54 protein-coding genes and 2 pseudogenes (2 of these 56 only partly in view) are annotated in these 55212 nt (G+C 70.4%); 30 read left to right on the forward strand and 26 right to left on the reverse strand.

Annotated elements, in window-relative coordinates; genetic code table 11:
• Window positions 1-579 carry the beginning of a mandelate racemase/muconate lactonizing enzyme family protein gene (locus tag OHS71_RS28275; protein ID WP_328482135.1) on the reverse strand. It extends 582 nt beyond the left edge of the window, so 579 of the gene's 1161 nt are visible here — the first part of the coding sequence; the start codon lies at window positions 577-579; its stop codon lies off the left edge, out of view.
• Between the two features lie 256 nt (window positions 580-835).
• On the opposite strand from OHS71_RS28275, the pseudogene OHS71_RS41395 reads away from it, so the two are divergent.
• A pseudogene (locus OHS71_RS41395) lies at window positions 836-991 on the forward strand (SCO2400 family protein); the annotation flags it as partial.
• Here OHS71_RS41395 and OHS71_RS28280 read toward each other — a convergent pair.
• Window positions 914-1375 carry a hypothetical protein gene (locus tag OHS71_RS28280; RefSeq protein WP_328482136.1) on the reverse strand — a complete coding sequence of 154 codons (462 nt, stop codon included), beginning with the start codon at window positions 1373-1375 and terminating at the stop codon, window positions 914-916. The pseudogene OHS71_RS41395 and the gene OHS71_RS28280 sit on opposite strands and share 78 nt — an antisense overlap.
• A gap of 110 nt (window positions 1376-1485) precedes the next feature.
• Window positions 1486-1959: a hypothetical protein gene (locus tag OHS71_RS28285; RefSeq protein ID WP_328482137.1), complete on the reverse strand. Its 474-nt coding sequence runs from the start codon at window positions 1957-1959 to the stop codon at window positions 1486-1488.
• A gap of 402 nt (window positions 1960-2361) precedes the next feature.
• On the opposite strand from OHS71_RS28285, the gene OHS71_RS28290 reads away from it, so the two are divergent.
• From OHS71_RS28290 to yjfF, 5 genes are all read left to right on the forward strand, one after another.
• Window positions 2362-3408: a LacI family DNA-binding transcriptional regulator gene (locus OHS71_RS28290; RefSeq protein ID WP_328482138.1), complete on the forward strand. Its 1047-nt coding sequence runs from the start codon at window positions 2362-2364 to the stop codon at window positions 3406-3408.
• Window positions 3409-3542: 134 nt separating this feature from the next.
• Window positions 3543-4550, forward strand: coding sequence for an ABC transporter substrate-binding protein (locus tag OHS71_RS28295; RefSeq protein ID WP_328482139.1), 1008 nt, complete (start codon window positions 3543-3545; stop codon window positions 4548-4550).
• 238 nt (window positions 4551-4788) lie between these two features.
• Entirely contained in the window at window positions 4789-6327 is a 1539-nt protein-coding gene (locus tag OHS71_RS28300) for a sugar ABC transporter ATP-binding protein (protein WP_328482140.1), read from the forward strand.
• Complete coding sequence (locus OHS71_RS28305; protein WP_328482141.1) at window positions 6324-7445, forward strand: ABC transporter permease; 1122 nt, start codon at window positions 6324-6326, stop codon at window positions 7443-7445. Before OHS71_RS28300 ends, OHS71_RS28305 begins: the two co-directional genes overlap by 4 nt.
• Window positions 7445-8467 carry a galactofuranose ABC transporter, permease protein YjfF gene (gene yjfF, locus OHS71_RS28310; RefSeq protein WP_328482142.1) on the forward strand — a complete coding sequence of 341 codons (1023 nt, stop codon included), beginning with the start codon at window positions 7445-7447 and terminating at the stop codon, window positions 8465-8467. Before OHS71_RS28305 ends, yjfF begins: the two co-directional genes overlap by 1 nt.
• A 90-nt stretch (window positions 8468-8557) precedes the next feature.
• Here yjfF and OHS71_RS28315 read toward each other — a convergent pair whose 3' ends face one another.
• Window positions 8558-8959 carry an ATP-binding protein gene (locus OHS71_RS28315; protein WP_328482143.1) on the reverse strand — a complete coding sequence of 134 codons (402 nt, stop codon included), beginning with the start codon at window positions 8957-8959 and terminating at the stop codon, window positions 8558-8560.
• A 170-nt stretch (window positions 8960-9129) separates the two neighbouring features.
• Between OHS71_RS28315 and OHS71_RS28320 the strand changes: the two genes are divergently transcribed.
• From OHS71_RS28320 to OHS71_RS28330, 3 genes are read left to right on the forward strand one after another with little or no spacing between them, the layout of a single operon-like run.
• On the forward strand, window positions 9130-9672 hold the full coding sequence (locus tag OHS71_RS28320; protein WP_328482144.1) for a UTRA domain-containing protein: 543 nt from the start codon (window positions 9130-9132) through the stop codon (window positions 9670-9672).
• On the forward strand, window positions 9669-10463 hold the full coding sequence (locus OHS71_RS28325; RefSeq protein ID WP_328482145.1) for a GntR family transcriptional regulator: 795 nt from the start codon (window positions 9669-9671) through the stop codon (window positions 10461-10463). The genes OHS71_RS28320 and OHS71_RS28325 overlap by 4 nt, the downstream gene beginning before the upstream one ends.
• Entirely contained in the window at window positions 10460-10648 is a 189-nt protein-coding gene (locus tag OHS71_RS28330; protein WP_328482146.1) for a hypothetical protein, read from the forward strand. The genes OHS71_RS28325 and OHS71_RS28330 overlap by 4 nt, the downstream gene beginning before the upstream one ends.
• A gap of 40 nt (window positions 10649-10688) precedes the next feature.
• Here OHS71_RS28330 and OHS71_RS28335 read toward each other — a convergent pair whose 3' ends face one another.
• Window positions 10689-11141: a MarR family winged helix-turn-helix transcriptional regulator gene (locus OHS71_RS28335; protein WP_328482147.1), complete on the reverse strand. Its 453-nt coding sequence runs from the start codon at window positions 11139-11141 to the stop codon at window positions 10689-10691.
• Window positions 11142-11238: 97 nt separating this feature from the next.
• On the opposite strand from OHS71_RS28335, the gene OHS71_RS28340 reads away from it, so the two are divergent.
• The gene (locus OHS71_RS28340; protein ID WP_328482148.1) at window positions 11239-12258 is read left to right on the forward strand and encodes an NADP-dependent oxidoreductase; all 1020 of its coding nucleotides are present in this window, start codon (window positions 11239-11241) and stop codon (window positions 12256-12258) included.
• A gap of 263 nt (window positions 12259-12521) precedes the next feature.
• On the opposite strand, the gene OHS71_RS28345 is transcribed toward OHS71_RS28340, so the two are convergent.
• Window positions 12522-13697 carry a serine hydrolase domain-containing protein gene (locus OHS71_RS28345; protein WP_328482149.1) on the reverse strand — a complete coding sequence of 392 codons (1176 nt, stop codon included), beginning with the start codon at window positions 13695-13697 and terminating at the stop codon, window positions 12522-12524.
• A gap of 280 nt (window positions 13698-13977) precedes the next feature.
• On the opposite strand from OHS71_RS28345, the gene OHS71_RS28350 reads away from it, so the two are divergent.
• Window positions 13978-14838, forward strand: coding sequence for an EI24 domain-containing protein (locus OHS71_RS28350; protein ID WP_328482150.1), 861 nt, complete (start codon window positions 13978-13980; stop codon window positions 14836-14838).
• A 96-nt stretch (window positions 14839-14934) separates the two neighbouring features.
• Here OHS71_RS28350 and OHS71_RS28355 read toward each other — a convergent pair whose 3' ends face one another.
• Window positions 14935-16185, reverse strand: coding sequence for a pyroglutamyl-peptidase I family protein (locus OHS71_RS28355; protein WP_328482151.1), 1251 nt, complete (start codon window positions 16183-16185; stop codon window positions 14935-14937).
• A gap of 139 nt (window positions 16186-16324) precedes the next feature.
• On the opposite strand from OHS71_RS28355, the pseudogene OHS71_RS28360 reads away from it, so the two are divergent.
• Window positions 16325-16945: pseudogene (locus OHS71_RS28360) on the forward strand (fibronectin type III-like domain-contianing protein); the annotation flags it as partial.
• Between the two features lie 91 nt (window positions 16946-17036).
• Here OHS71_RS28360 and OHS71_RS28365 read toward each other — a convergent pair.
• Together OHS71_RS28365 and OHS71_RS28370 are read right to left on the reverse strand one after the other, a co-directional pair.
• Complete coding sequence (locus OHS71_RS28365) at window positions 17037-18014, reverse strand: aldose epimerase family protein (protein WP_328482152.1); 978 nt, start codon at window positions 18012-18014, stop codon at window positions 17037-17039.
• A 15-nt stretch (window positions 18015-18029) separates the two neighbouring features.
• Window positions 18030-18926 (reverse strand): SGNH/GDSL hydrolase family protein, encoded by an 897-nt coding sequence (locus OHS71_RS28370; RefSeq protein ID WP_328482153.1) that lies wholly within the window; start codon window positions 18924-18926, stop codon window positions 18030-18032.
• A gap of 263 nt (window positions 18927-19189) precedes the next feature.
• Between OHS71_RS28370 and OHS71_RS28375 the strand changes: the two genes are divergently transcribed.
• Window positions 19190-19684: a DUF3145 domain-containing protein gene (locus OHS71_RS28375; protein ID WP_328482154.1), complete on the forward strand. Its 495-nt coding sequence runs from the start codon at window positions 19190-19192 to the stop codon at window positions 19682-19684.
• 118 nt (window positions 19685-19802) lie between these two features.
• Here OHS71_RS28375 and OHS71_RS28380 read toward each other — a convergent pair whose 3' ends face one another.
• The 5 genes from OHS71_RS28380 to OHS71_RS28400 all read right to left on the reverse strand — a co-directional run bounded on the left by OHS71_RS28380 (window position 19803) and on the right by OHS71_RS28400 (window position 24745).
• Window positions 19803-21107, reverse strand: coding sequence for a beta-ketoacyl-[acyl-carrier-protein] synthase family protein (locus tag OHS71_RS28380; protein WP_328482155.1), 1305 nt, complete (start codon window positions 21105-21107; stop codon window positions 19803-19805).
• 80 nt (window positions 21108-21187) lie between these two features.
• On the reverse strand, window positions 21188-21439 hold the full coding sequence (locus OHS71_RS28385; protein ID WP_328482156.1) for an acyl carrier protein: 252 nt from the start codon (window positions 21437-21439) through the stop codon (window positions 21188-21190).
• A gap of 82 nt (window positions 21440-21521) precedes the next feature.
• The gene (locus OHS71_RS28390) at window positions 21522-22523 is read right to left on the reverse strand and encodes a ketoacyl-ACP synthase III (protein ID WP_328482157.1); all 1002 of its coding nucleotides are present in this window, start codon (window positions 22521-22523) and stop codon (window positions 21522-21524) included.
• A gap of 9 nt (window positions 22524-22532) precedes the next feature.
• A complete protein-coding gene (locus tag OHS71_RS28395; protein ID WP_328482158.1) occupies window positions 22533-23450 on the reverse strand; it encodes an ACP S-malonyltransferase in 918 nt (305 codons plus the stop codon).
• Window positions 23451-23539: 89 nt separating this feature from the next.
• Window positions 23540-24745: a PucR family transcriptional regulator gene (locus OHS71_RS28400; protein ID WP_020126928.1), complete on the reverse strand. Its 1206-nt coding sequence runs from the start codon at window positions 24743-24745 to the stop codon at window positions 23540-23542.
• Between the two features lie 117 nt (window positions 24746-24862).
• Between OHS71_RS28400 and OHS71_RS28405 the strand changes: the two genes are divergently transcribed.
• Window positions 24863-25561, forward strand: coding sequence for a pirin family protein (locus OHS71_RS28405; protein ID WP_328484672.1), 699 nt, complete (start codon window positions 24863-24865; stop codon window positions 25559-25561).
• On the opposite strand, the gene OHS71_RS28410 is transcribed toward OHS71_RS28405, so the two are convergent.
• Window positions 25527-26348, reverse strand: a complete 822-nt coding sequence (locus tag OHS71_RS28410; RefSeq protein ID WP_328482159.1) for a serine hydrolase domain-containing protein — start codon at window positions 26346-26348, stop codon at window positions 25527-25529. The two genes, OHS71_RS28405 and OHS71_RS28410, sit on opposite strands and share 35 nt — an antisense overlap.
• A 19-nt stretch (window positions 26349-26367) precedes the next feature.
• Window positions 26368-26838: a GNAT family N-acetyltransferase gene (locus tag OHS71_RS28415; protein WP_328482160.1), complete on the reverse strand. Its 471-nt coding sequence runs from the start codon at window positions 26836-26838 to the stop codon at window positions 26368-26370.
• A gap of 96 nt (window positions 26839-26934) precedes the next feature.
• On the opposite strand from OHS71_RS28415, the gene OHS71_RS28420 reads away from it, so the two are divergent.
• Window positions 26935-27429, forward strand: a complete 495-nt coding sequence (locus OHS71_RS28420; protein WP_328482161.1) for a MerR family transcriptional regulator — start codon at window positions 26935-26937, stop codon at window positions 27427-27429.
• On the forward strand, window positions 27426-28442 hold the full coding sequence (locus OHS71_RS28425; RefSeq protein WP_328482162.1) for an aldo/keto reductase: 1017 nt from the start codon (window positions 27426-27428) through the stop codon (window positions 28440-28442). The genes OHS71_RS28420 and OHS71_RS28425 overlap by 4 nt, the downstream gene beginning before the upstream one ends.
• Window positions 28443-28461: 19 nt before the next feature.
• Here OHS71_RS28425 and OHS71_RS28430 read toward each other — a convergent pair whose 3' ends face one another.
• The 3 genes from OHS71_RS28430 to OHS71_RS28440 form a co-directional block, all read right to left on the reverse strand.
• A complete protein-coding gene (locus OHS71_RS28430; protein WP_328484673.1) occupies window positions 28462-29316 on the reverse strand; it encodes a DUF4429 domain-containing protein in 855 nt (284 codons plus the stop codon).
• Window positions 29317-29374: 58 nt separating this feature from the next.
• Window positions 29375-30592 (reverse strand): alpha/beta hydrolase, encoded by a 1218-nt coding sequence (locus OHS71_RS28435; RefSeq protein ID WP_328482163.1) that lies wholly within the window; start codon window positions 30590-30592, stop codon window positions 29375-29377.
• Window positions 30593-30702: 110 nt separating this feature from the next.
• Entirely contained in the window at window positions 30703-31329 is a 627-nt protein-coding gene (locus tag OHS71_RS28440; RefSeq protein ID WP_328482164.1) for a TetR family transcriptional regulator, read from the reverse strand.
• Between the two features lie 67 nt (window positions 31330-31396).
• On the opposite strand from OHS71_RS28440, the gene OHS71_RS28445 reads away from it, so the two are divergent.
• Together OHS71_RS28445 and OHS71_RS28450 are read left to right on the forward strand one after the other, a co-directional pair.
• A complete protein-coding gene (locus OHS71_RS28445; RefSeq protein ID WP_328482165.1) occupies window positions 31397-33016 on the forward strand; it encodes an MFS transporter in 1620 nt (539 codons plus the stop codon).
• A gap of 247 nt (window positions 33017-33263) precedes the next feature.
• Window positions 33264-33569 (forward strand): small hydrophobic protein, encoded by a 306-nt coding sequence (locus tag OHS71_RS28450; protein ID WP_328482166.1) that lies wholly within the window; start codon window positions 33264-33266, stop codon window positions 33567-33569.
• 21 nt (window positions 33570-33590) lie between these two features.
• Here OHS71_RS28450 and OHS71_RS28455 read toward each other — a convergent pair whose 3' ends face one another.
• Window positions 33591-34373 (reverse strand): potassium channel family protein, encoded by a 783-nt coding sequence (locus OHS71_RS28455; protein ID WP_328482167.1) that lies wholly within the window; start codon window positions 34371-34373, stop codon window positions 33591-33593.
• 91 nt (window positions 34374-34464) lie between these two features.
• Entirely contained in the window at window positions 34465-37212 is a 2748-nt protein-coding gene (aceE, locus tag OHS71_RS28460) for a pyruvate dehydrogenase (acetyl-transferring), homodimeric type (protein WP_328482168.1), read from the reverse strand.
• 414 nt (window positions 37213-37626) lie between these two features.
• Here aceE and OHS71_RS28465 point away from each other — a divergent pair, with 414 nt between their 5' ends.
• The 6 genes from OHS71_RS28465 to OHS71_RS28490 all read left to right on the forward strand — a co-directional run bounded on the left by OHS71_RS28465 (window position 37627) and on the right by OHS71_RS28490 (window position 42128).
• On the forward strand, window positions 37627-38064 hold the full coding sequence (locus OHS71_RS28465) for a DUF3052 domain-containing protein (RefSeq protein WP_020126915.1): 438 nt from the start codon (window positions 37627-37629) through the stop codon (window positions 38062-38064).
• Between the two features lie 149 nt (window positions 38065-38213).
• Window positions 38214-38672, forward strand: a complete 459-nt coding sequence (locus tag OHS71_RS28470; protein ID WP_328482169.1) for a peroxiredoxin — start codon at window positions 38214-38216, stop codon at window positions 38670-38672.
• A gap of 112 nt (window positions 38673-38784) precedes the next feature.
• Complete coding sequence (locus OHS71_RS28475; protein ID WP_200726695.1) at window positions 38785-39360, forward strand: TerD family protein; 576 nt, start codon at window positions 38785-38787, stop codon at window positions 39358-39360.
• A gap of 128 nt (window positions 39361-39488) precedes the next feature.
• Entirely contained in the window at window positions 39489-40064 is a 576-nt protein-coding gene (locus tag OHS71_RS28480; protein ID WP_328482170.1) for a TerD family protein, read from the forward strand.
• Between the two features lie 76 nt (window positions 40065-40140).
• Window positions 40141-41289: a DUF475 domain-containing protein gene (locus tag OHS71_RS28485; RefSeq protein ID WP_328482171.1), complete on the forward strand. Its 1149-nt coding sequence runs from the start codon at window positions 40141-40143 to the stop codon at window positions 41287-41289.
• Window positions 41290-41390: 101 nt separating this feature from the next.
• Window positions 41391-42128, forward strand: a complete 738-nt coding sequence (locus OHS71_RS28490; protein WP_328482172.1) for a TerD family protein — start codon at window positions 41391-41393, stop codon at window positions 42126-42128.
• A 31-nt stretch (window positions 42129-42159) separates the two neighbouring features.
• Here OHS71_RS28490 and OHS71_RS28495 read toward each other — a convergent pair whose 3' ends face one another.
• On the reverse strand, window positions 42160-42930 hold the full coding sequence (locus OHS71_RS28495; protein ID WP_328482173.1) for a TerD family protein: 771 nt from the start codon (window positions 42928-42930) through the stop codon (window positions 42160-42162).
• A gap of 175 nt (window positions 42931-43105) precedes the next feature.
• On the opposite strand from OHS71_RS28495, the gene OHS71_RS28500 reads away from it, so the two are divergent.
• Genes OHS71_RS28500 through OHS71_RS28510 form a run of 3 tightly spaced genes read left to right on the forward strand, consistent with a single transcriptional unit; the run spans window position 43106 to window position 47717 of the window.
• Window positions 43106-44281 carry an HpcH/HpaI aldolase/citrate lyase family protein gene (locus OHS71_RS28500; RefSeq protein ID WP_328482174.1) on the forward strand — a complete coding sequence of 392 codons (1176 nt, stop codon included), beginning with the start codon at window positions 43106-43108 and terminating at the stop codon, window positions 44279-44281.
• A gap of 26 nt (window positions 44282-44307) precedes the next feature.
• Window positions 44308-46917: a phosphoribosyltransferase gene (locus tag OHS71_RS28505; RefSeq protein WP_328482175.1), complete on the forward strand. Its 2610-nt coding sequence runs from the start codon at window positions 44308-44310 to the stop codon at window positions 46915-46917.
• Window positions 46917-47717 carry an HAD family hydrolase gene (locus tag OHS71_RS28510; RefSeq protein ID WP_328482176.1) on the forward strand — a complete coding sequence of 267 codons (801 nt, stop codon included), beginning with the start codon at window positions 46917-46919 and terminating at the stop codon, window positions 47715-47717. Before OHS71_RS28505 ends, OHS71_RS28510 begins: the two co-directional genes overlap by 1 nt.
• A gap of 19 nt (window positions 47718-47736) precedes the next feature.
• On the opposite strand, the gene OHS71_RS28515 is transcribed toward OHS71_RS28510, so the two are convergent.
• On the reverse strand, window positions 47737-47952 hold the full coding sequence (locus tag OHS71_RS28515; RefSeq protein ID WP_328482177.1) for an FmdB family zinc ribbon protein: 216 nt from the start codon (window positions 47950-47952) through the stop codon (window positions 47737-47739).
• Window positions 47953-48237: 285 nt separating this feature from the next.
• On the opposite strand from OHS71_RS28515, the gene OHS71_RS28520 reads away from it, so the two are divergent.
• From OHS71_RS28520 to OHS71_RS28530, 3 genes are all read left to right on the forward strand, one after another.
• Window positions 48238-50448 carry a transglycosylase domain-containing protein gene (locus tag OHS71_RS28520; RefSeq protein ID WP_328484674.1) on the forward strand — a complete coding sequence of 737 codons (2211 nt, stop codon included), beginning with the start codon at window positions 48238-48240 and terminating at the stop codon, window positions 50446-50448.
• A 50-nt stretch (window positions 50449-50498) separates the two neighbouring features.
• Entirely contained in the window at window positions 50499-51785 is a 1287-nt protein-coding gene (locus OHS71_RS28525) for a hypothetical protein (RefSeq protein WP_328482178.1), read from the forward strand.
• 100 nt (window positions 51786-51885) lie between these two features.
• On the forward strand, window positions 51886-53058 hold the full coding sequence (locus OHS71_RS28530; protein ID WP_328482179.1) for an amidase domain-containing protein: 1173 nt from the start codon (window positions 51886-51888) through the stop codon (window positions 53056-53058).
• 13 nt (window positions 53059-53071) lie between these two features.
• On the opposite strand, the gene OHS71_RS28535 is transcribed toward OHS71_RS28530, so the two are convergent.
• From OHS71_RS28535 to OHS71_RS28545, 3 genes are all read right to left on the reverse strand, one after another.
• Window positions 53072-53626 (reverse strand): DUF4383 domain-containing protein, encoded by a 555-nt coding sequence (locus OHS71_RS28535; protein ID WP_328482180.1) that lies wholly within the window; start codon window positions 53624-53626, stop codon window positions 53072-53074.
• 82 nt (window positions 53627-53708) lie between these two features.
• Window positions 53709-55103, reverse strand: a complete 1395-nt coding sequence (locus tag OHS71_RS28540; RefSeq protein WP_328482181.1) for a hypothetical protein — start codon at window positions 55101-55103, stop codon at window positions 53709-53711.
• 74 nt (window positions 55104-55177) lie between these two features.
• On the reverse strand, window positions 55178-55212 hold the end of the coding sequence (locus tag OHS71_RS28545) for a DUF4097 family beta strand repeat-containing protein (RefSeq protein ID WP_328482182.1). It continues 739 nt past the right edge of the window; 35 of the gene's 774 nt are visible here — the last part of the coding sequence; the start codon falls outside the window, past its right edge — the gene reads right to left on this strand; its stop codon occupies window positions 55178-55180.

The raw sequence follows: 55212 nt of genomic DNA on the forward strand, positions 1-55212 counted from the left end.
GCCGTGCATCTCCAGCATCAGCTCGGCGTCCGGCCCGATGGCGTCGCGCACGGCCTCGATGAGGGAGACCGCGTACAGGGTCTGCTGGTGGTCCAGCTCGAAGTGCCCGGTGCCGAAGGGGTCGATCTTGAGCGCCTTGTAACCGCGCTCCATGACGCCCTGGGCGGCCTTGTGGTAGGCCTCCGGGGTCCGCTCGGTGGTGTACCAGCCGTTGGCGTAGGCCTTGACCTTGTCGGTGACCTTGCCGCCGAGGAGCTGCCAGACGGGCACGCCGAGAGCCTTGCCCTTGATGTCCCAGCAGGCCATCTCGACGACGGCGATGCCGGACATCACGATCTCGCCGGCGCGCCCGTAGTCGCCGTACTTCATGCGGCGCACGAGGTCCTCGACAGCGAACGGGTCGGAGCCGAGAATGTGATTGGCCTCGGCTTCCTTCAGGTAGCCGATCAGCGCGTCGGTGTGACCCAGCATGCGGGTCTCTCCGACACCCGTGATGCCCTCGTCGGTGTGCACCAGGACGTAGGTCAGGTTGCGCCACGGCGTCCCGACCACGTGTGTGCTGATTCCGGTGATGCGCACGGAAGTTACCCTTCGGCTGTTCGAGATTTCGTCACATGTTCGAAATGCTGGGCAGACAGTAAGGACCGGGCGAGGGGAGTGTCAATGGGTCGAACAGGTAACGGTTTCGACGGTTTCGGTGCTCCTTTCGAAAGTTGGGTGGTGGCGGTGTGTGCCAGGTCACTCAACTTACCGCGCCGGTATGGCCGGTTTCCCACACAACTTTCACAGCCGGACCCGGGTGCGTGAGGGTCCTGGAACCTAGTCTTCCCGCGTCATGGACTACTGCCACCCGTGCCGAAGGCACCTCAACGGCGCCCTCGCCTGCCCGGGGTGCGGCGCACCTGCCCCGCAGCTACGCGCGTATCCGCCCGCCGCGCACGAGCCGGAGCCCCACCCCCCGGAGCCGCACGCCCAGGAGCCCTACGCCCGGCCCTACGCCCAGGAGTCGTACCCGCCGGAGCCGTACGCCCGGGGTGCGGCGGCACACGAGACGCCCGGCGACCACGGCCGCGATCACGGCCACGGTGATCACGATGACCACGGCGGTCGCGGCGAGGGCGGCGATCCCGGCGGACACGAGGACCTCGGCGGCCAGGGCGGTCACGAAAGCCACCACGCTCACCACGACCCCGAAGGTCACCACGACCCCGAAGGTCACCACGACCCCGAAGGCCGTGACGGCCACGACGGCGAGAGCGGGCCGCAGGGGCGGGCCGCGCGCCGCCGTGAGCAGGGCAGGGGTGGCCGCCGGGGTCCCGGGAGCACGGCCTCCGCGCCGGACGCGAGCCGCCGTGACCGCAAGGCGTCCGTCCACCGCAGGCGCCGCAAGCGCGTGGTGCTGATCTCCGTCGGCTTCGCCCTGGCGGCGGCCGGCCTGAGCCTGGCCGAACTGGGTGTGGACGCACCGGGGTTCACCTCCCCCGGTCATCCCGCGGCGGCCGGTGGAGAGTCGTCCGAGGCCGACGGGTCGGAGACGGAGCCGAGCGCGTCCGCCCAGCCCCTGGACGACAGGGCGGGCCGGGACGGGGGCGAGGCCTCGTCCTCCCCGAGCCCCTCGGCCTCCCCGTCGGCGTCGGAGTCCCCGTCGAGCGGGACGGCCACGCCGAGCCCGGACAAGGGCCTCCAGTCGGCCACCCTCCCCGGAAAATCCGGGGACACGTCCGGGCCGACGGCTTCGTCGGATCCGGACTCCGGATCCACGCCGACCGCCGCCCCGTCGCCGTCGGGAGCGGCACCGGCCCCGTCGCCGTCGCAGACCTGCGAACGCTTCCTGTGGTGGTGCTCGTAGCGCTCGGAGGCGGGCTGCCGCCGACCGGGCCCGCCGGGTGTACGGGGAACGGGTGGGCCGGTCGCCGGCCCGGCTGGACGCCCGTCCAGGAAGATGTGTCGAACATCCACGGGTCGCGCGTGCCGCCGGGCGGCGGGCCGGGTCCGGCGCCCGCCCGTCCTGGGAGCCGTCGTCGAGTCACCGCCCGGTGGGGACGCCTCCGTCCGCCATCAGGCCGGTGACCAGCGCCGATGTGATGTCACCATCATGTGCGTAATGGAATCGTGACGAGCTTCCCGTGCAACCCTCTTGACCGCCGTGAATTGTTAGCGCTCACAATGACCTCCGCATTCACCAGTCAGTGACCGACGTCAGCACGGGGGAGATACGAGCGTCGTGCCCGTTGTGTCCCAACCCGCCTTCCCCGATGGGGCCGTTGGCTCTGCCGGGACCCCGGAGTGAAGCCGGCGGCGAGAAGCCGACCGCCCGCATCCCACGACTTATCCGCAGACGAGCGCCGAGGAGGTGCGGCCGTGACACACACTCAGCTCCGACCGCCCACCATGGCCGACGTGGCCCGCCTGGCCGGCGTCTCGCACCAGACCGTGTCCCGGGTGCTGGGGGACCACCCCAACGTGCGGGACGCGACCCGGGCCAGGGTCCTGCGTGCGATCGAGGAGATGGGTTACCGCCGCAACTCCTCCGCACGGGCCCTTGTCACCCGCCGCACCCGCACGCTGGGTGTGGTCGCCTCCGACACGACCCTCTACGGACCCGCCAGCACGCTGTTCGCGCTCGAAGAGGCGGCGCGTGCCGAGGGCTATCTCGTCTCGACGGTCAGCCTGCGCGAACTGACCATGGACAAGCTCTCCGAAGCCCTGGACCACCTCAGCGAGGGCGGGGTGGAGGGAGTCGTCGCCATCGCCCCGCAGCGGTCGGCGGTGGAGGCCCTCGCCGAACTCCGCCATCCCTTCCCGGTGGTGGTCGCCGGAGGCGGGTCGGGCATGGACATCCCGGGTGTCGGTGTGGACCAGCACCTGGGGGCGAGACTGGCGACCGGTCACCTGCTGGCCGCCGGCCACCGCAACGTCTGGCACCTCGCCGGACCCGAGGACTGGCAGGAGGCGGCCGACCGGGCCGCCGGCTGGCGGGCCACCCTCGAATCGGCCGGCGTCGAGCCGCCCATGCTGCTGCGCGGTGACTGGAGTCCGCTGTCGGGCTACCGTGCGGGCCAGGAACTGGCCGGCTGGGTGGGCCGCGGGCTGACGGCCGTCTTCGTCGCCAACGACCAGATGGCGCTGGGGGTGCTGCGGGCGCTGCGGGAAGCGGGCGTACGCACTCCCCAGGACGTCGCGGTGGTCGGCTTCGACGACATCCCGGAGTCGGAGTACTTCGCGCCGCCGCTCACCACCGTGCGGCAGGACTTCGCGACGGTGGGCAAGCGGGGCATCGCCCTGCTCCTGGAGCTGATCGAGGGCCGCCCGCCCGCCACCCCGCCCCGGATCGACGTCGAGCCCCAACTCGTCGTACGTGCAAGTACTTTCCCTTCCGCCGCTCAACCGGAGGGCGCGCCCCTCTGACGAATCCGTCGGACGCCCTCGACGGCAGTATGGCCGAAATGCCGAACAGTGATCGACAGGCTGGACGCGGCACGGCCCGTCCCATCGAGTACCAGCAGGTCCATCCCCGGGCCGGCTCTTCAAAGGAGAAGAACATGCTCAGCAGAAGGAACTTCCTCACCGCGGCGGTCGGCGTGGCGGCGGCGGGTGGCCTGGCGGCCTGCGCCAAGGAGGACGACAACGCCTCCAGCGGCTCCTCCGGGGACGGCAGCAAGGCGCTCACGCTCGGCTTCTCCCAGGTCGGCTCCGAGAGCGGCTGGCGCAGCGCCAACACCACCTCGGTGAAGGACGCGGCCAAGGCGGCGGGTTACAACCTGAAGTTCTCCGACGCCCAGCAGAAGCAGGAGAACCAGATCTCGGCGATCCGCAGCTACATCACCCAGGGCGTGGACGTCATCGCCTTCTCGCCGGTGGTCGTCACCGGCTGGGACGCGGTGCTGAAGGAGGCCAAGGCCAAGAAGATCCCGGTGGTCCTCACCGACCGCTCCGTCGAGACCTCCGACGACTCCCTGTACGTCACGCTGGTCGGCTCCGACTTCACCGACGAGGGCCGCCGCGCCGCCAAGATCCTCGAGAAGGTCATCGCGAAGGCCGGGCTCAAGGGCGCGGTGAAGATCGCCCAGCTGGAGGGCACCACCGGCGCCGCCCCGGCGATCGAGCGGGCCAAGGGCTTCAAGGAGATCATGGACGCGGAGCACAAGGACGACTGGAAGGTCGTCGTCAGCCAGACCGGTGACTTCACCCGCGCCGGCGGCAAGCAGGTCATGGCCGCCTTCCTCCAGTCCAACCCGGACATCAACGTCCTCTTCGCGCACAACGACGACATGGCCATCGGCGCCATCCAGTCCATCGAGGCGGCCGGCAAGAAGCCCGGCAAGGACATCCTGATCGTCTCGATCGACGGCGTGAAGGACGGCTTCGTGGCCATGTCCGAGGGCAAGATCAACGCCATCGTCGAGTGCAACCCCCTCCTCGGCCCCCAGCTGATGGACGTCGTGAAGAAGGTCAAGAACGGCGAGACGGTCGAGCGCTGGATCAAGACCAAGGAGGGCGACTTCATGCAGGACCAGGCCGCGGCCGCGCTCCCGAGCCGCAAGTACTGACCGACGCACCCACCGGCAGGGAGCCTCCGGCCGACCGAGATCTCGGTCGGCCGGGCCCTGTGGGCCTGCGGCGAATCGCTTCAAAGAGGAGCGCTGCCGTGACTCCGCCCCGGATGAGGGGCTTCCAGCCCGAAGGCTGCGGTCCAGCCCGAACCGGCCCCTTGCAGAGCGTAGTCAACCTAACGCGAGATGAACTTACCCACCGGGCAAAGCCGGTGGCCTCCTCACTAGGAGAGGTATGGCAGAGCCACGGCCCGTCCTGGAAATGACGGGCATAGTCAAGGAGTTTCCGGGGGTACGGGCTCTGTCGGATGTCGACTTCCGGCTCTTCCCCGGTGAGATCCACGCACTGATGGGCGAGAACGGCGCAGGCAAGTCCACCCTCATCAAGGTCCTCACGGGAGTCCACTCCCTGGACGGCGGCACGATCACGCTGGACGGCGAAGCCGTGCGCATCGCCAGCCCGTCGCAGGCGCAGCAGGCCGGCATCAGCACCGTCTACCAGGAGGTCAACCTCTGCCCCAACCTGTCGGTGGCGGAGAACATCTTCATCGGACGTGAACCCACTCGGATGGGCCGCATCCAGTGGAAGGAGCTGCGCCGGCGGGCGGCGGAACTGGTGGACCGGCTCGGGCTCGACATCGACGTCACCGCCCCGCTGTCCTCGTACCCGCTGGCCGTGCAGCAACTGGTCGCCATCGTCAGGTCGTTGGGCACCGGCGGCGGCGAGGGCGAAGGACCCGCCGCCAAGGTGCTGATCCTCGACGAGCCGACCTCCAGCCTCGACCGCGACGAGGTCCTCCAGCTCTTCGCCCTGATGCGGCGGTTGAAGGACGAGGGCGTCGCGATCCTGTTCGTCTCGCACTTCCTGGACCAGATCTACGAGGTCTGCGACCGGATGACCGTGCTGCGCAACGGCACCCTCGTCGGTGAGCACATGGTGAGCGACCTCGACCAGGTCGGCCTCGTCCAGCTCATGCTCGGCAAGGCCATGGGCCAGCTGGACGAACTCCACGAACAGCAGCTGCACTCCGACGCGGGCGAGACGCTGCTGCGGGCGGACGGCCTCGGCAGGACCGGCGGCATCGCCCCGTTCGACCTGGAGATCAAGAAGGGCGAGGTGATCGGGCTCGCCGGTCTGCTCGGATCGGGCCGTACCGAACTCGCCCGGCTGCTCTTCGGCGCCGACCAGCCGGACGCCGGCCAGGTGACCATCGGCGGCAGACAGGTCTCCATGAGCGCCCCGAACGACGCGATCGGCGCCGGGGTCGCCTTCTGCTCCGAGAACCGCAAGAGCGAGGGCCTGGTGCCCGACCTGACGGTGCGGGAGAACATCATCCTGGCCCTCCAGGCCTCGCGCGGCTGGACCCGGCCCATCCCGGTCTCCCAGCGCGACGAACTCGTCGCCAAGTACATCAAGGCGCTGGACATCCGCCCCGCCAACCCCGAGGCCAGGGTCGGCCAGCTCAGCGGCGGCAACCAGCAGAAGGTGCTGCTGGCCCGGTGGCTGATCACCCAGCCGAAGCTGCTGATCCTGGACGAGCCGACGCGCGGCATCGACATCGGCGCGAAGGCGGAGATCCAGAAACTCGTCGTCTCGCTCTCCGAGGACGGCATGTCCGTGCTGTACATCGCGGCCGAGCTGGAGGAGGTACTCCGGCTCAGCCACACCATCGGAGTGCTGCGCGACCGCCGACTGGTGGCGCAGATCGCCAACGGGCCCGAGATCACCACGACCCGGATCCTGGAGACCATCGCGAGCGGAGAGCACCAGTGACCACCTCTTCGACCACCTCTTCCCGGTGGCGAGCGCTGACCCACCACCACCTGTTCTGGCCTGTGGCGGTCCTGGTCCTCCTGCTGCTCGTCAACGTCCCCTTCACGCCCGACTTCTTCTCGATCAGGATGGCGGACGGCCACCTCTACGGCAGCCTCGTCTCCATCGTGCTGTTCGGATCGCCCCTCATCCTGGTGGCGGTCGGCATGACCCTGGTCATCGCGACCGGCGGCATCGACCTCTCGGTAGGCGCCGTGGTCGCCATCACCGGGGCGCTGGCATGCTCGTACATCAGCGACCAGAAGGATCAGGGCGCCCTGTCCGGGGTGCTGCTCGCGATGGGCCTGGGCCTGCTGGCCGCGGTCGTCTGCGGCCTGTGGAACGGGTTCCTGGTCGCCAGGATGGGCATCCAGCCGATCATCGCCACCCTGATCATCATGGTCGCCGGACGCGGTGTCGCCCAGCTCATCACCGACGGCCAGATCATCACCATCAACAGTGAGCCGTACAAGCTGATCGGCGGCGGCTACTGGCTGACCCTGCCGTTCTCCATCTTCGTGGTCGCCGTGGTCGTGGCCGTCACCGTGGTGCTGACCCGCCGCACGGCTCTCGGCCTGCTGGTGGAGGCGGTCGGCGGCAACGCCGAGGCCAGCCGCCTGGTGGGCATCAGGTCCCGGCGCATCAAGATCATGGTGTACGCGTTCTGCGCGCTGTGCGCGGGCATCGCCGGCCTGATGATCAGCTCCAACACCTCGGCCGCGGACGGCAACAACGCCGGCCTGTGGATCGAACTCGACGCGATCCTCGCCGTGGTCATCGGCGGCACCTCGCTCCTCGGCGGCCGGTTCTCCGTCGGCGGCACGGTGGTCGGCGCCCTGGTCATCCAGACCCTGACCACCACGATCTACACCATCGGCGTGCCGACCCAGACCAACCTGGTCTTCAAGGCCGCCGTCGTCATCGTCGTCTGCCTGCTCCAGTCCCCGAAGTTCCGCGCCAAGGTGTTCGGTGCGAGATTCGCCGCCGGGTCCGCCGCCAAGGGGAGCGCCGCGCCGGCCGCGGCCCCGGCGGACGCCGCCACGGCGACCGAGGCCAGCCCCAAGATGGAGGTGTCGTGATGAGCGCGACCACCCAGAGCCCCCCGGCCTCGGACAGCCGTACCCCGTCCCAGGCCACGCGACTGCTCGGCGACCGGCGGCTGCCCGTCGTGGTGACCGCTCTGCTGTTCCTCGTGATGTACGGCGTCGGCCTGAGCCGGTACCAGAATTACGGGTTCGGCGAGCCGCAGGTCTTCCTGAACCTGTTCATCGACAACGGCTATCTGCTGGTCGCCGCGGTCGGTGTCACCTTCGTCATCCTGTCCGGCGGGATCGACCTGTCCGTCGGTTCGATGATCGGCTTCACGACGATGTTCACGGCCTGGCTGGTGGAGCGCCAGGGGCTGCCGATCCTGGTGGTGATCCCGATGGCGCTGGCCGTGGGCGCCTTCGGCGGCTTCCTGATGGGCTATGTGATCCACAACTTCGAGATCCAGCCCTTCATCGTGACCCTCGCCGGCCTCTTCCTCTTCCGCGGTCTGTGCCTGGTCATCAGCAAGGAGTCGATCTCCATCAGCGACTCCTCGGTGAGCAGCATGGCCCAGGCGCAGGTGTCGCTCGGGATGGGCTTCCTGTCGATCGGCGCGATCGTCTCGCTGGTCGTCCTCGCCGTGGCGTTCTACGTCCTGCACTACACCCGTTTCGGGCGTCGCGTGTACGCCATCGGCGGCAACGAGCAGTCGGCCATGCTGATGGGTCTGCCGCAGGGCGGCACGAAGATCGCCGTGTACACGGTGAGCGGCTTCTGCTCGGCGCTCGCCGGACTCCTGTTCACCCTCTACATCCAGTCCGGTGACCCGCTGCACGCGACCGGTATGGAGCTCGACGCGATCGCGGCGGTCGTCATCGGCGGCACGCTGCTGACCGGCGGCTCCGGCTATGTGCTGGGAACGCTGTTCGGTGTGCTGGTGCTGGGCCTGATCAAGAGCATCATCCAGTTCGAGGGCACGCTCAGCTCCTGGTGGACGAAGATCGCCACCGGTGTGCTGCTGTGCGCGTTCATCCTGGTCCAGCGCTTCATGACGACCCGCAAGAAGACCTGAGCCGCAGGGCGCGTGTCAGAGGACGAGCCGCAGGCGGACGCTCCCGGCCCCGGGCCGGGAGCGTCCGCCTGCGGCTGTGGGCTGCCGTCCTCAGGGTGTCGTGGGGCGGGGGTCGGTCTTGAAGACCGTCCAGATCGTCTTGCCGACGATGTGTTCCGTGATGCCGAAGTCGTCGGCGATCTGGCGGGCCAGCAGCAGACCCCGCCCCGAGCAGGCGTCGGGTGACGGAGGGCCCGCGGGCACGGGCCGGTCACCGGTGTCGCGTACGGCGAGCCGGACCAGCGGGCCGTCGAGGGTGAGGCTCACGCAGTACTGCCTGCCGGGAGGCACACCGTGCAGGAGGGCGTTCGTGGCCAGCTCCGACGCGCACAGCGCTATGTCGTCCAGCCGGTCCACACAGCCCCAGTCGCTCAGGACCTGGTGGACGAAGGCGCGGGCGGCCCGTACCGAGGCGCGCGAGCGGGGGAAACGACGTTGCCGTGACAGGGGCACGGGGGCACCTCCGGTGGTTCTGGGGCGTCCTGCGGCGAAACCTTACTGTTGTTCGCGAAAGGTGACAAGGCGCTGAAGGGTGGCTGAGGGTGGCGGTTGGCCGATGAGTCAAGTCGCCTACCGTGTAGGGCGGCAGGGTCGAAAGAACGGTCGGCCGTACAGGAGGAGTCGTGGGTACGAGCGGATGGGTCAGCACATCGTTGCCGTATCTGATGCCACGAGGGACCGGGCAGGGCGACGCCTGGGCGGCCGAGGCCGCGGCGCAGGGGCGGCGCGGCACCCAGCGCATCGTGCACGCCGGTGAGGTGCCCGCCCCGGCCGACGTGGCGGCGCTGCTCGGCGTCCCCGAAGGCGAACCGGTCGTCGTACGCCGGCGCCTGATCCTCCTCGACGACGAGCCCAGCGAGCTGACCGACACGTACTACCCGGCCGCCATAGCGGGGGGCACCCGTCTCGCCGCGACCGCCAAGATCCCCGGCGGAGCACTCACCCTGCTCGCCGAACTCGGCCACGTCGGCGTCCTCGTCCGGGAGGACGTGACGGCCGGGATGCCGGACGGGGAGGAGCGCCGGGCCCTGCGGACCGGTCCCGAGGAACCGGTCCTGCGGCTCGTCCGGCTCACACTGGACCAGGACGACCGGCCGATCCAGGTCGACCGTATGGTGATGCCTGCCCTACGGCAGAGGCTGCGCTACCAGATCAGGATCGGATGACCGTGCCCAAGGCAGACCCGGAAGCCGTCGACCGCCGCTCCCTCCATGAGCGCATCGCGGCCGATCTGCGCGACGACATCATGAGCGGCGAGCTCGCCCCCGGCGCCAACCTGCCCACCACCGCCCAGCTCAAGGAACGCTTCGAGGCGTCGAGCGCCACGGTCCAGAAGGCCCTGCGGCTCCTCAAGGACGAATGCCTGGTGGTCGGCAGGGCGGGCGCCGCCGTCACCGTCCGCGAGCACCGCCGGCGCACCGTCCGCCCCGCCGCGCTGATGACGTCCAGCCGGACCGGAGCGCCCTACCGCTGGCTCGCCGAGGCGGCCAGACACGGCACGCACGCCCGCACCCGGCTGCTGGACGTGGCCGAGACCCGGCCGCCGGCCGACGTCCGTGCCGTCCTCGGTCTCCCGTCCGACGGGACCGCGCTGCTCCGCGCCCAGATCCTCCTCGTCGACGACGAACCCGCCGAGCTGGTCGAGGCGTACTACCCGCTGGACATCGCCCGGGGCACGGCCCTGGCGGAGCGCCGCAGGATCCGCGGCGGCGCCTCCGCCCTGCTGACCGAACTCGGCCACCCGCCCCGCCGCAGCACCGACCGGGTCTCGGCCCGGGTGCCCACCCAGGCGCAGTACCAGGCGCTGCACCTCACCAGTGGCATGCCGGTCCTGCGCACCCTGCGCGTGATCCACGGCGACGGCAGCCGTCCCGTCGAGGTGACCGTGATGGTGAAGGCGGGCCATCTCTACGAGTTGCAGTACGAGTTCACGGCCGAGGGAGCGGAAGAAGAATGATGGTGCTCGCCCTGACGGGGGTCCTGGCAGTCGTCCTCGGCGGTTGCGCCTGTGTCTGGTGGGCGGCGCGAGGCGGCCCGCGCTGGGCGCGTGCCGTGGCCGTCGCGACCCTCGCGGCAGGCGAACTGGCCCGCGGGCTGACGCGCACGAACCGCAGGAGCCCGGAGTCCGGCGGGGACGACTGAGCCGCGGGCGCGGACGATCCGGCCGGTCGGCCGGGCCGGGTCAGCCCTGGTCGTCCTCCGCGTCCAGCATCCGCCGCAGCATCCGCCGCAGCGCCACGCGCTCCTCTTCCGCCAGCCCTGCCAGCGGCTCCCGCGCGAACCGCAGCGACTCGCGCAGCCCCTTGGCGATCCGCCGGCCCTCGTCCGTGGCCGCCGCCAGCTTCACCCGGCGGTCGGCCGGGTCGGGGCGACGCTCGACCAGCCCGCGGGACTCCAGGCGGTCGACGATGCCGGTGACGTTGGACGGCTCGCACTTCAGCTTCTTCGCCAGCTTCCGCATCGGCAGCGGCTCCAGCGACAGCAGGCTCAGCAGTCGGGCCTGCGCGCCGGTGAGTGCGTGACCTGCGGCGGCTTCCTCGTAGTCCTCGTAGTAACGGGCCACGACCTCGCCGATCAGACCGACGACCTCCAGGGTCAGGGCATCGGGGAGAGGGGCCGGATGTGGGGTGGGCATGGAATCAGGGTACCCCGTTACTTGACATCCTGAAATATTCAGGAGCATGGTTGTTTCAGGTAGTGAAGCATTTGCACGCGTTGAAAGGCAGCCCCCCATGACCGACTCCGCCCTCCCCACCACCAGCCGCGAATGGCGTCTGCTCAGCCGTCCCGTCGGCTGGCCGAAGCCCGAGGACTTCGAGCTGGCCGAGGCGGAGATCCGGCAGCCCGGCCCGGGTGAGGTGCTGGTACGCAACGCGTTTGTCTCCGTCGACCCCTACATGCGCGGCCGCATGAGCGCCGCCAAGTCGTACGTGGCCCCCTTCGAGCTCGGCAAGGCCATGCAGGGCGGGGCGGTCGGCGAGGTCGTCGCCTCCGCAGCCCAGGGCGTCTCCGTCGGCGATCACGTCCTGCACTTCGGCGGCTGGCGCGAGTACGCCACCTTCGCCGCCGACCAGGCCGTCAAGGTCGACCCCGAGGCCGCGCCCCTCTCCACCTACCTGGGTGTCCTCGGGATGACCGGCCTGACCGCCTACGCGGGGCTCCTGCGCACCGGTTCCTTCAAGGAGGGCGACTCCGTCTTCGTGTCGGGCGCGGCCGGCGCCGTCGGCAGCCAGGTCGGCCAGATCGCCCGGCTCAAGGGCGCCTCCCGGGTCATCGGCTCGGCCGGTTCCGACGAGAAGGTCAAGCTGCTCGTCGACGAGTACGGCTTCGACGCGGCCTTCAACTACAAGAACGGCCCCGTGGCCGCGCAGCTGCGCGAGGCCGCTCCCGACGGTGTCGACGTCTACTTCGACAACGTCGGCGGCGACCACCTCGAGGCGGCCATCGGCTCGCTCAACGAGAAGGGCCGCATCGTGATCTGCGGCATGATCTCCGTCTACAACAACACCGAGCCGGCTCCCGGCCCGAAGAACCTCGCCCGTCTCATCCAGACCCGCGGTCGCATCGAGGGTCTCCTGGTCGGCGACCACTACGACCTCCAGCAGCAGTTCGTCCAGGAGGTGGGCGCCTGGGTCCGCTCCGGCGAGCTGAAGTACCGCGAGACGGTCGTCGAGGGCATCGAGAACAACCTGGAGGCGTTCCTCGGGGTCCTGCGCGGCGACAACACCGGAAAGATGATCGTCAAGCTCTGACCCCCGGTCCGTGACCCCCGGTCCGTGAGGCCGCACGGCGGTGGTCTTCGACGCCGTCGTCGGCACGGGTCGGCCGCCCCGGCCGTAGGCCACGGTCGGCCGCCCCGGCCGTCCCCGACGGTCGTCGTCCGTGACGAGGCCGCACCCCTGGACGTGGGGTGCGGCCTTCGCTCTCGTCCGTCTCCGCGGCCCTCTCGCCGGCCCTCTCTCGGGCGGCCCCGCGGGGCGGCCGCTCCGCGGGGCCGGTCCCGTGCGCCGGGCCGTCAGCCGCAGACCAGTGCCGCGCCGTGCACCGCCGCCGCCAGCCGGTCGTTCTCCGGCGCGCATCCTCCGGGGAAGGCGAACCGGCGCCGTGTGTAGCCGTAGGCGAGCCCGCTGCGCGGATCCGCGAACGCCTGGCAGCCGCTCGCCCCGCTGTGCCCGAACGCCCCGGCGCCCAGGAACGGGTGCCAGGTGTCCGCGGTCGCCTGGAAACCCAGCCCGTACGACTTGTGCGTGCGCGCCACCACGTCGTACCCGACGGAGTGCAGCTGTCCGAACTCCGCCGCCGTGTCCTCCTTCAGCAGCGGCGCCTTCCCGCCGACCTCGCTGATCGCCGCCGCGTACAGCCCGGCCAGCCCGCGCGCCGAGGCCACCCCGCCCACCGAGGCCGGCCCCCGGGCCCGGATCAGCGGGTCGTTCGGCAGGAGTTCCAGGTCGGTCGGGACGGCGGCGTGCCGGTTGAAGGCGACGGCGGCGAGCGTGTGCGGCCCGCCGGGCAGGGAGTCCATCAGTGCCCGCTGCTCGGCGGTCGGCGTCATCGGCCGGGCGGTGCGAAAGCGTGGCTCGTGCGCCGCGGGCAGTCCCAGGAAGAGGTCCAGCCCGTACGGGACGCGCACCCGCTCCGCGTACACCTCCTGGAGCGTACGGCCCGTGGCCCGCCGTACGACTTCACCGGCGAGCGCCCCGATGACCAGGGCGTGATAGCCGAAGGCGGTGCCCGGTCGCCAGAACGGCCGCTGGTCGGCGAGACGTTCGGCGATCTGCCGGTCGTCGGCCAGCTCCTGCGGAGAGAACCCGCCGTCCGTGCCGATCACCCCGGCCCGGTGCGCGAGCAGTTCGCGCAGGGTCAGCGCGCCCTTGCCCTCGGCCGCGAACTCCGGCCAGTAGTAGGTGACCTTGCGGTCCAGCTCCAGGGTGCCCTCCTGCACGAGGAGGGCGACCACCAGGTGGGCCGCGCCCTTGGTCGACGAGTAGACGCCGTAGAGGGAGTCGGGTCCGGCGTCGTCGCCCGGGACCCACAGGTCGACGACCCGCCGACCGTGCACGTATGCGCACAACTGGCCCTCGTAGTCGGGCTGTTCCTCCGCCACGAACGCGGTGAACTCCTCCCGAACCGCTTCGAATCCGTCGGCGACGCTGCCGTGGATCTCCCTCGTCGTCCGAGTCACTCGAGTCATCCGCTCTCCTCAACCAGCCCACTGCTCGCGCGCGCCGACAAATCCCTCAAGCCCGGCCTCGCTCCGTACCACGCCATCACACCGAAGCACCTCCTCCTGCTTGCCGAGATCGTTGCTTCCGTGGATCGGTACGGCGAGGTGTACCTGTTCGACTCAACTGCGACGGGCAGGTGTTGGTGTCACCGATGCCCCGGATGGGCCTACGAGGGCCGCCACAGGCGTCCTGCGCGGGGCTCACCGCCCTCCGCAATGAAATGTGCACGACCGATAGAGTTCGGCCATGCGCGATCTCGGGGTGGGGTTCACATACCTCCTGAAGGGCCAGCGGTGGGTGGCCCGGCACGGCAGGCAGTACGGGTTCGGGCTCCTTCCCGGCCTGATCACGCTCGTCCTCTACGCGGCGGCCCTGGTGGCGCTCGCGGTGTGGGGCGAGGACTTCGTGGGATGGTCGACACCGTTCGCCGACGACTGGTCGAGTCCCTGGCGCGGTCTGTTCCGCGGTCTCCTCGTCGCCGTGCTGTTCGCCCTCGGCCTGCTGCTCGCCGTCCTCACCTTCACCGCGGTCACCCTGCTCATCGGGCAGCCCTTCTACGAGAGCCTCTCCGAGAGGGTCGACCGGGACCTCTCGCCCGACGGCACGGCCCCCGAGTCCGCGCTGCCGCTCTGGCGCGAGCTGTGGATCTCCGCCCGCGACAGCCTCCGCATCCTCTGCCGCGCGCTGCTGTGGGCCGTGCTGCTGTTCGCCCTCGGGTTCGTCCCGGTCGTCGGGCAGACGGTGGTCCCGGTGATCGGGTTCTTCGTCACCGGCTTCTTCCTCACCGAGGAACTCGCCGCCGTCGCCCTCCAGCGCAGGGATGTCGACCTGCGCGCCCGCCTCGCCCTGTTCCGCTCCCGCAAGACCCTGATCTGGGGCTTCGGCACCCCCCTGGGCCTGGCCTTCCTGGTACCCGTCGTCGCGGTGTTCCTGATGCCGGGTGCGGTCGCGGGCGCCACGATGCTCGCCCGTGAACTGCTCGGCGAGGACACCCCCGAGGGGGATGACCCGGACGGGGGAGCCGGCGGCGGGGGAAAGGGCAGGGGCGACGCGGGGTACCACGCCGGCGGGGCCCACGCCCCCGACCGACGGAACGCCACGCCCTGACCAGGCTGCCGCCCGCCGCCCCGAACCCGCCTCGCCGGCGCCGCCCGCCGAAGAACCCGGCTGCCCACGCCCCCTCCGCCGCGGGGCCGTGCGCCGCTACGCCCCCGCCGCCACGCTCAGGATCGCGCGCACCTGCGCGACGATGTCCAGCCGGTTGCGCACGAACTCCGGATCGGTGACCGTGCCGGTCGCGGGATCGGTGTTGCCGGTCCCGAACTGGAGCACCGGCGTGTGCACATGGCCGCCCGGCAGGCTGTCGTGCAGCCCCAGCCTGTCGCGCAGCAGGGTGGCCCGGTAGGCGATCTCGTTGGAGAGGTAGTTCCCGCCGCCCCCGGCCCGGGCGATCGAGCCTGCGGTCGGTCCGTCCGGCCGGACGACGGGGTCGGTGCCGCCCGCCGGGATCTCGGTGACGCCCGTGTTGTCGTAGACCGGGAACCGGCCCGTGTCCGCCGCCACGATCGCGGTGTACGGCAGGGTCGTGGTCGTCCACTGCGGCTGCGAGGCGGGGTCGGCGACCGGGACCGTCTCCGTCCGGCCGATGTTCTCGTTGTCGGGGAAGCCGCCGCGCCAGGCCCCGTTGGTGCGCTCGACGTCGAAGCGGCCGACGCGGCCCTGACTGACGGTCGTGAACAGGTCGACGTGCGGCAGGTACGGCCGCAGGGCGCGTTCCACCGTGTCGTCCGCGAAGTCCCGCCAGCGCACCGGGAAGACGGTGGTCTCCACCCGGGCCGGGCCGTTCGCGGTCCGGATCATCGTGCCGTCGAGGGCGAGCGCGGTCGCTCCCGAGGGATTGGAGATCCGGATGTCCCGGTCCAGGGTGAACGGGTCGAAGCCCGTGACCAGAACGTGCTTGAGCCCGTCGGCGTGCCGCGGATGGCGGATGTCGGTCTGCCCGCGTGAGGTGCGCTCCAACGTATCGAGCAGAGCGGCCCGTTGGCCGTCGGTCATCGTGAACGCGGGTTGCCAGGTGCGCACTTCGGTCGTCATGCCGAGCCGCGCCCAGTACAGCGGCCGGTCGTCGTCCCGGCTGAGGTCCCCGCCGGCGGGGCCGCGCCCCTGCACCCGGTCCACCGCCCGCCGCCACAGGGCCCCGCCCTCACGGGTGACGACCCGGCGGGCCTGCGTGTAGGAGTGGGCGGCCGCCAGGCCGCGGGCGAGACGCGGGGCCACCACGTCGAACCCGGACCGGGCGAGGATCTCCCGGGGAACGGCCTGCGTCAGCCGCTGTTCCTCGACGGTGGGCGAGCGGGCGGGCGCGGTTTCGACCGCGGTCGCGGTGGTGGGGGAGGAGAGTCCGGCCAACAGGGCCAGACCGAGGACGCCGACGCGAACTCGTATGGAATGCACGGGTGATGGGGTCCTTCCGTCGCTGTGGGGGAGAGCGTGGAGGTGGGACGGCGGAAGTATCCCGTGACGCGAGGGGTCCACGCCATGCCGCCGCCCGCGGCCCACCCGCAGCGGCCGAGTGGCGGAAGGAGGTCGTCTACTGCCGTGGCGCGAGGACGTGGCGGCCGTCCTGCTCACCTGGTTCCCCGGTCAGGAGGGCGGGGCCGCGCTGGCGGACGTCCTGACGGGCGCCCACGAACCCGGCGGCCGGCTGCCCACCCAGTGGGGTTCCCTCGCCGACGCCCCCGTCACCGAGGTCACCTCCACCGACGGCGAACTGCGCTACTCCGAGGGCGTCCTCATCGGCTACCGGGCCTGGGAGAAGGCGGGCCGCACCCCGGTCTTCCCCTTCGGACACGGCCTCGGCTACACCGACTGGACGTACGAGTCGGCCGACATCACGGGTTCCGCGGTCACGGTGTGGATCCGCAACACCGGCGAGCGCCCGGGCCGCGAGGTCGTACAGGTCTACCTCGCCCCCACCGGTACGGCCCCCGGCGCGGGGCCGGTACCCGACCGCCCGGTCCGCTGGCTGGCCGGCTTCGCCGGCGTCGAGGCGGGCCCGGGGGAGAGCGCCGAGGTCACCGCGGAGATCCCCGCCCGTGCCTTCGAGGTGTGGGACGAGGCGGACCACCGGTGGTCCTTTGTGAAGGGTTCGTACGAAATCCAGGTGGGCCGCTCGATCGCGGACCGCAGGATCACCGCGACGATTAACGTGTGAAGCGGCGTTCGTCGCCCCGCTGACAGCCCCGGTCCGGGACCTGACCCCTGGACCGGGGCAACATCTTTTCTCCGGCCCTCGGCCGCGGCCCCTACCGGACCGAGAAGCCGTACACCGTCTCCGACCGGTACCGGCCCCCCGGCCGCAGCACCGTGCTCGGGAAATCCGGCCGGTTCGGCGAGTCCGGGAAGTGCTGGGTCTCCAGCGCGACACCCTCGCCGGGCTCGAAGGGCTCGCCCAGATGGTCGGCGGTGTACAGCTGGAGCCCCGGCTCGGTGGTCGCCACCGTCAGCACCCGCCCGGACGCCTGATCGTGCAGCTCGGCCACCTCGACCGGGTTGTCCGTGAGGCCCTTGTCGAGCACGAAGTTCTGGTCGTGGCCGGAGCCGACCTTGCGGGCCGCGCGGAAGTCGAAGCGGCTGTCCGCCACCGGCGCGAGTTCACCCGTCGGGACCCGGTCCGCGTCCACCGGCGTGTAACGGGAGGCGGCCAGCCGCAGTTCATGGCCGCCGGCGCTGCCGCTCCCGGGCCCGCCCAGGTTGAAGTAGCTGTGGTTGGTCAGGTTCACCACCGTCGGCGCGTCCGTGACCGCCTCGTACACGAGCCGCAGCGCCCCCGCCGCGTCCAGCGTGTACGTAGCCGTGGCCTCCAGGCGGCCGGGGAAGCCCTCCTCGCCGTGCGGGGAGACCCGGCTGAGCCGCAGTCCGTGCTCGACCGGCTCGACGTCCCACACCCGCTTGTCGAAGCCGCGTTCGCCGCCGTGCAGGGAGTTCGGCGCGTCGTTCGGCGCGAGCGCGTACGTCAGGCCGTCGAGCGGGAAGCGGGCCTGCGCGATCCGGTTGGCGTACCGCCCGACCAGCGCCCCGAGGTAGGGCTCCGGGTGCGTGACATAGCCCTCCAGACCGGCGAACCCCAGCACCACGTTGGCCGTGTGCCCCTCCCGGTCCGGCACCTCGACGCACTGCACGATCCCGCCGTACGACAGGACCCGCACCCGGGTGCCCGCCCGCTCCAGGGTCCAGCGGTGCACCGCGGTGCCGTCGGAAAGTGTTCCGAAGTGTTCGCTCATGAGCGAAACCCTAAGTCACGGGGTCTTCGCGGTGACTCCTCGATAGGCCATCTCCGCGAGCCGCGCCTGTCCGTTCTTGCTCGGGTGGAACCAGTCCCAGTGGCTCAGCTGGTCGGTGCCGAAGCGGAAGCCGTACACCGCGCCGCCGTCGAAGCGGCACCGCACGTCCTTCGCGCAGACCTCCGACAGCACCGAGTTGTAGGCCTCGACCCGCTTCTGCACGGTGTCCCGGCGCAGGGTCGCCGCCGCGTCCAGAGCGTCCGCGTCGCCCAGCATCGACGGGCACAGACCCAGCTTCCACACCTGCTTGCCCAGCATGTTCGTCCGCCCCTGCGACCACAGCCGCTTCAGGTCGGGCACGCTCGTCACGTACACCTGCGTCTTCGGCAGCGCGCGGCGCAGCGTGCTCAGCGCGTCCTGGAACTGCCCGCGGAAATCGGCCACCGACGTCATCGCCGCCGGCGACTCCCGGCAGGCGTCGTTCGCCCCCGCCATCACCGTCACCAACTGCGGTTTCACGGCCACCGCCTGGGTCATCTGGGCCGCCAGGTCCGCCATCCGAGCCCCGGTCGCCGCGTAGTTCCAACTGTGCGTGGCCGCCTTCGCCGGGCCCAGCAGCCGGACGGCGAGGCTGTTCACCTCGGCGCTGCTGCCGGTCGCCCAGGACACCTCCGGGCAGTCCGCGAGCACCGTACACGCGTCGAAGCCCCGCGTGATCGAGTCGCCCACCGCCGCGACCGAGGAGGGACTGGAGTCCCACAACGGCGACGGCGACGGCTCGGCCCGCCGGGCCTGCGTACCCGGCGGGCCGTCACCGCCGCCGCCCCCCAGTGCGTCACAACCGGCCAGGCCCAGGACGGCCGCCGTCGTGCCCGCGAGCACGGCTCGCGCGTGCCGCTTCCGTTTCCGCATCCGCTGGTGTTCCCCTCGCTCCTCGAAACAACGCCCCCCTATGACAACGCGCGGGAGTTCCCGGCGAATCACACCCACAAGATGGAACGCCTCACGCCCGTACAGGCGTCCTGCCGGGTGAATGGCGGAGGTTTCACGGCACCGGGACCGACGGTACGTCACACTCCTTGCGCCGCCGCACGGTAGCCTCGCCATCAACACGGCTGCCTGCCACCGCCGTCATGCCAGCCTGCAAGACTGTCCCGCTCTGCCCGGAGGTCCCGGTGACGACACGTGGAGTTCTGTACGTGCACTCCGCGCCGCGCGCGCTGTGCCCGCACGTCGAGTGGGCCGTCGCGGGGGTGCTCGGCACGCGCGTCAACCTCGACTGGATCCGGCAGCCCGCCGCGCCGGGCACCTGGCGCTCGGAGTTCTCCTGGAAGGCCGAGCCCGGCACGGCGTCCAAGCTGGCCTCCGCGCTGCGCGGCTGGCACCTGCTGCGCTTCGAGGTCACCGCCGAGCCCTGCGCCACCGCCGAGGGCGAGCGCTACAGCTGCACTCCCGACCTCGGCATCTTCCACGCCGTCACCGGCATCCACGGCGACATCCTCATCCCCGAGGACCGGCTGCGCGCGGCCCTGCTGCGCAGCCGGCGCGGCGAGACCGACCTGGAGGCCGAACTCTCCAAGCTCCTAGGCAAGCCGTGGGACGACGAGCTGGAACCGTTCAGATACGCGGGCGAGGGAGCCCCCGTGCGCTGGCTGCACCAGGTGGTGTGAGACACCCCGCTCCGCGAGGGGCGCGCGGCCGGTCCCCACCCGCTCGACGCCGGCCCGCAACGCCAAGTGGCCCGGACTCCCCGAGGGAGTCCGGGCCACTTGGCGTTCACGGCGGGGATCAGACCGTCCGGAACGCCAGGACCACGTTGTGCCCGCCGAACCCGAACGAGTCGTTCAGCGCGGCGATACGGCCCTCGACGGGCAGCTTGCGCGCCTCGCCCCGCACGATGTCCGCGTTGGCCTCGGCCTCGGGGTCGAGGTTCTCGACGTTGATGGTCGGCGGGGCGACCCGGTTGTACAGCGCCAGGATCGTCGCCACGGACTCCACGCCGCCCGCGCCGCCCAGCAGGTGACCGGTCATCGACTTGGTCGCGGAGACCGCGAAGTGGTCCGCGTCGTCGCCGAAGACCTTGCGCAGCGCCTTCAGTTCAGCCACGTCACCGGCCGGCGTCGATGTGGCGTGCGCGTTGACGTGCACGATCTCCGCCGGGTTCAGGTCGGTGTTGTCCAGCAGGTTCTGGAGGGCGTGCGCGATGCCGCGGCCCTCGGGCTCCGGCTGCACGATGTCGTGGGCGTCGGAGGAGATGCCCTGGCCGACCGCCTCCGCGTACACGCGGGCTCCACGCCGGGCGGCGTGCTCGGCGGACTCCAGGACGATCACGCCGGCGCCCTCGCCCATGACGAAGCCGTCGCGGGCGATGTCGTAGGGACGCGAGGCGCCCTGCGGGTTCTCGTTGTTCTTGGACATCGCCATCATGTTGCCGAACGCGGCGATGGGCAGCGGGTGGATCGCCGCCTCCGTACCACCGGCGACGACGACGTCGGCGCGGCCCGTACGGATCATCTCGATGGCGTAGCCGATGGCCTCCGCGCCCGACGCGCACGCCGAGACCGGCGTGTGCACGCCCGCGCGGGCGCCCACGAGCAGGCCCACGTTGGCGGACGGGCTGTTCGGCATCAGCATGGGCACGGTGTGCGGGGAGACGCGGCGGACGCCCTTCTCCTTCAGCACGTCGTACTGGTCGAGCAGGGTGGTCACGCCGCCGATGCCGGAGGCGATGACCGCGCCGAGCCGGTCGGGGTCGACATCGCCCCGGCCGTCGTCCGACGCGTCGGCGTCCGGCGCGACAGTGCCGGCCTTGCCGGAGAAGCCGGCGTCCTTCCAGGCTTCCTGGGCCGCGATCAGCGCGAACTGCGCCGAGCGGTCCAGCTTGCGGGCCTGCGGCCGCGGGATGACCTCGAGGGGTTCCACCGCGACCGGGGCCGCGATGCGGACGGCCTGGTCGGCCGCCCACTCCTGCTCCAGGACCTTGACACCGGACTTACCGGCGACCAGACCCTCCCAGGTAGAGGCTGCGTCGCCACCCAGCGGTGTGGTTGCGCCGATACCGGTGACGACCACGGTGCGATTGGTCGGGCTCACGGATTCTTTCTCCAACGTTACGAGGATTCAGCGGCGCCACCGCCGGGTGGCGGGGCAGTTCAGCCCAGGGGACCGATGGATCAGGCCTGCTGGTTCTTGAGGATGTAGTTCGTCGCGTCGCCGACGGTCTTGAGGTTCTTGACGTCCTCGTCCGGGATCTTGACCTCGAAGCGCTCCTCGGCGGCGACGACGACCTCGACCATGGACAGCGAGTCGACGTCCAGGTCGTCGGTGAAGGACTTGTCCAGCTGGACGTCCTCAACCGGGATGCCGGCGATCTCGTTCACGATGTCGGCGAGACCGGCGACGATCTCTTCCTGAGTGGCGGCCATGTTGGCGCTCCTTCTTCGATATTCCAGAGGGTGTGGCATTGGGTTTCTCCCACGCCGGACCGGATGATCCGGCACGGAGTGCCTAGGGGAGGGTAACGACAGTGGCGGCGTAGACGAGACCCGCCCCGAATCCGATGACGAGCGCGGTGTCGCCGCTCTTCGCCTCGCCGGTCGCCAGAAGCCGCTCCATGGCGAGCGGGATCGAGGCGGCCGAGGTGTTTCCGGTGGTCCGTACGTCACGGGCGACCATGACGGACTCCGGCAGCTTGAGAGTCTTCACCATCGAGTCGATGATCCGCTCGTTGGCCTGGTGCGGGATGAAGACGTCGAGTTCGTCGGCGGTGATGCCGGCGGCGTCCAGCGCCTCCTTGGCGACCTTCGCCATCTCGAAGACGGCCCAGCGGAACACCGCCTGGCCCTCCTGCGTGATCGCGGGGAACTTGGCGACCTCGCCGTCGCGGTAGTCCGTCCACGGCACGGTCTGCTTGATGGTCTCCGACTTGTCGCCCTCGGAACCCCAGACCGTCGGGCCGATCGCCGGCTCGTCGGAGGGGCCGACCACGACCGCGCCCGCGCCGTCGCCGAACAGGAAGGCCGTCGCACGGTCCTCCAGGTCGGTCAGGTCGGACAGCCGCTCGACGCCGATGACGAGCACGTACTCGGCGGAACCTTCCACCACCATGCCCTTGGCGAGGGTGAGGCCGTAGCCGAAGCCCGCGCAGCCGGCCGAGATGTCGAAGGCGGCGGCCTTGTTCGTGCCGAGCTTGTCGGCGATCTCGGTGGCGACGGCCGGCGTCTGCTTGAAGTGCGAGACGGTCGAGACGACCACCGCGCCGATCTGTCCGGCGGTGATCCCGGCGTCGGCGATGGCCTTGCCGGACGCCTCGACGGACATGGCGGCGACGGTCTCCTCGTCGTTCGCCCAGTGCCGGGTCTGGATGCCGGAGCGCGAGCGGATCCATTCGTCGGACGAGTCGATCGTCTCGAGGATCACCTCGTTGGGGACGACCCGGACGGGCCGGTAGCCGCCGACGCCGAGGATGCGGGCGTACGGGGAGCCCTTGCTGGGCTTGATCTTCGCCATCAGGGCTCCTCAGGCGACGCCGTGCTCGGCGATGAGCTCGCGAGCGGCGTCGAGGTCGTCGGGGGTCTTCAGCGCCAGCGTCTTCACACCGGGCAGGGCGCGCTTGGCGAGACCGACCAGGGTGCCGCCGGGGGACACCTCGATGAGCGCGGTCGCGCCGAGTTCCTTGAAGGTCTCCATGCACAGGTCCCAGCGGACCGGGTTGGCGACCTGGCCGACCAGACGCTCCAGGATCTCGGCGCCGGTGGCGACGGCCTGTCCGTCCCGGTTGGAGACGTAGCGGACCTTCGGATCGGCCGGCGCGAGGTCGGCGGCGGCCTTGGCGAGAGCCTCGACGGCCGGTGCCATGTGGCGCGTGTGGAAGGCGCCCGCGACCTTCAGCGGGACGACCTTGCGGACGCCCTCGGGCTTGTCCTCGTTCAGCGCGGCGAGCTGCTCCAGCGTGCCCGCGGCGACGATCTGGCCCGCGCCGTTGATGTTCGCCGGGGTCAGCCCCAGCTTCTCCAGGTGCGCGACGGAGACCTCGGGGTCGCCGCCGAGCAGCGCGGACATTCCGGTCTCGGTGATCGCGGCGGCGTCGGCCATGGCCAGGCCGCGCCTGCGGACGAGCGCCAGCGCGGCGGTGTCGTCGAGGACGCCGGCGAAGGTGGCGGCGGTGATCTCGCCGACGCTGTGGCCGGCCACGGCGCCGGGCGTCACCTCGCCGAGTGCCGTCGCGGACAGGATTCCGGCGGCCACCAGCAAGGGCTGGGCCACCGCGGTGTCACGGATCTCGTCCGCGTCGGCCTGGGTGCCGTAGTGGGCGAGGTCCAGGCCGATGGCGTCCGACCACGCGGCGACGCGGGCCGCGGCACCGGGGAGTTCGAGCCAGGGGGTCAGGAAGCCGGGCGTCTGGGCGCCCTGGCCGGGAGCGACGAGTACGAGCACTCTCACACTCTCTCTTGTGGACGGCCGAGGCCGCCCGTGGGGACAGGGACGAAGAACGGCAGGGGGTTTTGTGGAGCCCCGACAAAAGCTTAGGTCTGAGGATCGCCGTCGACCAGACGCCCCAGGATCAGCGCGATCCGGAGCGTGAACGCGGAGCGTACATCCGACGGCGACCAGCCGGTGACGTCAGTCACACGTCGAAGCCGGTAGCGCACGGTGTTCGGATGGACGAAGAGCATCCGGGCGGCCCCTTCGAGACTGGACGCCTGTTCGAGATAGACGGCGAGCGTCTCCAGGAGCGCGGAACCAGCCTCCTCGAGCGGTCTGTAGATCTCCTCCACCAACTGCTCACGCGCACCGGGATCACCGGCGATCGCGCGCTCCGGCAGCAGATCGTCCGCCAGCACCGGCCGGGGTGCGTCCTGCCAGGCGGAACCTGCCTTGAGCCCCGCCGCGGCGGCCTGTGCCGACCGGGTCGCGGCGAGCAGGTCGGGCACGACGGGCCCGGCCACCACGGGTCCCGCGGCGAACGGGCCGATCAACGACCTGGCGACGGCGAGCGGGTTGTCGCTGCCGCCGGCGATCACGACCAGCCGGGAACCGAGCACCCCGGTGAGGACCTGGAGCTTGGCGTGCCGGGCGGCGCGCCGGATCGCCTCGACGGTCAGCTCGGAGTCCCCGTCGGGCGCGGTGCCGAGGACGACGCACACATGCTCGGGCGCGTTCCACCCGAGGGCGGCGGCCCGGCTCACCGCCCCCTCGTCGGCCTCGCCGCTCAGGACGGCGTTCACGACGAGCGACTCGAGCCGGGCGTCCCAGGCGCCGCGTGCCTCGGCTGCCTGGGCGTAGACCTGGGCGGTGGCGAAGGCGATCTCCCGGGCGTACACGAGGAGCGCCTCGCGCAGTACGTTCTCGTCGCCGGGGGCCGCGACCTCGTCGATCGCGGACTCCATGACCTCGATGGTGGTCCGCACCATCTCGACGGTCTGGCGCAGCGTGATGGCCCGGGTCAGCTCACGCGGCGCGGTCCCGAACACATCGGTGGAGATGGCCTGCGGGGCGTCCGGATGCCGGAACCACTCGGTGAAGGCGGCGATGCCCGCCTGGGCGACCAGCCCGATCCAGGAACGGTTCTCCGGGGGCATCGCCCGGTACCACGACAGTGTCTCGTCCATCCGCGCGATGGCCTGGGCGGCGAGACTTCCGGAGGACTTCTCCAGCCGCTTCAGCGTCGCGGGGTGGGGGTGGACGGCGTGCGCCGCGGGATCGGGATGACTGGTTTCGGGTTCGGGCACGGGACAAGACTGCCTTATCGGGACGGGGCTGTGGGCCGCCGGGTCGCGGGACGGTGTCGGCACGCGGCCGTCACCCGGTCACCGCACGGACGGCGGCGGGTCTACGGTGGTCCCGTGATGGACGTACGGCGCGCCGCCGAGCGCTACCGAGGCGGGGACCCGGCGGCCGGGATCGACACCCGGCACGCTTTCTCCTTCGGCCCGCACTACGACCCCGGCAACCTCCGCTTCGGCCCGCTCGTCGCCTGCAACGAGGAGCGCCTCGCGCCCGGCGCCGGCTTCGACGAGCACCCCCACAGCCACACCGAGATCGTCACCTGGGTGATCGAGGGCGAGCTCACCCACCGCGACTCGGCCGGCCACGAGACCGTGGTCCGCCCCGGGGACGTGCAGCGGCTGAGCGCGGCGGGCGGTGTGCGGCACGTGGAACGCAACGACGCCCATGTGCCCCTGGCCTTCGTGCAGATGTGGCTGGCGCCCCTCGACCCCGGCGGCGACCCGTCCTACGAGACCGTCCGCGGCATCGCCGACTCCACCCCGTACGCCGTCCCGGAGGCGGGCGCGCTGCTGTACGTACGGCGACTGGGGGCGGGCGAGCGCACGGCGGTGCCGGACGCGCCGCACGTCTATGTCCACGTGGTGCGCGGCGAGGCCCGCCTGGACGCCGAGAAGCTGGCGGCGGGAGACGCGGCGCGCATCACGGACGCCGAGGACGTGGAGGCGGTGGGCGTGACGGACACGGAACTGCTGATGTGGGCCTTCGGCCAGGGAGGCGAGGAACTCAGCCCCGCGCCTCGGCCAGCACCGCGTCGGTGAAGGCGGGCCACGCCTCGACGGCCCACGGTCCGAACGCCCGGTCCGTCAGGGCGACCCCGGCCAGGCCCGCCACGGGATCGACCCACAGGAACGTACCGGACTGCCCGAAGTGACCGAACGTGCGGGGCGAGGAGGAACTCCCCGTCCAGTGAGGCGACTTGGAGTCGCGGATCTCGAAGCCGAGACCCCAGTCGTTGGGGTTCTGGTGCCCGTACCCCGGAAGCACGCCCTTGGTCCCCGGGTACTGGACGCTCATCGCCTCCGCCACCGTCCGGGGATCCAGCAGCCGGGGCGCCTGAAGCTCCGCCGCGAACCGCAGCAGGTCCGTCACGGTGGACACCCCGTCCTTGGCCGGGGAGCCCTCGAGGGAGGTGCCGGCCATCCCCAGCGGCTCCAGGACGGCCTGTCGCAGATACTCCGCGAACGGGATCTCCGTGGCCTTCGCCAGATGGTCGCCGAGCTGCTCGAAACCGGCGTTGGAGTACAGCCGCCGCTCTCCCGGGGACGCCGTCACCCGGTGCTCGTCGAAGGCCAGCCCGGAGGTGTGCGCGAGGAGGTGGCGGACGGTGGCTCCGGGAGGCCCGGCCGGCTCGTCCAGCTCGATCGCCCCCTCCTCGTACGCGACCAGGGCGGCGTACGCGGCGAGCGGCTTGGTGACCGAGGCCAGCGGGAAACGCCGGCCGACGGGGCCATGGGTCCCCAGGACCGTACCGTCGGCCCGGACGACACCCGCGGAGGCGGAGGGAACCGGCCAGTTCTCGATCAGCGCGAGGCTCTTGAGCGACATGCCGTCGAGCCTATGCGGCTCAGAGGAGCAGCTCCATCAAGGGGTCCGGCTTGGGCTTGAAGCCGAGGGAGGCGTAGAGGGGGGCCGCGTCGGCCGACGCGGTGAGCTGGATCTGTACGGCGCCCCGGGCCCGGAACCACTCCAGCAGCGCGTCCATGCACGCGCGCGCGTACCCCCGGCGGCGCGCCTCGGGGTCGGTGGCGACGCTGAAGACGAAACCGATGTTCCCCCGGGGGTTGCCGGCCCGTCCGATCCGGTACTCGACCGTCCCGACGACCAGCGCGGCCAGCGCGCCCGGCCGCTCCGGGTGTTCCACGACGAAGGCCGCGAAGTCGCCGTCCGGGTCGGACAGCCGCTCGCGCAGGGTGGGCAGCGATTCGGCGTGCCAGCCGGTGGAGGAGTCCACCGGGAACAGCGAGTCGATCATCACTTGGCGCAGCCGGAGCACTTCGGCGGCATCCTCGGGCAGGGCACGGCGTACGGGACTCATGCTCCGACGCTAACCAGCGGGATCAGGCCGCGTCCCCCGGTTTTCTTACCGATTCCGCTTGCTTGGAGCGCACTCCAAGGCCATAGCGTGGAGGCCATGACGGTGTTGCAGACCACGCCCGTGACCATCGAGCAAACCCCCGCCCCCCAGGACGTCTGCGCCGCGCCACCTCCGCGGCACCCCCGTCCGGACGGGCAGGACAGTTACACGATCAGCGAGGTCGTCGCCTTCACCGGCCTGACGGCGCACACCCTGCGCTGGTACGAGCGGATCGGGCTGATGTCCCACATCGACCGCTCGCACACCGGCCAGCGTCGCTACAGCAACCGTGACCTGGACTGGCTCGACCTCGTCGGGAAGCTGCGGCTGACGGGCATGCCGGTCGCCGACATGGTGCGGTACGCCGAGCTGGTGCGGGAGGGCGAGAGCACCTTCGGTGAGCGCTGCGAGCTCCTGGAGGCGACCCGGCGCGACGTGCGGGCCCGGATCGCCGAACTCCAGGACACCCTCGCCGTACTCGACCGGAAGATCACGTTCTACGCGGACGCCACCGGCGTCCGCCACGACGAAGCGGAAAGGACCGCCCGATGACCGACCCCAGGATCCCGACGGCACGACTCGGCGGGACGGGGCCCGAGATCGGTGTCCAGGGCCTCGGCTGCATGGGCATGAGCTTCGCGTACGGGCCCGCGGACGCGAACGGGTCCCGGGCCACCCTGGAACGCGCCCTGGAGCTCGGCGTCACGATGTACGACACGGCGGACGCGTACGGCGCGGGGGAGAACGAGAAGTTCCTCTCCCCGTTCCTCGCCGCCCACCGCGACGAGGTCGTCATCGCGACCAAGTTCGCCCTCGCGGTCCCGCCCGACGACCCGACCCGCCGGATCGTACGCAACGACGCGCCCTACATCCGCCGATCCGTCGAGGCGAGCCTGAAGCGGCTGGACGTCGACGTCATCGACCTCTACTACATGCACCGGCGCGATGTGAACGTGCCGATCGAGGACACCGTCGGGGTGATGGCGGAGCTGGTGCGCGAGGGCAAGGTCAGGCAACTGGGCCTGAGCGAGGTGACGGCGGCCGAGCTGCGCACGGCCCACGACGTCCACCCCATCGCCGCGGTGCAGTCGGAGTGGTCGCTGTTCAGCCGCGACATCGAGTCCCAGGTGGTCCCCGCGGTCCGTGAACTGGGCGTGACCCTGGTCGCGTACTCGCCGCTCGGCCGGGGCTTCCTCACGGGCTCCTTCGCCGACGCCGACCAGGACCTCACCGCCGACGACTTCCGACGCCGGCAGCCCCGCTTCACCGGTGACAACGCCGCCGCGAACGGGGCCCTCCTGGACCCGCTCCGGGCGATCGCCGAGGCGCGCGGGGCCACGCCCGGCCAGATCGCCCTGGCCTGGGTCCAACAGCAGTCCCGGGTCCACGGCCTGTCCGTGATCCCGATCCCGGGCACCCGCAAGCCGGCCCGGGTGGAGGAGAACGCGGCGGCGACGGCCGTCCACCTGACGGAGGACGAACTGGCGCTGCTGGAGCCGATAGCGGGCAAGGTGGCGGGCGACCGCTACGCGGACATGAGCTTCACCTCCGCCGGCCGGGAGTAGGGGGTCCGCGGCCCGCGGCCTAGAGCTCGGCCAGCAACTCGGCCTTCTTGACGGAGAACTCGTCGTCGGTGACCAGCCCGGCCCGGTGCAGCTCGCCGAGATGCCGGATCCGCTCGGCGATGTCGGCGGGGTCCCGGCGCGGCGCGGTCGTGGCCGGGACGGCCGCCACGGCGACGCGCCCGCGGACCGCCGAGAGGACCGCCGCCGCGAACGGCAGTGATTCGTGCACCGGCCCGTAGCCCAGGCCGAAGACGACGGCCGCCGGGTCCTGGTCGGCCTGGGCCGGAGCGGTCTCGCCGCTCAGCAGCCGCAGATGTCCCTCGAACACCTCGGGCGAGCGCCACTCGACGCCACTGAGTTCGGACACGGCGAAACTCTGGTCGCCGGCCTTCCACTTCGCCGACGAGGCCCCCGTCCAGAACCACCGGAAGCGCACCGTGCGCCCGTCGAACGAGGCCTTCCCGTCGTAGGCCTTGAAGGACAGCGGCACCTGGGGGGCGTCCACCAGGAAACGTTCGGCCGGCCCGGACCCGGTCAGCCGCGCCCGCAGCTCGTCGGCGTAGTACTCGGCGAGCGTCTCCCGTTCGGCGGGCAGCACGAGCCGGTACGGGTCGCACGCTTCCTTGAGCTGCCCCGCGGCCGCCTCCATCAACGGGTCGGCTCCCGGCCGCGGCTCCGCCTGGAGCACGACCGTCCCGCGTTTGCCGGCGGTCAGCGTGACCCGGCCGATGGCGGCCAGCGGAATCCGGCGCTCGCCCAGTGCGGAGAGCAGCTTGGGCGTGCGCAACCCCCGTTCGTAGCGGATGAGGACGGAATCGGACTCGAACTCCCAGGCGGCATGAAATCCGGCCAGTACGTCACCCATGCGGCTCATCGTATGCGGGACACCCATTCTTCGTCCCCTCCCCGCGCGCACCGCAATTCCTGCGTCTCTACGCGCGTCCGGCCTCTGTCGTATCGGACAAACCCGCCGTGCAGGCGGCAACGCCGTGGGCGCACCGCACCGAGTGGTACGCGCCGGTGCCGATCTCGGCGAAGTTGCGCAGACTGTCGGTACCCGGCCGGAAATAGCCTCCGTGGCCCTGGGCGTCCCGCGCGGACAGCACCCGGGCGCCGAACTCCCGCGCCATCGGGTCCTCGCCGTGCCCGAGGCCGCCGACCTCCAGGTGCGGCACGTCCTGCACCCAGTCGTCGGCGTCCCGCATCGCCCATACCCTGGCGCCGGTTTCCAGTTGGGCCGCGTTCTCCACCCGCATCCCCGGGCTGCCCGCCACCGCGATGTCGGCCACCCGGTCCGGCATGGAGTGCGCGGCCACCCCGCACACCACGGAACCGTAGCTGTGGCAGAACATGGCGACGGGGGCGCTGCCCGGCAGGGCCGTCAGCAGGGCGTTCAGCCGGACGGCGCCGCTCTCGGCGCGCATCGCGGTGGCCGAGTCGATGCCGAGGCCGTCGGGGGAGGTGTAGTCGGCCCAGGCGATCACGGCGGTACGTGTCGAAGGGCTCGCCTCGCCCTCGGCCGCGTACAGGGCCTGGGCCATGCCGACCGGCGCCGAGTACTTGCGGTTCGTGCGCTGGAAGGTGAGGAGATCGGTGTCGACGCCGGGGACGACGACGGAGATCCGCTCGGCCTTGTCCAGGTTGCCGAACACCTCGGCGACCCGGCCGGAACCCTCCGGGTCGAAGGCCAGGATCTGCCGGTCGCCGGTGCTCATCGACTCGTAGCGGTGCATGCGCCGACCGGCCAGCTGCTGCCCCGACGCCGTGAGCCGCTTGTCGTGCATACGGGCGCGCTCGAGCCGCACCTGCTGGTGCAGGGCCACCCGGTTCGCGCGGTAGCGCAGTTCGGCAGGGGCGCCGTTCATGTTGCCCACGGCGAGCGCGTAGTCGTGTGCGAGCCCGGTGCGCTGCGGCGCGGTGAGCGAGGCGAAGAAGCGGGCGAGCCGGGCGGGCGCGGAGCCGGGGTCCGGCAACAGGTGGCCGTTCATCCGGCCGTGTTCCCACGCCGTGCGCGAGCTCTGCAGGGCGGTGGTCTCCCGCTGGTGGCGCAGGGCGGTCCAGCCGGTGGTCGTCAGCATCACGAACACCACGGCCAGGGCGGCCAGTGCGCGCCAGACGCCGAGTTGCGGGGAGGTCTCGAAGGAAGTCACTGAAAGGACACACTAGGAGAACGAGAGGGTCTCGGGTGACCCAAGTGACACGGATCACGTTTGACCGGGCGTGGGGAGGGTCATAAAGCTTCTCAGGGTCTTCGCGACCGTCAGGCCTCGCGCCAGTTTCCCAGCAGCGCGGGACCCACCCCGTCCAGGTACAGGGCCGTCAGTGCCCGGATCCTCTCCAGGCTGAAGTCCGCGCCCGTGGACCACTGGCGTTCCGTCACCCGCATCACCCCGCTGAACACGGCCACCGCGAGCCGGGGCCGCGGGTCGGCGTCCGGGTCGAGCCCCTCCCGCTCCGCGATCACCCGCGCGAGGTCCTCCTCGATCTCCGCCGAGCGCCGCAGGTGTGCGGCGAGCAGCACCGGCGTCGACTCGACCACCCGGTACATGCGCAGATACAGCTCCACGGGCACGACGGACTCCACGACCTCGTTGATCGAGTCCCAGCCGTCCAGCACCGCCTGGCGCAGGGCCTCCATCGGCGCCTCGTGAGGGGGGCGTTCGCGCACCGCCTGGACGAACCGCGCGACCGTCATCTCCACCAGGGCGAGCGCGGCCTCGTCCTTGCCGGCGAAGTAGCGGAAGAAGGTGCGCTGCGAGACGTCGACGGCTTCCGCGATGTCGTCGACGGTCGTCCCGTCGTAGCCCCGCGAGGTGAACAGCTCCACGGCGGCGCGCAGCAGCGCGTCCCGGGTGCGCTGCTTCTTGCGCTCACGCAGAGTTTCCATGATGTGTCAGTTACCGACTTATGAACTCGTTTGTCAATTGTCAGCGGCTGTCACTAACCTCGAACGCATGACCAGTCAGACCACCATCGACACGACGGGGCCGGGCGGCAAGGCACCGGCAGACCCGTCGGACGGGCGGCCCGCCAAGGGGCTGCGCGGCCACCAGTGGCTCACCCTCATCACCGTCGCCGTCGGCGTCATGATGGTGGCCCTCGACGGCACCATCGTGGCCATCGCCAACCCGGCCATCGCCAGCGACCTGGGCGCCACCTTCGCCGAGGTCCAGTGGATCACCAACGCCTACTTCCTGGCCCTCGCCGTCTCCCTGATCACCGCGGGCAAGCTCGGTGACCGCTTCGGCCACCGCCAGACCTTCCTCATAGGCGTCGTCGGCTTCGCCGCCGCCTCCGGGGCCATCGGCCTGTCCGGCAGCATCGGCGCGGTCGTCGCCTTCCGCGCGCTCCAGGGCCTCTTCGGCGCGCTGCTGATGCCGGCCGCGCTCGGTCTGCTGCGCGCGACCTTCCCGGCCGAGAAGCTCAACATGGCCATCGGTCTGTGGGGCATGGTCATCGGCGCGTCCACCGCCGGCGGCCCGATCCTCGGCGGCGTCCTCGTCGAGCACGTCAACTGGCAGTCGGTGTTCTTCATCAACGTGCCGGTCGGCGCCCTCGCCCTGCTCCTCGGCGGGCTGATCCTGCTCGACCACCGTGCCGAGAACGCCCCGCGCTCCTTCGACCTCCTGGGCATCGCCTTCCTCTCCGGCGCGATGTTCTGCCTGGTCTGGGCCCTGATCAAGGCTCCCACCTGGGGCTGGGCGGACGGCGCGACCTGGGCGTTCCTGGTCGGCTCCGTCGTGCTCTTCGCGGCCTTCGCCTTCTGGGAGACCAAGGTCAAGGAGCCGCTCATCCCGCTGGGCCTGTTCCGCTCGGTCCCGCTGTCGGCGGGTGTGGTCCTCATGGTCCTGATGGCGATCGCCTTCATGGGCGGTCTGTTCTTCGTGACGTTCTACCTCCAGAACGTGCACGGCATGAGCCCGATCGACGCCGGCCTGCACCTCCTCCCGCTGACCGGCATGATGATCGTCGGCTCCCCGCTCGCGGGCGCCGCGATCACCAAACTGGGCCCGCGCATCCCGCTGGCGGGCGGTATGGCCGCCACGGCGATCGCCATGTACGGCATGTCCACGCTGGAGACGGACACCGGCAGCGGTCTCATGTCGATCTGGTTCGCCCTCCTGGGCTTCGGCCTCGCGCCGGTCATGGTCGGCGCGACGGAGGTCATCGTCGGCAACGCACCCATGGAGCTGTCGGGCGTGGCGGGCGGTCTCCAGCAGGCGGCCATGCAGATCGGCGGCAGCCTCGGTACGGCCGTGCTCGGCGCCGTGATGGCCTCCAAGGTCGACGGCGACCTGCCCGCCAACTGGAAGGGCGCGGGCCTGCCGGAGCTCACCCCCGCCCAGCTGGACCAGGCCTCGGAAGCGGTCCAGGTCGGGGTGGCACCGGTGGCGAAGGGCACTCCCGCCGAGATCGCCGCGAAGATCACCGACGTCGCCCACGACACGTTCATCTCCGGGATGAGCCTCGCCTCCCTGGTCGCGGCCGGGGTGGCCGTCGTCGCCGTGTTCGTCGCGCTGCTCACCAAGCGGGGCGAGAACGCGGAGGCGGGTGCGGGCGTGGGGCACATCTGACGGTTCCTCAACCCTGACGGAACTTCAACGAATTTCCCCTATCAGGGTGACGACGCTAAAGGTTCCTCGCCTCCGGGTCCCGCCACAGGTCACAGTGGGTCATGCCCTCCGGAGGGGAGGGCGGCCCGGGCCGCGGCGCGCTGCCGGAGGGGGGCAGCGCGCCGACTGTCCGGCAACTGCGGGGAATATTGCGCGTGTCGCGGGTACCCGACTATCAACACATCCCCGGTAACCAGGGAGTTGTTCGATGGCCGGCTTCGGAAACGGCACGCGCAGGTACCCCCGCTCACGTGGCCGCATGGGGTCACGGACCGGGCCGGATCGCGCGACGCTCGGCATCGTCGGCCTCGTGTGCGCGGTCGCCGGATTCTTCGCATTGGGGATCGTCCTCGGTCCCGCGGCGATCGTCTGCGGATGGCTGGCCATGGGCCGCAGTTGGGCGGGCTCCCGTCCGGTACCGGCCCTGGTCGCCGTCGCCCTCGGCGCGATCGACACCCTGCTGGCGATCATCTGGCTGGCGGGAGCGACGGGAACGGGCAACGGGCTGCTTTAGGGCCGGCCGTCGCCTTCCCGTCTACCCGGAGCGGTGGTGGGTGGGCACGGGCGCGGGTCCAGGGGGCAGAGCCCCCGGGGGCCTGTCCCGCAGCGCCACCACCTCCGCCCGCAGCGCCCGCACCTCCTCCGTCAGCGCGCGGATCGCCTCCGTCTGGGCCCGCTCCTCGACGTCGTCCTTGTCGAACCGGGCGATGAACCAGGCCGCGATGTTCGCGGTCACCACACCCAGCAGCGCGATCCCGGACAGCATCAGCCCGACGGCGATGATGCGCCCCAGCCCGGTGGTCGGCGCGTGGTCCCCGTACCCCACCGTGGTCATCGTCGTGAACGACCACCACAGTGCGTCACCCAGCGTGCGGATGTTCCCGTCCGGCGACTCCCGCTCCACCGACAGCACGGCGAGCGATCCGAACATCAGCAGCCCGACGACCGCCCCCACCACGTACGTCGTCATCCGGATCTGCGAGGCCATCCGCGCCCGCCGCCCCACCAGCAGGAGCGTCGAGACCAGCCGCAGCAGCTTCAGCTGCTGCACCATCGGCAGCACCACCGCGCACAGGTCCAGCCAGTGCGTACGCACGAACAGCCGCCGGTCGGGCGTCAGCGCCAGCCGCACCCCGTAGTCCACCGCGAACGCCCCCCACACCACCCACTCCACCCCCGTGCAGGCGGCGGTCAGCGCATGGTCGGCCGAGGTGTCCACGATCGGGACGGCGTAGGCGACGGCGAACACCACAGCGAGGGCCAGCAAAGGCCGCTGAGTCCACAACTCCCACCGGCCCTGCGCCGACTGTTCTCGCATGCTCGCATAGTAAAGAACGAGTAAGGGGTGGCGGAGCCACAGCTCCACCACCCCTCGCTCGCCCCTCGGTCATCCCAGGGAGCGCCCGGCGCTACGCGTCGCCGCCCGCCGCCCCCGGGTCGGCCGCCGAGACGTCGAGCAGCTGGTACCGGTCGATGGCCTGCTTCAGCAGCGAGCGGTCGACCCTGCCCTCCTTCGCGAGCTCGGTCAGCACCCCCACGACGATCGACTGGGCGTCGATGTGGAAGAAGCGGCGGGCCGCCCCGCGGGTGTCCGCGAAGCCGAAGCCGTCCGCGCCCAGCGACTGGTAAGGGCCCGGCACCCAGCGTGCGATCTGGTCCGGCACCGACCGCATCCAGTCGGAGACGGCCACGAACGGGCCCTCGGCCCCGCTCAGCTTGCGCGTCACGTAGGGCACCCGCTGTTCCTCCTCCGGGTGCAGCAGGTTGTGCCGCTCGACCTCGACGGCCTCGCGCCGCAGCTCGTTCCAGGAGGTCGCCGACCAGACGTCCGCCTTGACGTTCCAGTCCTCGGCGAGGATCTTCTGCGCCTCGACCGCCCAGGGGACGGCCACACCGGACGCGAGGATCTGCGCCGGGATCGACCCCGAGGTGCCCTCGCTGAAGCGGTAGACGCCCTTCAGGATGCCCTCGACGTCCACGTCCGCCGGCTCGGCCGGATGCCGGATCGGCTCGTTGTAGACGGTCAGGTAGTAGAAGACGTCCTCGCCGTGCGGGTGTTCGGCGGAGCTGCCGTACATCCTGCGCAGACCGTCCTGCACGATGTGGGCGATCTCGAAGCCGAACGCCGGGTCGTAGGCGACACAGCCCGGGTTCGTCGAGGCGAGCAGCTGGGAGTGGCCGTCCGCGTGCTGGAGGCCCTCACCGGTCAGGGTCGTACGCCCGGCGGTCGCACCCAGTACGAAACCGCGCGCCAGCTGGTCCGACATCTGCCAGAACTGGTCGCCGGTGCGCTGGAAACCGAACATCGAATAGAAGACGTAGACCGGGATCAGCGGCTCGCCGTGGGTGGCGTACGCCGAGCCCGCCGCGATCAGGGAGGCCGTGCAGCCGGCCTCCGAGATGCCGTCGTGCAGCATCTGTCCGGTCGGCGACTCCTTGTAGGCGAGCAGCAGCTCACGGTCGACCGACTCGTACTGCTGACCGAGCGGGTTGTAGATCTTCGCACTGGGGAAGAAGGAGTCCATGCCGAAGGTGCGGTACTCGTCCGGCGCGATCAGCACGAAGCGCTTGCCGAGCTCCTTGTCCCTCATGAGGTCCTTGAGGAGCCGCACAAAGGCCATGGTTGTGGCGATGGACTGCTGACCCGAACCCTTCTTCACACTCGCGTACGTCTTTTCGTCGGGCAGCGTGAGTGGTTTCGACCGCACCACACGGGTCGGGACGTAGCCGCCGAGACTCTTGCGGCGGTCGTGCATGTACTGGATCTCCTCCGAGTCCCGACCGGGGTGGAAGTACGGCGGGAGGCCGCCCTCCAGCTCCTTGTCGGGAATCGGCAGGTGCAGCCGGTCGCGGAAGCCCTTGAGGTCGGCGACCGTCAGCTTCTTCATCTGGTGCGTGGCGTTGCGGCCCTCGAAGTTCGGCCCCAGCGTCCAGCCCTTGACCGTCTTGGCGAGGATCACCGTCGGCTGGCCGGTGTGCTCCACGGCCGCCTTGAACGCCGCGTAGATCTTGCGGTGGTCGTGACCGCCACGGCCGAGGTGCAGGATCTGGTCGTCGGTCATGCCCTCGACCATCGCGCGCAGCCGGTGGTCGTCACCGAAGAAGTGGTCGCGGATGTAGGAACCGGACTCGGTGGCGTAGGTCTGGAACTGGCCGTCCGGCGTCGTGTTCATCCGGTTGACGAGGGTGCCGTCGCGGTCCTGGGCGAGCAGCGGGTCCCAGGAGCGGTCCCAGATCAGCTTGATCACGTTCCAGCCGGCGCCCCGGAAGACCGACTCCAGTTCCTGGATGACCTTGCCGTTGCCGCGCACCGGGCCGTCGAGGCGCTGGAGGTTGCAGTTGACGACGAAGGTCAGGTTGTCCAGGCCCTCACGTGCGGCGATGGTCAGCTGGCCGAGCGACTCCGGCTCGTCCATCTCGCCGTCGCCGAGGAATGCCCACACCTGCGACTTCGAGGTGTCGGCGATCCCGCGCGCGTGCATGTAGCGGTTCATCCGCGCCTGGTAGATCGCACCGATCGGGCCGAGGCCCATCGACACGGTCGGGAACTCCCAGAAGTCCGGCATCAGACGCGGGTGCGGGTACGAGGACAGCCCGTGCGGCGCCTTCGACTTCTCCTGGCGGAACCCGTCCAGGTTCTGTTCGCTCAGCCGGTCGAGCAGGAACGCGCGGGCGTAGATGCCCGGAGAGGCGTGTCCCTGGAAGAAGACCTGGTCGCCGCCGTCGCCCTCGTCCTTGCCCCGGAAGAAGTGGTTGAAGCCGACGTCGTAGAGGGACGCCGAGGAGGCGAAGGTGGCGATGTGACCGCCCACCCCGATGCCCGGCCGCTGGGCCCTGGACACCATCACGGCCGCGTTCCAGCGGGTCGCGTTCAGGATCCGGCGCTCGATCTCCTCGTTGCCGGGGAAGAAGGGCTCGGCCCGGGTGGGAATGGTGTTGACGTAGTCCGTGCTGCGCATCTCGGGCACGGCCACGCGCTTCTCGCGGGCCCGTTCGATCAGCCGGAGCATCAGATAGCGGGCCCGCTCCCGGCCGCGCTCGTCGATCGCGGCGTCGAGGGAGTCGAGCCACTCCTGGGTTTCCTCGGGATCGAAGTCAGGAACCTGACTCGGAAGGCCGCCAATGATGATCGGGTTGCGATCGGATCCGGAAGCCACGCTGTTCCTTACCTGTCAGAGGGCTGTGTGGGGCTGTGGGACTGTTCTTCTCGTGTGGTCGCCTCGCGGGTGCCTCGCGGGGCGTCTCGCTCACTCTCCAGTGCCTGCACCGCCCCCATCGTGTACCTAGGGGCCGCAAACGTCATCTCTACCCCGAGGTAACCGGCACCCGTTCGAATCTCGTACCCTTGGATGGTTCTCAAATGCGCAAACAGGGCAGATAGGTGTGGTGTACGTCACCATCCGTCCGAATCGCGTGCCTGGAGTTGCGTCGACACGGCCAGGATCGTCACCGTTTCGGCGGTCCGAACCGCCGGGTACTTGCGCGATCCGTCCCGCCCGTGTGGACTACGGCCAATGCTTCGCGCACGCGCGTGGCTGAGACATTCCCGAATCATGATCAGGAGGCAACCCGTGAGCGCGACCGCGGACCACGCGGAGGAGCGGACCAGCCCTGCCGTCAGGCTGGGTTTCCAGCCCGAGCAGGTGGTCCAGGAGATCGGCTACGACGACGACGTCGACCAGGAGCTCCGCGAGTCCATTGAGGAAGTCATCGGCAGCGATCTGGTGGACGAGGACTACGACGACGTCGCCGACGCCGTGGTGCTCTGGTTCCGCGACGATGACGGAGACCTGACGGATGCGCTGGTGGACGCCACCACGTACATCGAAGAAGGCGGGTCGATCCTCCTCCTGACGCCGAAGACCGGCCGGACGGGATACGTGGAGCCGAGCGACATCTCCGAAGCCTCGACGACTGCGGGTCTGTCGGCCAGCAAGAGCGTCAGCGTGGGCAAGGACTGGAGTGGCAGCCGGCTGGTGACGCCCAAGGCCGCGAAGTCCAAGAAGTGACGTCCAGGGAGTGACGTCCGAGAAGTGAACTGAAGTGCTGTGACGCCGGACGGGCCGGCCCCTGTGGGCAGGTCCGTCCGTCGGCCTTCGGCGATCGCTGCGTAGGGTGGTGTTCACCCAGACAGCCCCACCGAAGGGACATTCAGGCGATGGCCATCCAGGTCGGCGACAAGGCCCCCGACTTCGAGCTCAAGGACAACCACGGCCGCTCCGTGAGGCTCTCCGACTTCCGCGGGAGCAAGAACGTCGTCCTGCTCTTCTATCCCTTCGCCTTCACCGGCGTGTGCACCGGCGAACTGTGCGAGGTGCGCGACAACCTGCCGAAGTTCGCCGACCGCGACACCCAGGTGCTCGCCGTCTCCAACGACTCCATCCACACCCTGCGCGTCTTCGCCGAGCAGGAGGGCCTGGAGTACCCGCTGCTGAGCGACTTCTGGCCGCACGGCGAGGTCAGCCGCGCCTACGGCGTGTTCGCCGAGGACAAGGGCTGCGCGGTGCGCGGCACCTTCGTCATCGACAAGGAGGGCCTGGTGCGCTGGACGGTCGTCAACGCGCTGCCGGACGCCCGCGACCTCGGTCAGTACGTCGCCGCGCTCGACACCCTGTGATTCTTCGGCGTCAGGGCCTGCGTGGGGCGGGAACCCGTCACTAGGATCGACACGTTGATCCGATATCCGACGTATCAGGGGCTCCCCGCCCCGGAACACCAATGGAGGACCCGTGGGAGTCAGCCTCAGCAAGGGCGGCAACGTATCGCTGACCAAGGAGGCCCCGGGCCTGACCGCGGTCATCGTCGGTCTGGGGTGGGACGTCCGCACCACCACCGGCACCGACTTCGACCTGGACGCCAGCGCACTGCTGCTGGACAGCTCCGGCAAGGTCGGCAGCGACGCGAACTTCGTCTTCTTCAACAACCTCAAGAGCCCCGACGGCTCGGTCGAGCACACCGGTGACAACACCACCGGTGAGGGCGAGGGCGACGACGAGGCGATCAAGGTCAACCTCGCCGCGGTCCCGGCCGACATCGAGAAGATCGTCTTCCCTGTGTCGATCTACGACGCGGAGAACCGGCAGCAGTCCTTCGGCCAGGTGCGCAACGCGTTCATCCGCGTCGTGAACCAGGCCGGCGGCACCGAGATCGCCCGTTACGACCTGAGCGAGGACGCGTCGACCGAGACCGCGATGGTCTTCGGCGAGCTGTACCGGCACGGTGCGGAGTGGAAGTTCCGGGCCATCGGCCAGGGCTACGCCTCGGGTCTGCGCGGTATCGCGCAGGACTTCGGCGTCAACGTCTGAGCCGACCGCAGGGCCCGAGTCACCGAACGTCCGATCGTCCGGCGCCGCACCGTTTACGGTCGGCGCCGGACGCGCAGGACAACCGAAGAGGCACCACCTGAGCACCACCTAGGGGAGGACCAGCAGACATGGGCGTCACGCTCGCCAAGGGAGGCAATGTCTCCCTGTCCAAGGCCGCGCCGAACCTCACCCAGGTGATGGTCGGGCTCGGCTGGGACGCGCGCTCCACCACCGGAGCCCCCTTCGACCTGGACGCCAGCGCGCTGCTGTGCAACAGCGGACGGGTGATGGGGGACGAGTGGTTCGTCTTCTACAACCAGCTCAAGAGCCCGGACGGCTCGGTCGAGCACACCGGTGACAACCTCACCGGAGAGGGCGAGGGCGACGACGAGTCGCTGCTGGTCGACCTCTCCAAGGTGCCGCTCCAGTGCGACAAGATCGTCTTTCCGGTCTCCATCCACATGGCCGACGAGCGGGGCCAGACCTTCGGCCAGGTCGCCAATGCCTTCATCCGTGTCGTGAACCAGGCCGACGGCCAGGAGCTCGCCCGCTACGACCTGAGCGAGGACGCCAGCACGGAGACCGCGATGATCTTCGGCGAGCTCTACCGGTACCAGGGCGAATGGAAGTTCAGGGCTGTGGGACAGGGGTACGCGTCGGGGCTGCGGGGCATCGCTCTAGACTTCGGAGTCAACGTTTCGTAAAGCCGAGTACGGCACGGGGGAAACCCTCCCCCAGACTTTGTCTGGGAGGCGCCCCCAACACACGATTGGGTAGCCAGTGCTTCTGAAAACCTTCGGCTGGTCGTTCGCGATCACCGCGCTCGGCCTGGTCGCAGCGGCCTTCTACGGGGGGTGGGAGGCCCTCGGTATCGTGGCGATCCTCTGCATCCTGGAGATCTCGCTGTCGTTCGACAACGCGGTGGTCAACGCCGGGATCCTGAAGAAGATGAGTGCCTTCTGGCAGAAGATCTTCCTCACGGTGGGCGTCCTGATCGCCGTCTTCGGCATGCGGCTGGTCTTTCCCGTCGTCATCGTCGCGATCAGTGCGAAAATCGGTCCGATCGACGCGGTCGACCTCGCGCTCAACGACAAGGACAAGTACCAGCAGCTCGTCACCGACGCCCACCCGTCGATCGCCGCCTTCGGTGGCATGTTCCTGCTGATGATCTTCCTGGACTTCATCTTCGAGGACCGGGACATCCAGTGGCTGCGCTGGATCGAGCGCCCGCTCGCCAAGCTCGGCAAGGTCGACATGCTGTCGGTCTGCATCGCGCTGATCGTCCTGCTGATCACCTCCTTCACCTTCGCCACCCACGCCCACCAGCACGGCGGGGCGCACGCCGACAAGGCGCAGACGGTCCTGATCTCCGGTATCGCCGGTCTGATCACGTACATGGTCGTGGGCGGTCTCTCCGGCTACTTCGAGGACAAGCTCGAGGAAGAGGAGGAGCGCGAGCACGAGGAGGAGGAAGAGGCCGCACGCACCGGGAAGAAGCGCCCGGCGGTCGTCCTGGCCGGCCAGGCCGCGTTCTTCATGTTCCTCTACCTCGAGGTCCTGGACGCGTCCTTCTCCTTCGACGGCGTGATCGGCGCCTTCGCCATCACCAACGACATCGTCCTGATGGCCCTCGGCCTCGGCGTCGGCGCCATGTACGTCCGGTCGCTCACCGTGTACCTGGTCCGCCAGGGCACCCTCGACGACTACGTCTACCTCGAGCACGGCGCCCACTACGCGATCGGCGCCCTGGCCGTGATCCTCATGGTCACCATCCAGTACCAGATCAACGAGGTCATCACCGGCCTCGTCGGTGTGGTCCTGATCGCCTGGTCCTTCTGGTCCTCCGTGCGCCGCAACCAGGCCCTGGCGGCGGCCGAGGGAAAAGCGGCGGCCTCGGACGACAAGACTGAGGTCTCGTCCGGGGTGTGACCGCCTTCTCAGCGAGGAACGCTCTGAGCGGGGCGGCCGGTGAGGACGAGTCCTCCACCGGCCGCCCCGCCGGTATTTCACAGTGGACGTGGGGGGCGGGAATGGGCATATTCGACGGGCTCCTGGGCAGCCGGGCGGCGGACTTCGACTCGGGCAACGCGGCCACCAACTCGATCGAACTGACCAAGCGGCACTCCCAGGTCTCCCTCACGAGGCAGGGCGCCGCGACCGGCAACCTGCGCGTCAACCTGACCTGGCGGATGCGCACCTCCGACATCGGCGGACCGCAGCGCGAGAGTCTGCTGCGGCATCCCTTCAAGGCGCTGCGGCCCCCGGAGGTCGTCGGACACAGCCAGAGCATGGTCAACGTCGACCTCGACCTCGGCTGCCTGTACGAGCTGGCCGACGGGACGAAGGGGGTCGTGCAGCCGCTGGGCGGCCTGCTGGGGGACGTGAACGCGCCGCCCTACGTGAAGCTGAGCGGCGACGACCGGTTCGGGTCGGCGTCCGGCGAGACGATGTACGTCAACCTCGACCACCGGGACGAGATCAAGCGGCTGCTCGTCTTCGTCTACATCTACGACCAGACGCCGGCGTTCGACCGGACCCACGCGATCGTCACGCTGTATCCGAGCAACGGGCCGCGGATCGAGATAGGCCTCGACGAACGGCATCCGCAGGCCCGGTCCTGCGCGGTGGTGATGATCGAGAACGTCAAGGGTGAACTCATGGTGCGGCGCGAGGTGCGGTTCGTCTACGGGTTCCAGGCGGAGCTGGACCGCCTGTACGGGTGGGGACTCCAGTGGGGCAGGGGCTACAAGACGAAGGTGGAGAAGTAGCGCCCGCGCCCCGCGCGGCTCACCCGGCCACTCACCGTCCGACGAACTGAGGGCCCTGCGGCGGCAGCCGGAAGGAGCCGTCCGGGTAGCCGTAGCCGTAGGTCGGAAGGCTGGCCGGGTAGCCGTACGCCGGTTGCTGCGGTTGCTGCGGTTGCTGCGGTTGCTGCTGCGGGACGGTCGACGCCGGCTGCTCGGGCGGCAGGGGCTGCGAGAGGCTGGGCGTGCGGGGGGCCTGGGACGGCTCGGGGGCCGGGGCCTCCTCCGACTCGTCCACCGAGATGCCGAAGTCCGTGGCCAGGCCCTTGAGGCCGTTGGAGTAGCCCTCGCCCAGGGCGCGGAACTTCCAGCCGTCGCCGCGCCGGTACAGCTCGCCGCAGATCAGGGCCGTCTCCTCACCCGTCTCCGGGCGGATGTCGAAGGTGGCCAGCGGCTCGCCGTCGGTCGTCGCGTCGTACAGCGCGATGGTGAGGGAACGTACGCGGTCGAACGTCACCCCGTCCGCCGAAGCGACCAGGAGAATCTGGCCGACGCCGGACTCGACACCGGACAGATCTGTCTGGATGGTGTCCGTGAGGCCCTCGGCGACGCGCTTCTTGCCGAGCCGCCACACCTTCCCGGACGGATGCCGGGGCTGGTTGTAGAAGACGAAGTCCTCGTCGGAGCGCACACGGCCGTCGAGGCCCAGGAGCAGCGCCGAGGCGTCGACGTCCGGGACCCCCTGTCCGGGGGTCCAGCGCAGCACGGCGCGTACCGTGGTGGCTTTCAGCGGGACGTTCGACCCCTTCAGCATCGCGTGCGTCATGCGGTCATCCTGCCTTCTCGGGCCTGCTCACGACAACGCGGGGTACACGGCAAGTCTCATCCGCGAGTTACCTGAAATTCATGCCGGGTGGGAACCTGGGACATCGATCCCTACGTACTATTACCGGCCACCTCATGCCGAATCCACAGACTTACGCGCACCACGGGGGAGATTCATGCGTCATTTCGGGCACCTCGCCCCTGAGGTGCGGCACCGCCTCTTCCACCGGGAACCGTGCGTCTTCGACACGGACTCCCCGGCAAGGCTGCTCTCCGCGGCCCTGGGGGCCACGCTGTACAGCCCGGCCACGCGGCCCCGGCTGGCGGACGACATCGTCAAGCAGACCGGGCGCGGCGTGGTGTCGATGGTGCTGTGCCTGGAGGACTCCATCGGCGACGAGGACGTCGAGGCCGGCGAGGCGAACCTCGTCCGGCAGTTCGCCGACCTCGCGGCCCGCAGGGACGCCGGAGAGGCGGAACTGCCGCTGATCTTCATCCGGGTGCGGACGCCCGAGCAGATCCCCGACCTGGTCCGGCGTCTCGGGGCCACCGCGGAACTGCTCAGCGGTTTCGTGTTCCCGAAGTTCACCGAGGAGCGGGGCATCCCCTTCCTGGAGGCGCTGGCGGGCGCCGAGACGGCGAGTGGGCGGCGGCTGTTCGGCATGCCCGTCCTGGAGACGCCCGAGCTGATGTACCGCGAGTCGCGGGTGGACGCCCTGGAGGGCATCGCCCGCGCCGTCGACAAGTACCGCAGCCGGGTCCTCGCCCTGCGCCTGGGCGTGACCGACTTCTGCTCCTCGTACGGCCTGCGCAGAGCGCCCGACATGACCGCCTACGACGTCCAGATCGTCGCCTCCGTGATCGCGGACGTGGTGAACATGCTGGGCCGGGCCGACGGCACCGGGTTCACGGTGACGGGGCCGGTGTGGGAGTACTTCCGGGTCCCCGAGCGCATGTTCAAGCCGATGTTGCGGCACAGCCCCTTCCTGGAGGGGCAGGCCGTCGAACTGCGCGAGAAACTGATCGAGCACGCGATGGACGGGCTGCTGCGCGAGATCTCGCTGGACCACGCCAACGGCCTGCTCGGCAAGACCTGCATCCACCCCTCCCACGTGCCGGCCGTGCACGCGCTGTCCGTCGTCAGTCACGAGGAGTACAGCGACGCGGCGGACATCCTGCGGCCGGAACGCGGCGGTGGGGGTGTGCTGCGGTCGCAGTACACGAACAAGATGAACGAGGTGAAGCCGCACCGCGCCTGGGCCGAGCGCACCATGCTCCGCGCCGAGGTCTTCGGTGTCGCGCACGAGGACGTCAGCTTCGTCGACCTGCTCGCCGCCGGCATACCCGGCTGAATAACCACCTCACTCACAAGGGACGCATGAACAACGCAGTGAACAACGGGGACGACGGCATATGGTCCGGGACCTGGGTCGCCGAGCGGCTCGGTGTCGAGCTCGTGGGCGACGACACGCTGACGAGCCTGCTGGGGCTGGCCCTGCGCCGCAACCCCAAGCGGGCGCATCTGCTGGTCTCCAACGTCCTGGGCAAGCACGTCCCGCAGTCGCCGTCCGTGGTGCACGGCCACGGGTTCGCCCTCGGCCGCCGGGTGCGTGAACTGCTCGGCGCCGAGGAGGCGGCCGAGGCGGTCGTCCTCGGCTACGCGGAGACCGCCACCGGCCTCGGTCACTCGGTCGCCGACGGCATCGGCACGGCCCCCTGTCTGCACTCCACCCGCCGCCCGGTCGCCGGGGTGGCGCAGGCGGGCGGCTTCGAGGAGTCCCACTCGCACGCGACCTCGCACCTGCTGCTGCCGGAGGACCCGGCGCTGCTGGTCGGGAGCGGGCCGCTGGTCCTGGTCGACGACGAGTTCTCCACCGGCAACACGGTCCTGAACACCATTCGGGCGCTGCACGAGCGGTATCCGCGGGGGCGGTACGTGGTGGTGGCGCTGGTCGACATGCGCTCGGCGGCCGACGCGGGCCGCCTGGACGACTTCGCCCGCGAGATCGGCGCCCGCGTCGACCTCGTCACCACCGCCTCCGGCACGGTCCTCCTCCCGGAGGGGGTGCTGGAGAAGGGCCAGGAGCTGGTCACCCGGTACGAGGCCGAGGCCGCCACGAGCGGTGCCCGGTCGTCCGCGGGGGCGGCGGCCGCGCTGCCGCAGAGCGTGGAGGCCGACGCGCGGGGCAATCCGCCAGGGGCGCGGGGAACTGCGCGACAGGCCGCGACGGACCCGCACCCGGACGACGACCGCACCCGGCAGACGCGGCCCCCCGGCCACCTCACCCGCGTGGACCTGCACTGGCCGCGCGGCCTTCCCGACGGCGGCCGGCACGGCTTCACCCCCGCGCACCGGATACGCCTGGACGCGGCCCTGCCCGAGATGGCCGCACGCCTGGCCGAGGCGTTGCCGCACGACGCGCGGAGCGTCCTCGTGCTCGGCTTCGAGGAGCTGATGTACGCCCCCCTCCGGCTCGCCCGCGAGCTGGAGCAGGTCGTCGGCGCCGAGGTGCGCTACTCGACCACCACCCGCTCGCCCGTCCTCGCGGTCGACGACCCCGGCTACGCGATACGCAGCCGAATCGTTTTCCCCGCGCACGACGACCCGGCGGACGGCCCCGGCGAGCGTTATGCCTATAACGTCGCGGGCGGGGACTTCGACGCCGTCGTAGCCGTCGTGGACTCCGTGGCCGACACCCGGGAACTGCACGCCCCCGACGGCCTCCTGTCCCAGCTTGCCGCGCACACCCCGCACGTCGTCCTCGCGGTCGTGCCGTCGTACGTCCCCGAGCCGCTGTACGCAGCCGCCTTGTCGGAAGAGAGACCCGCCATGCTGCCCGAGCCCCTTCGTGGCCCCGCCTTCTCCTCGTACCCACCGGAAGAGGTCGGCTGGCTGCTCCAGGACCTCTCGGACGTGACGCTGGAGGCGCCGACGGAGGAGCGCGAGGAGGCCATCCAGAGCGGCGGCGCGCACTACGCCGAGTCGCTGCCCGTCGAGTACCAGCCCAGCGAGCAGTACCAGGAGCTGTTCCACGCGGCGCTGGAGACCTCGGCGGCGCGCATCGCGCAGGCCGTGGGCGTCGTCACGGAGACGGTGATCACCGAGCGGTCCCCCCGGCCGGTGCTCGTCTCGCTCGCCCGGGCAGGCACCCCCGTCGGGGTGCTGATGCGCCGCTGGGCGCAGTTCCGGCACGGCCTCGACCTGCCGCACTACGCGGTGTCGATCGTGCGCGGCCGGGGCATCGACGCCAACGCGCTGCGCTGGCTGGCCGCCCATCACGACCCGCGTGACGTCGTCTTCGTCGACGGCTGGACCGGCAAGGGCGCGATCACCAGGGAACTGGCCGCTGCGATCGAGGAGTTCGAGGAGGGCGGCGGTGCGGCCGGCTTCGACGCGGAGATCGCGGTGCTGGCCGACCCGGGTTCGTGCGTGCGGACGTACGGCACCCGCGACGACTTCCTCATCCCCTCCGCCTGTCTGAACTCGACCGTCTCGGGGCTCATCTCGCGGACCGTGCTGCGGGCCGACCTGGTCGGGCCGGACGACTTCCACGGCGCGAAGTTCTACCGCGAGCTCGCCGGCACGGATGTCTCCGTGGCCTTCCTGGACGCCGTCGCCGCCCGCTTCCCCGAGGTCGCGGACGCCGTCGACGGCGCGGTGAAGGAACTGCTCGCCAGTGACCGGACGCCGAGCTGGGAGGGCTGGGCGGCCGTCGAGCGGATCAGCGAGGAGTACGGGATCCACGACGTGAACCTGGTCAAGCCCGGGGTCGGCGAGACCACCCGGGTGCTGCTGCGCCGGGTGCCGTGGAAGATCCTGGCGCGGGCCGGGGCGGGCGCCGACCTGGACCACGTACGGCTGCTCGCCGGGCAGCGAGGAGTACCCGTCGAGGAGGTCGGCGACCTGCCCTACACCTGCGTGGGGCTGATCCACCCGCAGTTCACCCGGGGCGCGACCGGCGCCGACGGCAAGGCGGTGGCGGTCTGATGCCGGTTCTGGTGGCGAGCGATCTCGACCGTACGCTCATCTACTCGGCGGCCGCCCTGGCGCTGACCATGCCGGACGCGCGGGCCCCGCGGCTGCTGTGCGTGGAGGTGCACGAGGCGAGGCCGCTGTCGTTCATGACGGAGACGTCGGCGCAGCTGCTGACCGACCTGGGCGACCGGGCGGTGTTCATGCCGACGACGACCCGGACCCGCAAGCAGTACCAGCGCATCAACCTGCCGGGTCCGGAGCCGAAGTACGCCATCTGCGCGAACGGCGGCCATCTGCTGGTGGACGGGGCGACCGACCAGGACTGGCACGCGAGCGTGCTGGCCCGGCTGGCCGACGAGTGCGCGCCGCTCGGCGAGGTGCAGGAGTACCTGGCGAAGACGGCGGACCCGTTCTGGCTGCGCAAGCAGCGGGTCGCCGAGGATCTGTTCGCCTACCTCGTCGTGGAGCGCGAGCTGCTGCCCGAGGAGTGGGTGAAGGAGCTCGCTGCCTGGGCGGAGAACCGGGGCTGGACCGTGTCGCTCCAGGGCCGCAAGATCTACGCGGTGCCGAAGCCGCTGACCAAGAGCGCGGCCGTGCGCGAGGTGGCCCGCCGCACCGGTGCCGAACTGACGCTGGCGGCGGGGGACTCGCTGCTCGACGCCGATCTGCTGCTGGCCGCCGACCGGGGCTGGCGCCCGGGTCACGGCGAGCTGGCCGAGACCGCCTGGACGGCTCCGGAGATCACGGCCCTGCCCGAGCGGGGTGTGCTGGCCGGCGAGCGCATCCTGCGGGAGTTCCTGAAGAATTCCTGAGAAATCGCCGCGCCGTCGGTCAGCCGCAGCAGCCGCCGCCGCAGCATCCGCCGCCCCCGCCGCCCGCCTTGGGCGCGGGGGCGGACTTCGTGCCCCCCACGGCCACGGTTGAGAGAAGCTTCACTGTGTCGTCGTGACCTGCGGGGCAGTCCGCGGGGTCGGCGGACCGCGCCATCGGGCGGCTCAGTTCGAAGGTGTCGCCGCAGGTCCGGCAGCGGTACTCGTAGCGAGGCATGCCGCCAGACTAAGCCCCTATGCTCGGAGACGGTGTCAGCAGTTTCACCTCTGTTCACTTCTGTCGATTCCTTATGTGGAGAATTTGCGAAGGGCGCTGGTAATTTGAGAGCGCCGTGTTGAACCCCGAGGTCGGGAGGGTTCAAGGTTTGCGGCCGCGTCAACGGCAACCATGTCAGGCCCTCGTAAGTCTGTACGTCTGCCTGCGAGCAATACGGAGTGCGGAGGGAGACGCGTCGTGACCCAGGCGGGGCAGGGGGAGGAGCCCCAGCGGCCGGACGAAACCATGCAGTTGAAGGTCCCTGCCTCTTTCCGGGCGGACGAGACCATGCAACTGCGGGTGTCAGATATACCGGATGTGCCCGATATATCTGACAGTGAGAGTGAAGGCGGAGAAAGACCGCGTTCGTCAAAGAATCCCCGAAAAGCACCTCGTCCTTCCGTTTTCGTCCAGATCTCATCTTTTCTGGGTCCACGACTCGCCCCGCTCCTCGCCGCGCTGGCCCCGTATGTGGCTCGTGTCACGCCGTACGCCCGCAAGCTGCGCCCGCAGTACCCGCGCCCCGGCCGTGCCGACTGGCGGCGCTGGATACCCTCCTGGCGGCAGTGGCTCGGCGGCGTCCTGTCGTCCATAGGTCTGAGCTGCATGCTCCTGGTCGTCGCCTACGCGGCCACCGACGTCCCGGACAACATCAACTCGTACGCCACCCAGCAGGACAACGTGTACTTCTGGGCCGACGGGACGCCGATGGCCCGTACCGGCTGGGTGCAGCGGCAGGCGATGCCGCTGAAGGACATCCCCGAGGACGTCCGCTGGGCGGTGCTGGCCGCCGAGAACGCCAGCTTCTACAGCGACCCCGGCATCTCCTTCAAAGGCATCGGCCGCGCCCTGTTCCGCACGATCGGCCAGGGCGACACCCAGGGTGGCTCCACGATCACCCAGCAGTACGTGAAGAACGTCTACCTGAACCAGAACCAGACGGTCAGCCGCAAGTTCACCGAGGCCATGATCGCCCTCAAGCTCGACAACCAGATGAGCAAGGACGACATCCTCGAGGGCTATCTCAACACCAGCTGGTTCGGCCGCGGCACCTACGGCATCCAGCGCGCCGCCCAGGCCTACTACGGCAAGGACGTCGGCGAGCTGAACGCCAGCGAGGCGGCCTTTCTCGCCTCCCTCCTCAGGGGCGCGGGCCTCTACGACCCGACCCTGGGCCCGGCCAACCGCGCCCGGGCCGTGGAGCGCTGGACCTGGACCCTGGACCGCATGGTCGAGGTCGGCAAGCTGTCCAAGGCCGAGCGCGCCAAGTACACGAAGTTCCCCGAGCCGCTGAAGTCCAACCCGCTGTACGACACCGGTGAGCAGAGCGACTACCTGGTGGAGCTGGCCTCCCAGTACGCCAAGAAGGCCGGGAAGATCTCCGACAAGGACTTCGACCTGGGCGGCTACCAGATCTACACGACCTTCGACAAGAAGCGTGAGGCCCAGCTCACCGACGCCGTCACCAAGGCCCGCAAGAAGGCCCTCAAGGACGACCCGAAGGGCGCGACGACCGCGCACTACGGCGCCTCCTCGGTGGCCTCCGACGGGCGGATCCTCGCCGTCTACGGTGGCCCCGACCACCGTACGCAGGGCTACAACGAGTCCAACGCCACCACCGTGCCCGCCGGATCGGCCTTCCAGCCCTTCGTGTACGCGGCCGGCCTGGAGCACGGCATCCACAAGACCCGCGAGGGTGACACCGAGACGGTCACCGGCGAGACGCTCTACGACGGCGACAACGGGGTCCCGGTGACGACGCCCGAAGGGCCGTACTGGGACCGCAGCGGCAAGCGGGCGGCCGCCAAGAACGACGGCGGCAGGTCCTACGGACAGATCTCCCTGCACCGGGCGCTGGAACTGTCGGTCAACACGCCCTTCATGCAGCTGGGCATGGACACCGGCCTGGACATCGTGCGCTCCACCGCCGAGAAGTCAGGACTGCTGCCCTCCAGCTTCGGGGCGCAGGTGCCCGCGCTGTCCACGGGCAGCGCCACGCCCAGCGCGATCCGCATGGCGAGCGGCTACTCCACCTTCGCGGCGGGCGGCAAGCACACCGAGCCCTACTCGGTGCGCCTGATCACCAAGAACGGCACCAAAGTCGTCCTGGACACCCCGCCCTCCGACCGGGCCTTCGGCGCCGACGTGGCCGAGGAGGTCAACTCCGCGCTCGCGGACTCCTTCAGCACCGCCCACCCGGACGACGTCCCCGCCTCGCAGCGGGACGCAGCCCGGACCGGATCGCTCGGCCAGGTGACGGGGAAGGCCGGCACCACCCAGGACGACACCGCCGCCTGGTACGTCGGCAGCGCCAGGGCCGTCTCCACGGCGGTCGTCGTCTACCGCATCGACCTGAGCAAGAGCCTCGAACCGCTTCCACTGAAGGGCGTCGCCGGCACGACCGGCGACAGCGTCCCGTACGGCATCTGGTCAGGTGCCATGCGCCCGCTCGGCTGACCACCGAACCGGGCACCCGCGTCCCCCAGAATCCGGAGAATGATCCGCACATGAAGTCACCGTCGGGCCGCCGCCGCAAGGCCCCGGCAACCACCCGCCGCCCCGCCGCCACACATCCGGGGTTCCTGACGCTGGCGGCGCTGCTCGTCGTCGCGTCCCTGGTGGCCGGCTACCTGGTGCTCAACAGCACCGCCAACACCGAGCCGACCGCTTCCTCGGGGGACAGCAAGAAGGCGTCGGCGGACGCCACCAAGGAGCCGAAGTGGGACGGCAAGACCCACGTCCTGGGGGACGGCTCCACCTCGTACACCGGGCCGCAGACGGGCCAGTTGAAGCCGGTCCCGCTCAAGCCCGGTGAGAAGCCGCCCCAGTTCGTCGTCTTCTCCTGGGACGGCGCGCTGATGGGCGACGACGGGCTCTTCGAGCACTACCGGAAGCTGGGCGGGAAGTACAACGCCAACATGACCTTCTTCCTCACGGGCATCTACCTGCTGCCCAAGAGCAAGAAGGACCTGTACTCCCCGCCGCAGCACCCCGTCGGGTCGTCCGCGATCAGCTTCCCCACCGACGAACACATCCGCACCACGCTGGAGCAGCTGGGGGAGGCGTGGAAGGAGGGCAACGAGATCGGCACCCACTTCAACGGCCACTTCTGCGGAGCCAAGGGCGGCGGCTTCTGGAGCGTCGACGAGTGGAAGAGCGAGATCGACCAGTTCTACGACTTCGTGGAGCACTGGAAGACCAACACGGGCTACCAGGACATCCCCCCGCTGCCCTTCGACTTCAAGAAGGAGGTCACCGGCGGCCGGGCGCCCTGCCTGGAGGGCCAGGCGAACCTCCTGAAGGCCGCCAAGAGCTACGGCTGGCGCTACGACGCCAGCTCCTCCGGTGACTTCCAGATCTGGCCCACGAAGAAGAGCGGCCTCTGGGACTTCCCCCTCCAGGCGCTCCCGTACGACGGCGGCAAGTACCAGGGCCTGTCCATGGACTTCAACTTCCTGGCCAACCAGTCCGACGGCCAGCCCGAGGGCGACCCCGCCAAGTACCCCGAGTGGGAGCAGCAGACCCGCGACGCCTACATGGCCGGCTTCAACCGCGTGTACTACGGCAGCCGGGCCCCCATGTTCATCGGCAACCACTTCGAGGAGTGGAACGGCGGCATCTACATGAAGGCCGTCGACGAGGTCATCGAGAACGTGTGCACCAAGAAGGACGTCAAATGCGTGTCCTTCAAGGAACTGTCCGACTGGATGGACGTCCAGACGCCCGCGACGCTGGAGCGGCTGCGCGCCCTCGACCCGGCACAGAACCCGGACTGGTCGACCGTCGTGAAGTAGTAACCAAACCTCTACCGCAACCCTCTTCACACGTGCTGCACATGACATGCAAAGATGCCTCTCCCGGCATCCGTCCGCCGGGGCAAGAGGGGAAACATCAGTGAAGTCAAGGAAATTGAAGCCGACGCGTCGCCGTGTCGCGATACTCGGGGCCGCCGCCACCTCGGTCGTCGCCGGAGTGGCTCTGCTGCCCAACTGGTCCGCCGGCGCCGCGGTCGTCGACGACCCCACGGTGGACGCGGGGACCAAGGCCACCTTCCAGCGTCTCGCGGACGCGGTCTTCACCGACCGCACCGACGCTCTGGTCACCGGCAAGCAGGGCGACCGGGCGAAGCCGCTGACCGACGGCTTCTCCGGCGACGTCAAGCTGTCCTCCGGCACGGCCCGCACCGAGGACACCACCCTGTCCTCGCTGGGTAAGCGCAGGGACAGCCTGGCCAAGGCCGGCGAGAAGTACAGCAAGGCCACGACGACCGTCACCCTCGACGCGACGCGCGTGACGGGCCGTACGGCCAAGGCCGACGTCACCGAGACCACCACCCTGACCTACGCGCAGGCCCGCGGTGACGCCCCCAAGACCACCGGGTTCCAGTCCAGGCACGAGCTGACGTTCAAGGCCGACCGGCAGGGCAACTGGCAGCTCACCACCATCCAGGACACCGACCAGGGTGGCCTCGCGGTGAACACGCTGTCCAAGCCGGTCGCCGTCAAGACGGCGACCACCGCGGACGACACCATGCCGAACGCCCCGCGCGCGGCGATCACCCGCAACCCGGCCGCCGTCCCGAAGACCGGCACCGCCTACGACTACAAGGCGATGGCCGCCTACGCCGAGAAGTACTGGAACGTCTACAACAAGGACTACCCGGACTTCAACAACCACACCGCGGGCGGCGACTGCACCAACTTCGTCAGCCAGTCGCTGAAGGCCGGCGGCTGGAAGCACGTCCCCGGCTACGTGTACGACTACACCAGGTGGTTCGGCAACGCCGACATCCAGTCGGACTCGTTCGTCGGCGTCAACGAGTGGTCCTGGTTCGCGCAGAACTCCAAGCGGACCACCCCGCTCGCCAACGTGTACCAGCTCGAGGTCGGCGACGTCCTCCAGATGGACTTCGACCGGGACGGGTCAAAGGACCACACGATGATCGTCACGGCCAAGAGCAACGGCGTGCCGTACCTCACGTACCACTCGAACAACACGCTGCGTAAGTCGTTGTCGAGCATCATCACGCAGAACCCGAACGCGTACTACTACGCCTACCGCACCTGACCGGTCCGGTGACTCAGGCCGGGAACTCCTCCCGCCGGCGCTCCAGCTGACGGTCCCGCTCCTCCGCCAGTTCGGGGTGGCGGGCCCGCCAGTAGGGGTTGTCGTGCGGCAGGGCCGATCCGACCCTGCCGTACATCCCGAAGACGAGCAGCAGGATCCCGATCACGAAGCTGAGCATGCAGTTCTGGATCTCGAAGGCCAGGAAGTTGTAGTCGGTGTCCAGCAGGGCCATGTTCACGAAGCCGCTCAGGACGAAGAGGACACCGAGGGCCATGTTCAGCGTGGACGCGAAGTTCCCGCCGATCACCATGCCCACCAGGAGCAGCAGGCCGGCGGCGACCGACAGCCAGCTGAGCGCGCCGTTGGTGTTGAGGCTCCACACCTCGTCGCCGCCGGTGTCGAAGAACCCGATCTTGTCGAGGATGCCGAAGATCCCGAAGACGATCAGACCCAGGCCCATCAGCCCGGCGCCGATCCGGTAGACCCGGTTCAGGCGGTGATCGACCGGCAGATGCTCGTTGAAGCTGATCCGCCGCCTGGACCGGCCGTGCAGTGCGTGTGTGGCCATCTCCGCCTCCCTCGGGGGTGGATGCGCCGATGTAAGGCCGTACGCATACTCAATATCCGCCCACCGGGCGGACGCGGCAATGTCAGTGCCCCGTGCCCCGGTCCTCACGGATCCCGGCCACCACGTTCGCCACCGCCCGCCGGACCGCCTCCGTCTCGGTCAGGAAGTGCCAGTAGTCGGGGTGCCGGCCCTCCAGCGTGGCGATCGCCCGCTCCAGCCGGGCCACCGAGTCGTCCAGCGGACGCGCGTGCCGGGGGTCCGGGGTGTTGCGCCCCGCCATGGCGAGCCGCTGTGCGTCCCGGATCGCGAACCGGGTCCGGTCGATCTCCGCCTGAGGATCCTTCTGCACGGCGTTCAGCCTGGTCAGCCGTTCACCGGCGGCCGAGACCGCCTCGTCCGTGGTGTTCAGCAGCGCGCGCGCCGTCGACAGCAGCGCGGTCGCGTCCGGCCAGCGCTGCGCGTCCCGCGCGCTCTGCGCCTCCTTGAGCTTCACCTCGGCCTGCCGGACGTTCTCCCCGGCCTGGTCGGGAACGTGCTGGAGGTCCTGCCAGCAGGCCGCCGAGAACCGCCGCCGCAACTCGCTCAGGATCGGCTCCACCTGCCCCGAGCGGGTCGTCAGCGCCTCGGCACGGGTACGCAGCGAGACGAGCCGGTGGTCGATCTCGGCGGCCCGCTCCGGCAGCCTCCCGGCCTCCGCCCGGACCGCCTCGGCCTCCCGCGCCACCCGTTCCGCCCGCTCCAGGGTGTGCGGCACGCCGTGCTGTCCCGCGCCCTGGTTCAGCTTCGTCAGCTCGGGCGCGAGCGCCGCCAGCCGCGCCGCGAGGTCGTCCGCCCGCAGCCCGCTCTCCCGTACGGCGTCCAACGCGTTCGACGCGGCCAGCAGGGCCTGCCGGGCCCGCTCCACGGCGGGCGCCAGGCGGGCCAGCTGCGTCTCGGCCTTGCCGAGCAGCGGGCCGAGCCCTTCGGCGAACCGGTCCAGCTCCTGCTTGACGCGGCCCAGCTCGTCCTTGGCGCGGGTCAGCTCGGTGCGCGCCTGGGTGGCCGCCGACGCCTCCAGGTCGTCCCGGTCCAGGTCATGGGCGTCGACGGCGTTGATGTACTGGCTGCTCGCCTCGTCGATGCGCCTGCCGATGGCCCCGAAGTCGGAGACCGCGCGCCGGGCGGCCGGGGAGTCGTCCACGGCCGTGATCGTCTCGATCGAGATCCGCAGGTCGCGCTGGGCGGTGTCCAGTTCGTAGAACGCGGCCGCCGCCGCGTCCTTCGCGGCCTGGGCCTCGGCCCGCTGTCCCTCCGCCCGGCCGCCGAACCAGCGCCGCGTGCCGCCGCCGGCGAACGCGGCGGGCAGCGCGAGGACGACCACGAGGGGCAGGGCGACGAGGGTCAGGGTGTCCCGGAGCGCATGCGGTCCCCGGTACACGCGGCGGCGCTGTGCGCGCGGCACCAACGGCGAATACGGCTGCGCTGGTGTCGCCGTCACATCCCTCTCCCGTGCTGTGATCCGCCCTGCCCGGTGTCATTCTCCCACCCGTTAGGGACGAACACACGGGTCGGTCAGTTCGCTTTCCTGACGGTGACTTTGCCGTCGG

Source organism: Streptomyces sp. NBC_00377, from assembly GCF_036075115.1.
Taxonomy (GTDB): Bacteria; Actinomycetota; Actinomycetes; order Streptomycetales; family Streptomycetaceae; genus Streptomyces.

What these genes read in the sequence shown, in the direction of transcription:
- OHS71_RS28295 (WP_328482139.1), top strand. Translation starts at nt 3,543, where the DNA reads ATGCTCAGCAGAAGGAACTTCCTCACCGCGGCGGTCGGCGTGGCGGCG.
- OHS71_RS28300 (WP_328482140.1), top strand. Translation starts at nt 4,789, where the DNA reads ATGGCAGAGCCACGGCCCGTCCTGGAAATGACGGGCATAGTCAAGGAG.
- yjfF (WP_328482142.1), top strand. Translation starts at nt 7,445, where the DNA reads ATGAGCGCGACCACCCAGAGCCCCCCGGCCTCGGACAGCCGTACCCCG.
- OHS71_RS28325 (WP_328482145.1), top strand. Translation starts at nt 9,669, where the DNA reads ATGACCGTGCCCAAGGCAGACCCGGAAGCCGTCGACCGCCGCTCCCTC.
- OHS71_RS28330 (WP_328482146.1), top strand. Translation starts at nt 10,460, where the DNA reads ATGATGGTGCTCGCCCTGACGGGGGTCCTGGCAGTCGTCCTCGGCGGT.
- OHS71_RS28335 (WP_328482147.1), bottom strand. Translation starts at nt 11,141, where the DNA reads ATGCCCACCCCACATCCGGCCCCTCTCCCCGATGCCCTGACCCTGGAG.
- OHS71_RS28340 (WP_328482148.1), top strand. Translation starts at nt 11,239, where the DNA reads ATGACCGACTCCGCCCTCCCCACCACCAGCCGCGAATGGCGTCTGCTC.
- OHS71_RS28345 (WP_328482149.1), bottom strand. Translation starts at nt 13,697, where the DNA reads ATGACTCGAGTGACTCGGACGACGAGGGAGATCCACGGCAGCGTCGCC.
- OHS71_RS28350 (WP_328482150.1), top strand. Translation starts at nt 13,978, where the DNA reads ATGCGCGATCTCGGGGTGGGGTTCACATACCTCCTGAAGGGCCAGCGG.
- OHS71_RS28365 (WP_328482152.1), bottom strand. Translation starts at nt 18,014, where the DNA reads ATGAGCGAACACTTCGGAACACTTTCCGACGGCACCGCGGTGCACCGC.
- OHS71_RS28370 (WP_328482153.1), bottom strand. Translation starts at nt 18,926, where the DNA reads ATGCGGAAACGGAAGCGGCACGCGCGAGCCGTGCTCGCGGGCACGACG.
- OHS71_RS28385 (WP_328482156.1), bottom strand. Translation starts at nt 21,439, where the DNA reads ATGGCCGCCACTCAGGAAGAGATCGTCGCCGGTCTCGCCGACATCGTG.
- OHS71_RS28390 (WP_328482157.1), bottom strand. Translation starts at nt 22,523, where the DNA reads ATGGCGAAGATCAAGCCCAGCAAGGGCTCCCCGTACGCCCGCATCCTC.
- OHS71_RS28405 (WP_328484672.1), top strand. Translation starts at nt 24,863, where the DNA reads ATGGACGTACGGCGCGCCGCCGAGCGCTACCGAGGCGGGGACCCGGCG.
- OHS71_RS28410 (WP_328482159.1), bottom strand. Translation starts at nt 26,348, where the DNA reads ATGTCGCTCAAGAGCCTCGCGCTGATCGAGAACTGGCCGGTTCCCTCC.
- OHS71_RS28415 (WP_328482160.1), bottom strand. Translation starts at nt 26,838, where the DNA reads ATGAGTCCCGTACGCCGTGCCCTGCCCGAGGATGCCGCCGAAGTGCTC.
- OHS71_RS28420 (WP_328482161.1), top strand. Translation starts at nt 26,935, where the DNA reads ATGACGGTGTTGCAGACCACGCCCGTGACCATCGAGCAAACCCCCGCC.
- OHS71_RS28425 (WP_328482162.1), top strand. Translation starts at nt 27,426, where the DNA reads ATGACCGACCCCAGGATCCCGACGGCACGACTCGGCGGGACGGGGCCC.
- OHS71_RS28430 (WP_328484673.1), bottom strand. Translation starts at nt 29,316, where the DNA reads ATGAGCCGCATGGGTGACGTACTGGCCGGATTTCATGCCGCCTGGGAG.
- OHS71_RS28440 (WP_328482164.1), bottom strand. Translation starts at nt 31,329, where the DNA reads ATGGAAACTCTGCGTGAGCGCAAGAAGCAGCGCACCCGGGACGCGCTG.
- OHS71_RS28445 (WP_328482165.1), top strand. Translation starts at nt 31,397, where the DNA reads ATGACCAGTCAGACCACCATCGACACGACGGGGCCGGGCGGCAAGGCA.
- OHS71_RS28450 (WP_328482166.1), top strand. Translation starts at nt 33,264, where the DNA reads ATGGCCGGCTTCGGAAACGGCACGCGCAGGTACCCCCGCTCACGTGGC.
- OHS71_RS28455 (WP_328482167.1), bottom strand. Translation starts at nt 34,373, where the DNA reads ATGCGAGAACAGTCGGCGCAGGGCCGGTGGGAGTTGTGGACTCAGCGG.
- OHS71_RS28470 (WP_328482169.1), top strand. Translation starts at nt 38,214, where the DNA reads ATGGCCATCCAGGTCGGCGACAAGGCCCCCGACTTCGAGCTCAAGGAC.
- OHS71_RS28480 (WP_328482170.1), top strand. Translation starts at nt 39,489, where the DNA reads ATGGGCGTCACGCTCGCCAAGGGAGGCAATGTCTCCCTGTCCAAGGCC.
- OHS71_RS28490 (WP_328482172.1), top strand. Translation starts at nt 41,391, where the DNA reads ATGGGCATATTCGACGGGCTCCTGGGCAGCCGGGCGGCGGACTTCGAC.
- OHS71_RS28495 (WP_328482173.1), bottom strand. Translation starts at nt 42,930, where the DNA reads ATGACGCACGCGATGCTGAAGGGGTCGAACGTCCCGCTGAAAGCCACC.
- OHS71_RS28500 (WP_328482174.1), top strand. Translation starts at nt 43,106, where the DNA reads ATGCGTCATTTCGGGCACCTCGCCCCTGAGGTGCGGCACCGCCTCTTC.
- OHS71_RS28505 (WP_328482175.1), top strand. Translation starts at nt 44,308, where the DNA reads ATGAACAACGCAGTGAACAACGGGGACGACGGCATATGGTCCGGGACC.
- OHS71_RS28510 (WP_328482176.1), top strand. Translation starts at nt 46,917, where the DNA reads ATGCCGGTTCTGGTGGCGAGCGATCTCGACCGTACGCTCATCTACTCG.
- OHS71_RS28515 (WP_328482177.1), bottom strand. Translation starts at nt 47,952, where the DNA reads ATGCCTCGCTACGAGTACCGCTGCCGGACCTGCGGCGACACCTTCGAA.
- OHS71_RS28520 (WP_328484674.1), top strand. Translation starts at nt 48,238, where the DNA reads ATGCAGTTGAAGGTCCCTGCCTCTTTCCGGGCGGACGAGACCATGCAA.
- OHS71_RS28525 (WP_328482178.1), top strand. Translation starts at nt 50,499, where the DNA reads ATGAAGTCACCGTCGGGCCGCCGCCGCAAGGCCCCGGCAACCACCCGC.
- OHS71_RS28535 (WP_328482180.1), bottom strand. Translation starts at nt 53,626, where the DNA reads ATGGCCACACACGCACTGCACGGCCGGTCCAGGCGGCGGATCAGCTTC.